The sequence below is a fragment of the Azospirillum terrae genome (assembly GCF_053470425.1).
Genome location: NZ_JBPXMR010000007.1, coordinates 53108 through 108504, shown reverse-complemented (window position 1 = coordinate 108504; position 55397 = coordinate 53108). Strand labels below are relative to the sequence as shown.

At 69.0% G+C, this 55397-nt stretch carries 53 protein-coding genes and 1 tRNA gene (2 of these 54 running past the window's edge); 26 read left to right on the top strand and 28 right to left on the bottom strand.

What is annotated here, in order from left to right; all coding sequences use genetic code 11:
- Positions 1–7, top strand: the 3' portion of a protein-coding gene (hpnJ, locus tag ACSVDD_RS19155; protein ID WP_448190986.1) for a hopanoid biosynthesis associated radical SAM protein HpnJ. The gene continues 1421 nt to the left of window position 1, outside the view; the window shows 7 of its 1428 coding nt (coding positions 1422–1428); its start codon lies off the left edge, out of view; its stop codon occupies positions 5–7.
- Positions 4–861 (top strand): hopanoid biosynthesis-associated protein HpnK, encoded by an 858-nt coding sequence (hpnK, locus tag ACSVDD_RS19150; RefSeq protein ID WP_448191109.1) that lies wholly within the window; start codon positions 4–6, stop codon positions 859–861. Before hpnJ ends, hpnK begins: the two co-directional genes overlap by 4 nt.
- Here hpnK and ACSVDD_RS19145 read toward each other — a convergent pair.
- Genes ACSVDD_RS19145 through ACSVDD_RS19130 form a run of 4 tightly spaced genes read right to left on the bottom strand, consistent with a single transcriptional unit; the run spans position 794 to position 6214 of the window.
- A complete protein-coding gene (locus tag ACSVDD_RS19145) occupies positions 794–3394 on the bottom strand; it encodes an MMPL family transporter (RefSeq protein WP_448190985.1) in 2601 nt (866 codons plus the stop codon). The two genes, hpnK and ACSVDD_RS19145, sit on opposite strands and share 68 nt — an antisense overlap.
- A gap of 6 nt (positions 3395–3400) precedes the next feature.
- A complete protein-coding gene (locus ACSVDD_RS19140; RefSeq protein ID WP_448190984.1) occupies positions 3401–5044 on the bottom strand; it encodes a CopD family protein in 1644 nt (547 codons plus the stop codon).
- A gap of 4 nt (positions 5045–5048) precedes the next feature.
- Positions 5049–5417, bottom strand: coding sequence for a copper resistance CopC family protein (locus ACSVDD_RS19135; RefSeq protein ID WP_448190983.1), 369 nt, complete (start codon positions 5415–5417; stop codon positions 5049–5051).
- 11 nt (positions 5418–5428) lie between these two features.
- The gene (locus ACSVDD_RS19130) at positions 5429–6214 is read right to left on the bottom strand and encodes an MlaA family lipoprotein (protein WP_448190982.1); all 786 of its coding nucleotides are present in this window, start codon (positions 6212–6214) and stop codon (positions 5429–5431) included.
- A 193-nt stretch (positions 6215–6407) separates the two neighbouring features.
- On the opposite strand from ACSVDD_RS19130, the gene hpnD reads away from it, so the two are divergent.
- The 8 genes from hpnD (at position 6408) to ACSVDD_RS19090 (ending at position 15206) form a co-directional block, all read left to right on the top strand.
- On the top strand, positions 6408–7298 hold the full coding sequence (gene hpnD, locus ACSVDD_RS19125) for a presqualene diphosphate synthase HpnD (RefSeq protein WP_448190981.1): 891 nt from the start codon (positions 6408–6410) through the stop codon (positions 7296–7298).
- The gene (gene hpnE, locus ACSVDD_RS19120; RefSeq protein WP_448190980.1) at positions 7280–8545 is read left to right on the top strand and encodes a hydroxysqualene dehydroxylase HpnE; all 1266 of its coding nucleotides are present in this window, start codon (positions 7280–7282) and stop codon (positions 8543–8545) included. Before hpnD ends, hpnE begins: the two co-directional genes overlap by 19 nt.
- A gap of 64 nt (positions 8546–8609) precedes the next feature.
- Positions 8610–10556: a squalene--hopene cyclase gene (shc, locus tag ACSVDD_RS19115; RefSeq protein ID WP_448190979.1), complete on the top strand. Its 1947-nt coding sequence runs from the start codon at positions 8610–8612 to the stop codon at positions 10554–10556.
- A gap of 3 nt (positions 10557–10559) precedes the next feature.
- A complete protein-coding gene (locus ACSVDD_RS19110; RefSeq protein WP_448190978.1) occupies positions 10560–11252 on the top strand; it encodes a phosphorylase family protein in 693 nt (230 codons plus the stop codon).
- 43 nt (positions 11253–11295) lie between these two features.
- Positions 11296–11919: an ABC transporter substrate-binding protein gene (locus ACSVDD_RS19105; protein ID WP_448190977.1), complete on the top strand. Its 624-nt coding sequence runs from the start codon at positions 11296–11298 to the stop codon at positions 11917–11919.
- A gap of 21 nt (positions 11920–11940) precedes the next feature.
- On the top strand, positions 11941–12927 hold the full coding sequence (hpnA, locus tag ACSVDD_RS19100; RefSeq protein ID WP_448190976.1) for a hopanoid-associated sugar epimerase: 987 nt from the start codon (positions 11941–11943) through the stop codon (positions 12925–12927).
- Positions 12928–13029: 102 nt separating this feature from the next.
- Positions 13030–14094 (top strand): lysylphosphatidylglycerol synthase domain-containing protein, encoded by a 1065-nt coding sequence (locus ACSVDD_RS19095; RefSeq protein WP_448190975.1) that lies wholly within the window; start codon positions 13030–13032, stop codon positions 14092–14094.
- A complete protein-coding gene (locus ACSVDD_RS19090) occupies positions 14091–15206 on the top strand; it encodes a radical SAM protein (protein ID WP_448190974.1) in 1116 nt (371 codons plus the stop codon). Before ACSVDD_RS19095 ends, ACSVDD_RS19090 begins: the two co-directional genes overlap by 4 nt.
- Positions 15207–15216: 10 nt before the next feature.
- Here ACSVDD_RS19090 and ACSVDD_RS19085 read toward each other — a convergent pair whose 3' ends face one another.
- On the bottom strand, positions 15217–15423 hold the full coding sequence (locus ACSVDD_RS19085; protein ID WP_448190973.1) for a hypothetical protein: 207 nt from the start codon (positions 15421–15423) through the stop codon (positions 15217–15219).
- Between the two features lie 66 nt (positions 15424–15489).
- Between ACSVDD_RS19085 and ACSVDD_RS19080 the strand changes: the two genes are divergently transcribed.
- The 4 genes from ACSVDD_RS19080 to ACSVDD_RS19065 all read left to right on the top strand — a co-directional run bounded on the left by ACSVDD_RS19080 (position 15490) and on the right by ACSVDD_RS19065 (position 18805).
- Positions 15490–16662, top strand: a complete 1173-nt coding sequence (locus tag ACSVDD_RS19080) for a ParA family protein (RefSeq protein ID WP_448190972.1) — start codon at positions 15490–15492, stop codon at positions 16660–16662.
- 130 nt (positions 16663–16792) lie between these two features.
- A complete protein-coding gene (locus tag ACSVDD_RS19075) occupies positions 16793–17893 on the top strand; it encodes a Do family serine endopeptidase (protein ID WP_448190971.1) in 1101 nt (366 codons plus the stop codon).
- A gap of 283 nt (positions 17894–18176) precedes the next feature.
- Positions 18177–18509, top strand: a complete 333-nt coding sequence (locus tag ACSVDD_RS19070) for a c-type cytochrome (protein ID WP_448190970.1) — start codon at positions 18177–18179, stop codon at positions 18507–18509.
- Entirely contained in the window at positions 18506–18805 is a 300-nt protein-coding gene (locus tag ACSVDD_RS19065) for a c-type cytochrome (RefSeq protein WP_448190969.1), read from the top strand. Before ACSVDD_RS19070 ends, ACSVDD_RS19065 begins: the two co-directional genes overlap by 4 nt.
- On the opposite strand, the gene fba is transcribed toward ACSVDD_RS19065, so the two are convergent.
- From fba to ACSVDD_RS19030, 7 genes are read right to left on the bottom strand one after another with little or no spacing between them, the layout of a single operon-like run.
- The gene (gene fba, locus ACSVDD_RS19060; protein WP_448190968.1) at positions 18781–19836 is read right to left on the bottom strand and encodes a class II fructose-bisphosphate aldolase; all 1056 of its coding nucleotides are present in this window, start codon (positions 19834–19836) and stop codon (positions 18781–18783) included. The genes ACSVDD_RS19065 and fba overlap by 25 nt on opposite strands.
- A gap of 16 nt (positions 19837–19852) precedes the next feature.
- Positions 19853–21889, bottom strand: a complete 2037-nt coding sequence (tkt, locus tag ACSVDD_RS19055) for a transketolase (RefSeq protein ID WP_448190967.1) — start codon at positions 21887–21889, stop codon at positions 19853–19855.
- 38 nt (positions 21890–21927) lie between these two features.
- Positions 21928–22803 (bottom strand): phosphoribulokinase, encoded by an 876-nt coding sequence (locus ACSVDD_RS19050; RefSeq protein ID WP_448190966.1) that lies wholly within the window; start codon positions 22801–22803, stop codon positions 21928–21930.
- 28 nt (positions 22804–22831) lie between these two features.
- Positions 22832–23938 carry a class 1 fructose-bisphosphatase gene (locus ACSVDD_RS19045; RefSeq protein ID WP_448190965.1) on the bottom strand — a complete coding sequence of 369 codons (1107 nt, stop codon included), beginning with the start codon at positions 23936–23938 and terminating at the stop codon, positions 22832–22834.
- Between the two features lie 17 nt (positions 23939–23955).
- Entirely contained in the window at positions 23956–24864 is a 909-nt protein-coding gene (gene cbbX / locus ACSVDD_RS19040; protein WP_448190964.1) for a CbbX protein, read from the bottom strand.
- Positions 24861–25292, bottom strand: coding sequence for a ribulose bisphosphate carboxylase small subunit (locus tag ACSVDD_RS19035; RefSeq protein WP_448190963.1), 432 nt, complete (start codon positions 25290–25292; stop codon positions 24861–24863). Before ACSVDD_RS19035 ends, cbbX begins: the two co-directional genes overlap by 4 nt.
- A gap of 12 nt (positions 25293–25304) precedes the next feature.
- Positions 25305–26771, bottom strand: a complete 1467-nt coding sequence (locus ACSVDD_RS19030) for a form I ribulose bisphosphate carboxylase large subunit (RefSeq protein ID WP_448190962.1) — start codon at positions 26769–26771, stop codon at positions 25305–25307.
- 124 nt (positions 26772–26895) lie between these two features.
- On the opposite strand from ACSVDD_RS19030, the gene ACSVDD_RS19025 reads away from it, so the two are divergent.
- From ACSVDD_RS19025 to ACSVDD_RS19015, 3 genes are all read left to right on the top strand, one after another.
- Positions 26896–27882, top strand: coding sequence for a LysR family transcriptional regulator (locus ACSVDD_RS19025; RefSeq protein WP_448190961.1), 987 nt, complete (start codon positions 26896–26898; stop codon positions 27880–27882).
- A 115-nt stretch (positions 27883–27997) separates the two neighbouring features.
- Positions 27998–28327 (top strand): hypothetical protein, encoded by a 330-nt coding sequence (locus tag ACSVDD_RS19020; protein WP_448190960.1) that lies wholly within the window; start codon positions 27998–28000, stop codon positions 28325–28327.
- A 100-nt stretch (positions 28328–28427) separates the two neighbouring features.
- A complete protein-coding gene (locus ACSVDD_RS19015) occupies positions 28428–28676 on the top strand; it encodes a hypothetical protein (protein WP_448190959.1) in 249 nt (82 codons plus the stop codon).
- A 70-nt stretch (positions 28677–28746) separates the two neighbouring features.
- Here the strand turns inward: ACSVDD_RS19015 and ACSVDD_RS19010 are convergent, their stop codons facing one another.
- Genes ACSVDD_RS19010 through ACSVDD_RS19000 form a run of 3 tightly spaced genes read right to left on the bottom strand, consistent with a single transcriptional unit; the run spans position 28747 to position 33446 of the window.
- Positions 28747–29070: a rhodanese-like domain-containing protein gene (locus tag ACSVDD_RS19010; RefSeq protein WP_448190958.1), complete on the bottom strand. Its 324-nt coding sequence runs from the start codon at positions 29068–29070 to the stop codon at positions 28747–28749.
- A 60-nt stretch (positions 29071–29130) separates the two neighbouring features.
- Positions 29131–32430, bottom strand: a complete 3300-nt coding sequence (locus ACSVDD_RS19005) for an efflux RND transporter permease subunit (protein ID WP_448190957.1) — start codon at positions 32428–32430, stop codon at positions 29131–29133.
- On the bottom strand, positions 32427–33446 hold the full coding sequence (locus tag ACSVDD_RS19000) for an efflux RND transporter periplasmic adaptor subunit (protein ID WP_448190956.1): 1020 nt from the start codon (positions 33444–33446) through the stop codon (positions 32427–32429). Before ACSVDD_RS19000 ends, ACSVDD_RS19005 begins: the two co-directional genes overlap by 4 nt.
- A gap of 136 nt (positions 33447–33582) precedes the next feature.
- Here ACSVDD_RS19000 and ACSVDD_RS18995 point away from each other — a divergent pair, with 136 nt between their 5' ends.
- On the top strand, positions 33583–34884 hold the full coding sequence (locus ACSVDD_RS18995; protein ID WP_448190955.1) for an NAD(P)/FAD-dependent oxidoreductase: 1302 nt from the start codon (positions 33583–33585) through the stop codon (positions 34882–34884).
- A gap of 44 nt (positions 34885–34928) precedes the next feature.
- On the opposite strand, the gene ACSVDD_RS18990 is transcribed toward ACSVDD_RS18995, so the two are convergent.
- The 6 genes from ACSVDD_RS18990 to ACSVDD_RS18965 all read right to left on the bottom strand — a co-directional run bounded on the left by ACSVDD_RS18990 (position 34929) and on the right by ACSVDD_RS18965 (position 37758).
- Positions 34929–35504 (bottom strand): Tll0287-like domain-containing protein, encoded by a 576-nt coding sequence (locus tag ACSVDD_RS18990; RefSeq protein ID WP_448190954.1) that lies wholly within the window; start codon positions 35502–35504, stop codon positions 34929–34931.
- A 41-nt stretch (positions 35505–35545) separates the two neighbouring features.
- Positions 35546–35902 carry a carboxymuconolactone decarboxylase family protein gene (locus tag ACSVDD_RS18985; RefSeq protein WP_448190953.1) on the bottom strand — a complete coding sequence of 119 codons (357 nt, stop codon included), beginning with the start codon at positions 35900–35902 and terminating at the stop codon, positions 35546–35548.
- 16 nt (positions 35903–35918) lie between these two features.
- Positions 35919–36122 carry a YgaP family membrane protein gene (locus ACSVDD_RS18980; protein WP_448190952.1) on the bottom strand — a complete coding sequence of 68 codons (204 nt, stop codon included), beginning with the start codon at positions 36120–36122 and terminating at the stop codon, positions 35919–35921.
- A complete protein-coding gene (locus tag ACSVDD_RS18975) occupies positions 36119–36460 on the bottom strand; it encodes an ArsR/SmtB family transcription factor (RefSeq protein WP_448190951.1) in 342 nt (113 codons plus the stop codon). The genes ACSVDD_RS18980 and ACSVDD_RS18975 overlap by 4 nt, the downstream gene beginning before the upstream one ends.
- A gap of 99 nt (positions 36461–36559) precedes the next feature.
- On the bottom strand, positions 36560–37504 hold the full coding sequence (locus ACSVDD_RS18970; protein WP_448190950.1) for a DUF2061 domain-containing protein: 945 nt from the start codon (positions 37502–37504) through the stop codon (positions 36560–36562).
- Positions 37505–37566: 62 nt separating this feature from the next.
- Complete coding sequence (locus ACSVDD_RS18965; RefSeq protein WP_448190949.1) at positions 37567–37758, bottom strand: hypothetical protein; 192 nt, start codon at positions 37756–37758, stop codon at positions 37567–37569.
- Between the two features lie 89 nt (positions 37759–37847).
- Between ACSVDD_RS18965 and ACSVDD_RS18960 the strand changes: the two genes are divergently transcribed.
- Positions 37848–38348 carry a hypothetical protein gene (locus tag ACSVDD_RS18960; RefSeq protein WP_448190948.1) on the top strand — a complete coding sequence of 167 codons (501 nt, stop codon included), beginning with the start codon at positions 37848–37850 and terminating at the stop codon, positions 38346–38348.
- Between the two features lie 24 nt (positions 38349–38372).
- Here ACSVDD_RS18960 and ACSVDD_RS18955 read toward each other — a convergent pair whose 3' ends face one another.
- The 6 genes from ACSVDD_RS18955 to ACSVDD_RS18930 all read right to left on the bottom strand — a co-directional run bounded on the left by ACSVDD_RS18955 (position 38373) and on the right by ACSVDD_RS18930 (position 45394).
- A complete protein-coding gene (locus ACSVDD_RS18955) occupies positions 38373–39194 on the bottom strand; it encodes a class I SAM-dependent methyltransferase (protein ID WP_448190947.1) in 822 nt (273 codons plus the stop codon).
- A gap of 95 nt (positions 39195–39289) precedes the next feature.
- Complete coding sequence (locus ACSVDD_RS18950) at positions 39290–40960, bottom strand: GMC oxidoreductase (RefSeq protein WP_448190946.1); 1671 nt, start codon at positions 40958–40960, stop codon at positions 39290–39292.
- A gap of 214 nt (positions 40961–41174) precedes the next feature.
- Positions 41175–42221: an AbrB family protein gene (locus ACSVDD_RS18945; protein WP_448190945.1), complete on the bottom strand. Its 1047-nt coding sequence runs from the start codon at positions 42219–42221 to the stop codon at positions 41175–41177.
- A gap of 23 nt (positions 42222–42244) precedes the next feature.
- Entirely contained in the window at positions 42245–43780 is a 1536-nt protein-coding gene (locus ACSVDD_RS18940) for a DHA2 family efflux MFS transporter permease subunit (RefSeq protein WP_448190944.1), read from the bottom strand.
- Entirely contained in the window at positions 43777–44931 is a 1155-nt protein-coding gene (locus ACSVDD_RS18935; protein ID WP_448190943.1) for an HlyD family secretion protein, read from the bottom strand. Before ACSVDD_RS18935 ends, ACSVDD_RS18940 begins: the two co-directional genes overlap by 4 nt.
- Positions 44924–45394: a MarR family winged helix-turn-helix transcriptional regulator gene (locus tag ACSVDD_RS18930; protein ID WP_448190942.1), complete on the bottom strand. Its 471-nt coding sequence runs from the start codon at positions 45392–45394 to the stop codon at positions 44924–44926. The genes ACSVDD_RS18935 and ACSVDD_RS18930 overlap by 8 nt, the downstream gene beginning before the upstream one ends.
- 465 nt (positions 45395–45859) lie before the next feature.
- On the opposite strand from ACSVDD_RS18930, the gene ACSVDD_RS18925 reads away from it, so the two are divergent.
- The 3 genes from ACSVDD_RS18925 to ACSVDD_RS18915 are packed head-to-tail and all read left to right on the top strand — an operon-like array spanning position 45860 to position 50677.
- The gene (locus tag ACSVDD_RS18925) at positions 45860–47599 is read left to right on the top strand and encodes a type I secretion system permease/ATPase (protein ID WP_448190941.1); all 1740 of its coding nucleotides are present in this window, start codon (positions 45860–45862) and stop codon (positions 47597–47599) included.
- Complete coding sequence (locus ACSVDD_RS18920) at positions 47596–49332, top strand: type I secretion system permease/ATPase (RefSeq protein ID WP_448190940.1); 1737 nt, start codon at positions 47596–47598, stop codon at positions 49330–49332. Before ACSVDD_RS18925 ends, ACSVDD_RS18920 begins: the two co-directional genes overlap by 4 nt.
- A gap of 13 nt (positions 49333–49345) precedes the next feature.
- Positions 49346–50677, top strand: coding sequence for an HlyD family type I secretion periplasmic adaptor subunit (locus ACSVDD_RS18915; RefSeq protein ID WP_448190939.1), 1332 nt, complete (start codon positions 49346–49348; stop codon positions 50675–50677).
- 293 nt (positions 50678–50970) lie between these two features.
- On the opposite strand, the gene ACSVDD_RS18910 is transcribed toward ACSVDD_RS18915, so the two are convergent.
- Positions 50971–51044: transfer RNA gene (locus tag ACSVDD_RS18910), tRNA-Gln, on the bottom strand.
- A gap of 218 nt (positions 51045–51262) precedes the next feature.
- On the opposite strand from ACSVDD_RS18910, the gene ACSVDD_RS18905 reads away from it, so the two are divergent.
- The 4 genes from ACSVDD_RS18905 to ACSVDD_RS18890 all read left to right on the top strand — a co-directional run.
- Positions 51263–52285, top strand: coding sequence for a Ppx/GppA phosphatase family protein (locus ACSVDD_RS18905; protein ID WP_448190938.1), 1023 nt, complete (start codon positions 51263–51265; stop codon positions 52283–52285).
- 21 nt (positions 52286–52306) lie between these two features.
- Positions 52307–53032 carry an RlmE family RNA methyltransferase gene (locus ACSVDD_RS18900; protein WP_448190937.1) on the top strand — a complete coding sequence of 242 codons (726 nt, stop codon included), beginning with the start codon at positions 52307–52309 and terminating at the stop codon, positions 53030–53032.
- Between the two features lie 384 nt (positions 53033–53416).
- Complete coding sequence (gene guaB, locus ACSVDD_RS18895) at positions 53417–54895, top strand: IMP dehydrogenase (RefSeq protein ID WP_448190936.1); 1479 nt, start codon at positions 53417–53419, stop codon at positions 54893–54895.
- A gap of 167 nt (positions 54896–55062) precedes the next feature.
- On the top strand, positions 55063–55397 hold the beginning of the coding sequence (locus ACSVDD_RS18890; RefSeq protein ID WP_448190935.1) for an endonuclease III domain-containing protein. The gene runs 382 nt beyond the window's last position; 335 of the gene's 717 nt are visible here — the first part of the coding sequence; it begins with the start codon at positions 55063–55065; the stop codon falls past the right edge of the window.

Genomic DNA, 55397 nt, shown 5'->3' with positions numbered 1-55397 from the left:
GACCTGAAGCGGCTGATCGTCACCGCCGACGATTTCGGCCTCGACCCGGCCGTCAACGAGGCGGTCGAGCGCGCCCACCGCGAGGGCATCCTGACCGCGGCCAGCCTGATGGTGGCCGCGCCCGCCGTCGCCGACGCGGTGGCGCGGGCGCGCCGGATGCCGACGCTGGGCGTCGGGCTGCATCTGACGCTGGTGGATGGAGAGGCGCTGTTGCCGCCAGAGGAGATCCCCGATCTGGTGGGGGCGGACCGGCGATTCTCGGACCGGCAGGCGTTGGCCGGCGTGTCGTATTTCTTCCGTCCGGCCGTGCGCCGGCAGTTGGAAGCGGAAATCCGCGCGCAGTTCCGCGCCTTCGCCGCGACCGGGCTGCCGCTGGGGCATGTGGACGCGCATAAGCACATGCACCTTCACCCGACGGTCGGCCGGCTGCTCGTGGAACTGGCGGCGGAGCACGGCTGCCGCGCTGTGCGCGTGCCGTACGAGCCGGGCGGCGGGATCGGTGGGGCGCTGCTGGCGCCGTGGCTCGGCCTGCTGCGGCGGCGGGTGCGGCGGGCCGGGATGGCGGCGGCGGACCGGGTGTACGGCATCCGCTGGTCGGGGGCGATGACCGGGGAGCGCGTGGCGGCGCTGCTGTGCGCCCTGCCGGACGGGGTCAGCGAGATCTACGCGCATCCGGCGGTGGAGACCACGCCCGCCCTGGCTGCCGCCATGCCCGGCTACCGCCACGCCGAGGAGTTCGCGGCGCTGGTGAGCCCGGCGGCGGTGGCCATCGTGCGGGAGCGGGGGATCGCGCTCACTTCCTTTCCTGGCCCCTCTCCCGAGGCGGTCCCAACAGCGCCGGCAGCACCAGCGTCGCCGTGAGCAGCGTGCAGCCCAATGCGATGGTCAGCAGAAGGCCGAGGCTCGCCGTGCCGGGGTGTTTCGACAGCGCCAGCGCGCCGAAGGCCGCGCCGGTGGCCAGCGCGCTGAACGCCACCGCACGCGCGGTGGGGGAGGCCAGCGGCTCGGCCTGACCGGCGCGCCAGTTGACGACGAAGTAGATGTTGAAAGCGACGCCGACACCCAGCAGCAGCGGCAGCGCGATGACGTTGGCGAAGTTCAGCGGCAGCCCGGTCAGCACGCAAACCGCCAGCGTCAGCAGCAGAGCCAGCATCAGCGGCGCCACCACCAGCGCCACGTCCCACGCGCGGCGCAGCGCTACGGCGAGCAGAACCGTGATCGAGACGAGCGCGAAGCCGGCGGCTTGCAGGAAGGCGCGGCTGACGGTGCGTGCCGATTCCTGGATCCACACCGCCGGCCCGGTGGCCTCCGGCGCCACGGCGCGCACCGCGTCGGCGAAGCGGACCAGCGTGGCGTTGTCGGCCGCGTCGCCGGCCGGGTAGGCCTCGACGCGCGCCGTGCCGTCCTCTGCCACCCAATCGCGCCGCAACTCGGCCGGCAGCGTGTCGAGGGTCACCAGCTGGGCCTCCAGCATGGCGGCGAGGCCGCGCAGTTGGGCCGGCAGCCCGCCGGTCAGCGCCGCGTCGGCTTGGCGGACGGTGGTGTCGTCGGCGCGGGCGAGGCATTCCAGAAGTCCGGCGAGTTCCGCCTGTCCCGCCTTGTCGACGGCGATGAGGGCGCGCAGGTGCCGCGCGGTATCGGCGGCGGCGGCGCGGATCGCCTCGGGCGCGGGCGGTGGGGCGGTAGCGGCCGGGGTCAGCGTCGGGCCGACCAGCAGCGCGGCGTCGGCCAGCAGCGCCAGCTTGGCGTCCTGCTCCTCCGGCACGAAGCTGGTGATGTTCAGCACTTGCGCGACCTCGGGCAGCCGGCCGAGCCGCTCGGCGACATCGGCCGCCGCCTGCGGTGACGGTGTCAGCACGACGGCGGTGAAGGGGCTGGTCAGCGGGTTTGCCATCAGGTCGCGCATGGCTGTCATGGACTCGGTGGCCGGGTCCTTGAGGTTCAGCGGGTTGAAGTCGAAGCCGAGGCGCGGCAGCAGCGCAAGACCGGCCACCGCGACCAGCGCCGCCACCGCCAGCACTGCGCTGCGATGGCGCAGCAGCGCGCGATCGAGCACGGCTGCGGCGGCGATGCCCACCGGCTCGGGTTCCGGCGCCGGGCGCAGCAATGCCAGCAGCGCCGGCAGCAGCGTCAGGTTCAGCAGCACCGCGATGAGCATGCCGGCCCCGGCGATCAAGCCGAGTTGCGACACGCCCACATAGGCCGTCGGCACGAAGGCAAGGAAGCCCGCTGCCGTGGTGGCTGCGGCCAGCAGCAGCGGCCGGGCGACCTCCCGGCCGGTCTGCCGCAGCGCCGGAGCGAGGGCGGCGACGCGGTGGCGGCGATCGCGATAGCGCACGCAGACCTGGATGCCGAAATCCACGGCGATGCCGACGAACATCACCGCGAAGGCCACCGAGATCGGGTTCAGCGTCCCCACCGTCAGCGCGGCGAACGCCCCGGTCGCCACCAGCCCGGCGGTGAGCGTCGCCATGATCGGCACGATGAGCCGCCAGGAGCGCACCGCCAGGAACAGGATGCCCAGCACCAGAGCCGCCGACAGCGCCAGCGACACTTCGGCGCCTTCGGAAACGGTGGCGAACTCCTCGTCGTTCAGTGCCACGCTGCCGGTCAGGCGGACGCGCACGCCGGCCTCCGGCGTCAGGCCGAGGTCCCGCGCCGCGGCGCGCACCATTTCGCTCGGCCCGGAACCGGATTTCAGGTCGCCGAAGTCGAGCACCGGCTGCGCCAGCACGAAGCGGCGCAGTTCCTCCGGGCGCGGGGGGCGGCCGGTCAGCAGGGTTTGCCAGGACAGCGGCTCGGCCCGGCCGTCGAGGGCGGCGCGGAGCGTGCCGGCGATGGCGTCCAGCGGGCCGGCGATCATCGCCATGTCGGCTTGGCCGCGCTCCACCCCCTCGAACACCAGTCCCAAGGCGCCGAACAAGCCGCGCGCGCTGGGGTCGGCGGCCAGCGAGCCGATCAGCGGTTGCGCCCCGATGATCTGTTCGGTGAGCGCGCGGACCTCCTCGACCGGCAGGAAGAGCACGCCGTTGCGCTCGAAAAACGGGCCGGCGTCGGGGCGGCGGACGCTGAGGAACAGGTCGGGCCGGGCGCGCAGCCGTTCGGCCAGCCGGGCGGCGGCGGCGTCCGCCAGTTCCGGCGTGCGGCCGTCCACCACCACGGCCAGCAGGTTCACGTACTGCGGGAACAGCCGGTCATAGGCGATCTCGCGCTGGCGCCAGGGCAGGTCGGCGGCGATCAGCTTGTCCACGTCCGTGTCCATGCCGAGCCGCGTCCCGGCGACCGCGCCCAGCAGCACGGTGGCGATCAGCGCCAGCGCCACCACCAGCCCCGCGCGCCGCACGCAGAAAGCCACGATGCGCTCGACCACTTGCTCGACCATCCCCTCGGCCATCGTCCGTCAGGCCTCGCGGTAGCCCAGCAACACCAGCCCGACCAGGACGAAGCACACCGGCCAGACGTGGGCGGGGATGCGGCGGTCGCCCTCGGGCAGGCGGATTTCCAGCCAGCGGGACCAGCCGGCCGCCACGCCCAGGACGGCCAGCGGCGTGTGGGTGATCTCGATCAGCAGTTCCTCGCGCACGTTCGCCAGCGAATGGGAGTGCGTCAACAGCACACCGCCGCCCACCGCGCAGATCAGCGGGAAGACCAGGGCCATCCACGGTGTGCGCAGCCGCCCGGTGCGCACGCCCCATTCGAACAGGGCGAAGGCGGAGATCAGCACGACGAAGAAGCGATGCTCCATCACCTCCGGCTCGCGGAACCCCTCCAGGAAGCCGATGTCGCCGAGCGGCCAGCTCTCAGGGTCGGCGCGCACCAGGAGGAAGGCTGCAAGGCCGAGGAACAGCAGCGGCCAGTTGCGCGCCCAGGATGCCCGCCCGGATTTCTCCAGCAGCGCCGCAAGCCCGACAGCGAGCAGGATCAGGCCGGCCCAGTGGTGATTGTACTCCGACCACGCGATGTCGGCGGCGTTGCGCGGCGGCGGCGCGCCGGAGCCCGGCACGAAGGCCGGAGGTGCTGCGCCGCCGTGGTGGTGCGCCTCCGCGTCCAGCGTGGCCTGGAGGCTGGGTATGCCGAGGCTGCCGTGCGCGGGGGTGGCGAGCGAGGGCCAGCGCGGCTCCAGGCGCTCGACGATCTCCGCCATGGTGACGCGGTCGTGCGCGAGATCCACGGCCGGCGGCAGCGAGGTCAGCGACGCCGCGGCGAACAGCACCGTCATGCCGATGCCGATCTCCGCCTCGGCGAAGCGGCGCATGCGGATGGCGGGCGCCGCCTCGCCGCGCACCGCGCGCTCGATCAGGCGGTAGTTGAGCAGCCCCAGGCCGAGCATCGCGGCGGCCAGCAGCACCTTGGTCGTCAGCATGACGCCGTAGGCGGTGCCGAAGAGGCCGGTCGGGTCGCCGACATAGGCGACGCCCATGCCGATCCCGCCGGCCAGAAGCGATGCGACGGCACCGATCGCCATCCACGAGAAGCGACGGCCGATGCGCGCCCACACCGGCTGAGTGCCGACCAGTGCCAGGGCGCCGACCAGGAACGGAATGCCGCCGACCCACACCGCCGCCCCGGCGTGGTGCAGCGTGGCGAGGACGAGCAGCAGGCCGCGTTCTTCGGGGCGCGCCGCGGCGTGGCTGGTCGCCACCGCGGCGCCGACCAGCAGCGCCGCCAGCGGCAGCAGCGGCCAGACGCCGCGCCGGCCCGCCAGGGCGGCGGCCGTCAAGGCGGCCAGGAAGGCAACGGTGCCGGCCCGGACGAAGTCGGCGCCGGCGACCTCCGCCAGCGACAGGTCGGTGGTGCCGACCAGGATGGCGGTTTCCACCGCGAGGTCGAGGGCGACGGTCACGGCGAGACCCGCCGCGGCGATGCGCAACAGGCGGCGGCTGCGCGCCTCGACCGGGCCGGCGAAAGCGCCGAGGGTGCCGCGCAGCGGGCGAACCAGCAGCGCCAGGAAGGCGATGCCGCCGACCGTCGTCACCGTTCCCACCAGCACCAGCCCGCGCAGCAGGACGGACAGCAGGCCGAAGACGTCGATCAGCAGCGCCATGGGGTTACGGAGCCCCGACGCTGAATCGGATTTCGCCGCGGGTGATGTGGCCGTCCACCGACAGCACTTGCCATTGCAGCCGGTAGGGGCCGGGCGCCAGGCCGTTCAGCCGCGCGGCGAGCGTGTCGGGCGGCACGTCCGCGGCCGGTGGTACGGCGACGGCGTTGGCTTTGCCGGAGGACAGCGTCAAGCGGCTGCGGGCGTGATCGATGCGGCTGTTGAAGCGCAGCCGCACGTCGGTGTCGGGGGGGACGACGGCGCCGTCGGCCGGGTGCGCCTCCTGCACGACGGCGTGCGCCGACGCAGGGCCGGCAGCCAGAGCGAAGGGCAGGGCGAGGAGCAGCGCCGCGGTCAGGAGCGTGCGTCGGATCATGCCGCGGGCCATCAGCGCGTTTTCGCCGGGGTGTCGTCGGGAAACTCCGGGAATTCGGGAACGCCAGGCTGAGCACCGGCGGCCCCACCGATGAACGTCCGCCGCTGCTGGAGGTAGAGGCTTCGCAGCGTTGCGTAGTAATCGATGGAGTTGCGGCGGACATCGTCGAGTTCGCGCAGGGCGTTCGCGCGCTTGTCGAGGCCGGATACCCCTTCCCGGACGAACAGCCAGCCGGTGAGGTCATGAGCCCGCGCCACATAGCCCACGGGGTCCGCCAGGCTGTCCACGCCGAGTCCCGCCGCATCGCGGAGCGTGGACGGGCCATAGAGCGGCAGGACGAGGTACGCGCCCTCGCCGACGCCCCAGCGGCCGAGGGTCTGGCCGAAATCACGCTCCCGGTAGGGGAGGCCGGCGGTTTCCGCCACGTCGGCCGCACCACCCAGGCCGATGATGGTGTTGATCATGAAGCGCCCGGTGTCGTCCTGCGCCGCGGCGAAATCGCCCTGCAACAGGTCGTTGGCGATGGTGAGCGGGCTCAACAGGTTGCGCAGGATGTTCCGCACCACGTCGCGGACCGGGTCGGGCACGACGCCGTGATAGACCTCGGCGGCCGGCCGGATCAGCAGCGTGTCCACCGCGTCGTTGGCGGCGAAGACGAACCGGTTTGGAATCTCCAGCGGGTCGTTGGCCACGTCGCCGGACGCCGGTTGCGGCGGAGACGACGCGCAGCCGGCCAGGGCCAGCAGCACGGCTGCGGTGGACAGGGTCCGCACGACGGCGAAAGCGGAGCGAAGCATCGTCGTCCATCTCCTCTGCGGTCGATTTCGCCGGACCGAGGCGAAGCCACGATCCACCCTAACGAGAAGCCACGCAATGGCCAATGGAATGCGCAAAGCCTATCCTGTATGGTTTCGCATCACAACGCCTGCTCTCACCACCGACGCTTGGATGGGCGCGCAGGAGGGCCGCAAGTGGGGAGGTGCGGGCTGAATGACCGGAATCACCCACGATGACGAGGGGCTGGACCCGCTTGCCCACATCACCGAGGTGGTGACGCGCTCCGGGTCGTCCTTCTATCTCGGCATGCGCATCCTGCCACCCGACCGCCGCACGGCGATGTATGCTGTCTACGCCTTCTGCCGCGAGGTGGATGACATTGCCGATGGGCCGGATTCCGACGCGGTGAAGCGGGCGGAGCTTCGGGAATGGCGGGCCGAGGTCGAACGCCTCTACGCCGGCTGCCCGACCCGCCCCACCGCGTGGGCGCTGGCCGAGGCGGTGCGGCGCTTCGACCTGCCGCGCGACGAGTTGCTGACCATCATCGACGGTATGGAGATGGACCTCGGCGACGGCCTGCAGGCGCCGGACATGGCGACGCTGACGCTGTACTGCCGGCGGGTGGCCGGGGCGGTGGGCATGCTGTCGCTGCACGCCTTCGGCGCCGACGAGCCGGAGGCGCGCGACTTCGCCGTGGCGCTCGGCGAGGCGCTGCAACTGACCAACATCCTGCGCGACGTGGGCGAGGACGCCGAGCGCGGCCGCCTCTACCTGCCCGGCGACCTGCTGCGCCGGCACGGCATCGACCCGGCCGCCGGCATCCCGGCGGTGCTCGCACACCCGGCCCTCGACTCCGCCTGCCGGGAGCTGGCCGCCATGGCGCGCGCCCGCTTCGCCGAGGCGGACCGCGCCCTGCTGCGCTGCCGGCGCGCCCGGCTGCGGCCGGCGCTGCTGATGATGGGGATCTACGAAGGCATCCTCGATGCGCTGGAGCGGCGCGGCTGGCACGGCGCCGAGGCGCCGCTGGCGCTGAGCAAGCCGCGGAAACTTTGGGCCGCCCTCACCAAGGGGCTGCTGAGGCCGGCATGGCGACCGTCCATGTGATCGGTGCCGGCGTGGCCGGATTGGCTTGCGCGGTGCGGCTGGCCCGCGCCGGGCGGCGCGTGGCGCTGCACGAGGCGGCGCCGGCCGCAGGGGGGCGGTGCCGGTCGTTCTACGAACCGACGCTCGGCCGCACCATCGACAACGGCAACCATCTGCTGCTCAGCGCCAACCGCGCGGCGTTGGCGTTCTTGGAGGAGAGCGGGGGTGGGGGCACGCTGACCGGGCCGGCGGAGGCCGGCTTTCCCTTCATCGATCTGGCGACGGACGAGCGCTGGACCGTGCGGCCCAACCGGGGCGTCCTGCCCTGGTGGATCTTCGTGCCGGATCGGCGCATTCCTGGGACGCGGCCGGCCGACTATGCCGGTGGTTTGCGGCTGGCGCTGGCCTCGGCCGGGGATACGGTGGCCGCGCGGGTGCCCGAGGGGCATCCGCTGTACCGGCGCTTCTGGGAACCGCTGACGCTGGCGGCGCTCAACGCCGCGCCCGACACCGGTGCGGCGCGGCTGCTGTGGTCGGTGCTGCGGGAGACCTTCGCGCTGGGGGCCGACGCCTGTCGGCCGCTGGTGGCGCGCGACGGGCTGACGGCGAGCTTCGTCGAACCGGCGCTGGCCACGCTGGCCGCGGCGGGGGCGGAAGTGCGTTTCGGCAGCCGTCTGGCGTCCATCGAGCGGACGGACGACCGCGCCGCCGCGCTGCGCTTTGCCGACCACAGCGAAGAGTTGGGGCCGGACGACCGCGTCGTGCTGGCAGTGCCGGCCGCCGCCGCCGCGGCGCTGCTGCCCGGTCTATCGGTGCCGGGTGGCGAAGGGCATGCCATCCTCAACGCGCACTACCGGCTTGCGGAGCCGGCCGGGCTGCCGGGGGGCTTGCCGTTCCTGGGCATCGTCGGCGGGACGGCGCATTGGGCCTTCGTGCGCGGCGACGTGGTCAGCGTCACCGTCAGCGCCGCCGGTGCCCTTGTCGACCGCCCGGCCGAGGAACTGGCGGAGAGGCTGTGGCGGGATGTCGCCGCGGTGCTCGGCCGCAGCGGCACGCCGACGCCGCCGGCCCGCATCATCAAGGAGCGCCGCGCCACCTTCGTGCAGTCGCCGGACAACCTCACCCGCCGCCCGAAGGCGCGGACGCGGTGGTGCAATCTGGTGTTGGCCGGAGACTGGACGGACACCGGGATTCCGGCAACCATCGAGGGTGCGGCGCGCTCCGGTCACGCCGCCGCCGACGTGGTGCTTGCGGGAACGCCTCGCTGACGCCATCCTCTTGCGGCGCAGCATGGATCATGCCTAGAGGCCACTCCGCAGGGAGAACGCCGAGATGGATGGACAGTCATTGATCCCGACCCTCCGGGGCGAAGCCCTGGACCGGCTGGTCGGGCAGGCGTCCGCGGCGCTGAAGGCGCTGCAGCGGGACGACGGCCATTGGGTGTTCGAGCTGGAAGCCGACACCACCATCCCGGCCGAATACGTCCTGATGTGCCATTACCTGGGCGAGCCGGTTGAGTCCGAACGGGAGGCCGGCATCGGCCGCTATCTGCGCGCCGCGCTGGGCGAGCACGGCGGCTGGCCGCTGTTTCATGACGGCGACTTCAACATCAGCGCCTCGGTCAAGGCGTACTTCGCGCTGAAGATGATCGGCGACGACCCGCAGGAACCGCACATGCGGCGCGCGCGCGATGCCATCCTGGCGGCCGGCGGGGCGGCGCGCGCGAACGTGTTCACCCGCTTCCTGCTGGCGCTGTTCGGCGAGGTGCCGTGGCGCGCGGTGCCGGTGATGCCGGTGGAGCTGATGCTGGCCCCGCGCTGGTTCCCCGTGCACCTGTCGAAGATCGCCTATTGGTCGCGCGTGGTGATCGTGCCGCTGCTGATTCTCGCGGCGTTGAAGCCGCGGGCGCGGAACCCGAAGGGCGTCCGCATCCGCGAGCTGTTCACCATCCCGCCCGAGGCGGAGCGGCGCTACAACACCAATCCCACCGGGTCGGCGTGGGGCATCGCGTTTCTCGGCCTCGACCATGTGTTGCGCGCCACCGAGCCCTGGTTTCCCAAGGGGCCGCGGCGGCGCGCCATCGACGCGGCGGCCGACTTCCTGATGCCGCGCCTGAACGGCGAGGACGGGCTGGGCGCCATCTTCCCCGCCATGGTCAACGCGGTGCTGGCGCTGCACGCGCTGGGCCATCCGCCGGACCACCCCGCCGTCGCGGCAGCGCGGCGGGCGCTCGACCGGCTGCTGGTGGAGCGCGGCGAGAGCGGCTACTGCCAGCCCTGCGTGTCGCCGGTGTGGGACACCGCGCTGGCGGCGCACGCGCTGATGGAGGCGGGAGAGGCGCCGGACGGCTTCGCGCTGGAGCGGGCGTTCGACTGGCTGCGCGACCGGCAGATCCTCGACCGCGTCGGCGACTGGGCGGACGGGTGCCGGGGCGTGGCGCCGCGGCCGGGCGGGTGGGCGTTCCAGTACGACAACGCCCTGTACCCGGACGTGGACGACACCGCCGTGGTCGCCATGGCGCTGCACCGTTCCGGCTCTCCGCGCTACCGCCTAGCGGTGGAGCGCGCCGCCGAGTGGATTCTCGGCCTCCAGAGCCGTTGCGGCGGCTGGGGGGCCTATGACGCCGACAACGTCCACCACTACCTGAACCATATTCCCTTCGCCGACCATGGCGCGCTGCTCGATCCGCCGACGGCGGACGTGACCGGGCGCTGCCTGGGCTTTCTGGCGCAGGCCGGTTACGGCCGCGATCTTCCGGCGGTGGCGAAGGCGATCGACTTCCTGCTGCGCGAGCAGGAGCCGGATGGGTCCTGGTACGGGCGCTGGGGCACCAACTACGTCTACGGCACGTGGTCGGTGCTGTGCGCGCTGAACGCGGTGGGCGAGGACCCCGACTCCCCCGCCATGCGCCGCGCCGTCGCCTTCCTGAAATCCCGCCAGCGTCCCGATGGCGGCTGGGGTGAGGACTGCGCCACCTACTGGGCCGAGCGCAAGGGCGAGGCGAAGGCCAGCACGCCCTCGCAGACCGCCTGGGCGGTGCTTGGGCTGATGGCGGCCGGCGCGGTGGGAAGCCGGGCCGTGCAGCGCGGCATCGCCTTTTTGGAACGGGCACCGCGGGATGGCGCCCTTTGGCGGGAGGACCTGTACACCGGCGTCGGATTCCCCAGGGTCTTCTATCTGCGTTACCACGGCTACGCCGCCTATTTCCCGCTGTGGGCGGTGGCGCGCTACCGCGGACTGCTGCGCCGGAACGAACGGCGCGTCCCCCATGGGCTGTAAGCGGTGAGCCGCCTGGGAATCCTCACCGGCGTGGCCGCCGAAGCCCGCGTGTTGCGGGCGCTGCCCGGTGCTCCGCCTCGGGTGGCGTGCAGCGGCGCCGACGCGGAGCGCGCGCGGGCGTTGGCGGAGGATCTGGTGGCGCAGGGTGCTGCCGCGCTGGTCAGCTTCGGGCTGGCCGGCGGTCTGGCGCAGGGGTGGGGGGCCGGTGCGCTGCTGCTCGCCACCGAGGTTCGCTTGCCGGACGGCGCGGTGCACGCGGTGGATGCCGCATGGCGGGCGGAGGTGCTGGCCCGCGCGCGGGCGGCCGGTGTGCGCCTGGAGAGCGGGACGCTGGCGTGTGCCGCGCGGGTGCTGGCGACCCCGGCGGACAAGCGGGCGCTGGCCTTGTGCAGCGGCGCGGTCGCCGTGGACATGGAGAGCCACGCCGTGGTGCTGGCGGCGCGGGCGGCGTGTCTGCCGTTTCTGGTGCTGCGCGCCGTCGCCGATCCCTGGGATGTCGCCATTCCGCCGCTGGCCCTGGCCGGGGTGGGGCCGGACGGCCGGCTTCGGCCGCTGGCGGTCGCCGCCGGGCTGGCCCGCGACCCGCGGCATCTGCCGGCCCTGCTGCGCCTCGCGGGCGACAGCCGCGCCGGACTTGCGGCGCTCCGTAAGGCGCTGGCCGGCCTCGGCTCGCTGGACCCCGGCTTGAACGCGTGAGGAATCGCGCTATGGTGTGGCTCAACCCTGAAGGTATGGCGCTGTGATACCGTCTCCCCTGAACCGCCGGGTGCTGCTGGTGCTGCTGGGCGCGCTCGCCGTGGCGCTGCCGGCCGATTCGGTCCGCGCCGACGAGGCGCCGCGCGCCGTGGTCGAGGGGTTCTACCGGACCTTGCTCGACGTCATGAAGCAGGGGGCGGCGCTGGGATTTCAGGGCCGCGCCGAGCGCATCCGCTCTGCGTTCGACACGGCCTTCAACGCGCCGCTGATGGCGCGTGTGGTCGTCGGGCCGGCTTGGCAAGCGGCCGCGGCCGAGCAGCAGGCGGCGGCGGTCGAGGCGTTCACGCGCTACAGCGTCGCCAACTACGCCGCCAACTTCAAGGAATTCGGCGGCGAGCGGCTGGAGGTGCTGGGCGAGCGGACCATCCCCGCCGGCACCGTCGTGGACACGAGGATCGTGCCGCCCGGCGAGCCGCCCGTTCCCATCAACTACCTGCTGCGCCCGGTGCCGGGCGGCTGGAAGATCGCCGACGTGTTCCTGAACGGGACCATCAGCGAACTCGCCACGCGACGGTCGGATTTCGCGCGCACCATGCAGGACCAAGGCATTCCCGGACTTGTCGCCCGGCTGGATGCCAAGAGGCAGGAGCTCGCGGCGGCCAACTAGGGGCCAAGTAGGGGGAGCGTTTTGACCATCCTGGTGACCGGTGCCACGGGGTTCGTCGGGTCCGCGGTGGCGCGCCGCCTGCTCGCGCAGGGACGGCGCGTGCGCGCGCTGGTGCGGCCCTCGTCCGACCGCTGCAACCTGGAGGGACTTCCTCTTGAGATCGTCGAAGGCGACCTGCTGGACTCCGCGTCGCTGGAGCGCGCCGTCGAGGGCTGCGGGGGGCTGTTCCACGTGGCCGCCGACTATCGGCTGTGGGTGCCCGACCCGCAAGCCATGCACCGCGCCAACGTGGAGGCGACTCGCACGCTGATGCTGGCGGCGCTGGCGGCCGGGGTGCCGCGGGTGGTCTATACGAGCAGCGTGGCGACGCTGGGCATCCTCCCTGGCGGTGCCGCCGACGAGGAAACGCCGTCCAGCCTCGCCGACATGATCGGCCCCTACAAGCGCTCCAAGTTCCTGGCCGAGCAGGAGGTGCGCCGGCTGGTGGCGGAGCGCGGCCTGCCGGCGGTCATCGTCAACCCGTCCACGCCGATCGGGCCGGGGGACGTCAAGCCGACGCCCACCGGGCGCATGGTCGTCGATGCCGCTGCCGGCCGGATGCCGGCCTATGTCGACACCGGCCTCAACATCGCGCACGTGGACGACGTGGCGGAGGGGCATTGGCTGGCCTTCCAGCGGGGAACGGCCGGCGAGCGCTACATCCTCGGCGGGGAGGACCTGAGCCTGCGCGAGATCCTGGTCCTCATTGCCGGCATGGTCGGCCGACGTCCGCCGCGCGTCCGCCTGCCGCACCGCGCCGTGCTGCCTGTCGCCTACGCCGCCGAGGCCGTCGCCCGGCTGACCGGCGGCGCCGAGCCGCTGGTCACCGTCGATGGCGTGCGCATGGCGAAGAAGTGCATGTTCTTCAGTTCCGCCAAGGCGCAGGCGCAGCTCGGCTACCGCGCCCGTCCGGCGCGGGACGCGCTGGCCGACGCCGTGGCTTGGTTCCGCACAAACGGCTACGTCTGAACGGGCATGGATTTCGCGCGCTGGCCGTAAGCACAGTGGCGCGACGGGGGGCTGCCCGCTAGGCTTGTGCGCGGCGCCTGCACCAGCATCGGCGGAGGACGGATGAGCGACAGTCCCCAAGGAAGCGACCGCTCCCGAGGAGGGGCCGCCGCGGCCCGCCAGTTGCGGCGCGGCCTGCACAACGGCGCGCTGCTCGGCGTGCTGGCACTTGGGGTGATCGTGTTCCTCAACCGGGACGATTTTTCCGGTGCGGGGGCCGTGCTGGCCGACGTGCCGGTCGCGCTCGCGGTGTCCGTGGCGGTCCATCTGCCGCAGATCATCCTGACCGGGCTCGCGTGGCATGCGTTGCTGCCCGCGGCGGGGCGCCCGCCGGCCGCCACCATGGGCCTGCTGCGCTGGTACCGCGAGTCCGCCAACGCTCTGCTTCCGGCGGGCGCCCTGGTCGGTCAGGCGGCGGCGGCGCGGCTGGTGGCGCGGTGCGGCGTGGCCGGGGATCTGGCCGGGGCGACGGCCACCGTCGATCTGACAATGGAAGCGGTTTCGCAGTTCTTCTTCACGCTGGCGGGGGTGGCGCTGCTGCTCGCCAGCCGCGGCGATGACGGTATGGCGGAGTTCGCCCTGGCCGGCATCGGCGTCGCCGCGGCCGGAGTCGTCGCCATGATCGCCGCGCAGCGCCGGTTGCCGCTGCGCTGGCTGGAGACCGTGGCGGAACGTCTGTCGCGCCGCTGGCCGGCGCTGCGGCCGGACTCGATCGCCGCCTTTCAGCGGGCGGTGCTGCGCCTGCACGGCGAGTGGCGGTCCCTGGCGCTGGCCTTCCTGTGCCACACCGTCGCCTGGGGATTGGGCGCGGTCGAGGTGGCCGGCGTGCTGGGGCTGCTGGGGCATCCGGTCAGTCTTGCCGACGCGCTGGTTATCGAAAGCCTCTCCCAGGCATTGCGCAACGTCGGATTCATGCTGCCGGGCGCCGCCGGCGTACAGGAGGGGGCGGTGGTCGCCGCCGCGGCCCTGGTCGGCGTGCCGCCCACCGCCGCGCTCGGCGCCGCCCTGGTGCGCCGGACGCGGGAAGTGCTGTTCGGGCTGCCGGGCCTCGTCGCCTGGAAGCGGTCCGAAGACAAGGGATCCGGCTTGGCCGGACAAGCTTATGCCGGGGCGGAGGCGGACGAATGAGCGGTGGACCGAGCCTGCCGGACCTGTTGCGGCTGGTGCCTTGCGGCGGCCCGGCGATCTGCAACATTTCCGTCACCAACAGCTGCAACGCCACGTGCAGCTTCTGCAACTTCGCCCACGACAAGGGCGTGGTGACGGATCGGCGCTGGCTGGACGCGGAGCGGTTCGCCGAAGCGCTGACCCGGCTGCGTGACCGGGCGGGCGTGCGTTTCGTCACCTTCATGGGGGGCGAACCCCTGCTGCACCCGAACATCGCGGAGATGGCCGCGACGGCATCGGGCCTGGGCGTGCAGCCGACGCTGGTGACCAACGGGTGGCTTCTGCCGGCGAAGCTCGACGCGCTGGTCGCGGCGGGAGTGACGACGCTGTTCATTTCCATCGACGCGGCGGACGCCGGGGTCCACGAGACGAATCGCGGCCTCAAGGGCGTGTGCGACCGCATCCGGGAGGCGACGGCGCGCATGGCGGCGTATGGCGTGACGCCCATCGCCTCGGTCGCGATGACGCGGCTGATCGGCGATTACGGCGCGCTGGCGGCGTTCCTCAAGACGCTGGGCTTCGCCGCGGTGACCTTCTCCTACCCGCGCAAGGCGGCGCTCGGCTCGTCGTCGCTGGTGTGGTCGGAGGACAGCGGCCTCGTCGATCTATCGCCGGACGAACTGATCGCCGCCTTCGACGCCGTGGACGCCGTGCGGCCGGTCATCCCGGTGTTCAACCCCAGCGCCTCCGTCGCCGACATGAGGCGGCGCCTGCGCGGGGAGGCCGAGCGTTTTCCCTGCCTCGCCGGATACAAGTATTTCTACCTGGACTGGAACTACGATCTCTGGCGCTGCGAGGACTGGCGGGAGCCGCTCTGCTCGGTATGGGATTTCGAGGCGTCGCGCATGGTCCGCGACGGCTGCCAAGCCTGCATGACGGACTGCTACCGCGACGCCAGCGTCATGCTGCACTTCGCCGTGGCGCTCGGGGACGCGTTCGCGCGGCTGTGCGAGGGACGCCTGGGAGCGGCGGCAGCCGCGCTCGCTGATCGGCGCAACGCCGTGTCGCTGGGGGCGGTGATCGACCACGGAAGCCGGCTCAGCCGGCTGGCCGGTTTCGGAACCTCGCGGTAGGGCTGCCGCCCTAAGGCCCGGTGATCGGCTCCAGGCCGACTTTGCGCAGGGCCTTCACCGCGCGCTTCAGGGCTGCATCCGTGTGCCGCGCCTCGTCGGTGCCCGCGTAGCCGTCCTCCGTCATGCGGACCAACTCCGGCATGGAGGTGCGGTAATAGCGCAGCCGGTCCTCGGCGGCACGCAGAGCCTCGGCAAGTTCCCTGGTGTCGGCGTCCATGCTGGCTCCCTTTGTTGCCGTATGATCCAAGGTAGGGAACGGCTTTGCCCGCGTGAAGGGTCCGGGGTGAAAACCGGTGTCCGCGCGCCGGGGCATGAAAGGAGGCTTGTGCAAACCAGTGGCAGGCTTCAGTTTGGCCCGCGCGAGGGACCGGTTATGCCAGAGCAAATTCATATGAGCAGCTACAACGACGTGTTCGAAGGCCAGGAGACGCGGCAGCCCGTCATCTTGTCCGTGTACAATCAAAAGGGCGGCGTTGGAAAAACGACGTCCGCGGTGAACCTCTGCATCGCCCTGACCGCGTTGGGAAAGAGCGTGGTGTTGATCGACTTCGATCCGCAAAGCAGCGCGTCGGGCAATTTCCCCATTAAGAGCGAGGCGAAGGTCAACATCCACGACCTTCTCAACCAGGATGTCTTCATCGAGGATGCCGTCTCGCCGACCGCCTTCGACGGCCTGTCCATGGTCTCGGGCGCGCGCAAGCTGTACTCGCTCGAACACGCGCTGGACCGCCAGGGCAACACGCAGCGCAAGCTGCGCCAAGCCCTGCGGTTTACGCGCAATCCGCCGGACTATATCGTCATCGACTGCCCGCCGGCGCTGGGGCATCTGGCGGCGGCGGCTCTGGCGGCGTCGGACCGACTGATCATTCCGATCTTTCCCGGCGGTTACGCCCTCGATGGGCTCAAGAGGACGCTGTCTGTAGTCGATCACATTCAGAAGGGCATGAATCCCGACCTGAAGGTCGCCGGCATCCTGATGCTCTCGGTCACCAACGATCAGGTTGGCCGCGACTCGCTGGCTAAGGTCAGCGCCGAATACCCGAATCTGATGTTCCGCACGGTCATCCCGTACGACGCCGACGTGGTGAAGGCGACGTACAAGCGCATGCCGGCCTCCGTCTTCAACCCCGAGGGACGGACGGCCGCGCGGTTCCTGGCGCTGGCGTGGGAAATCATCAACGGGCGTGGTTCGGCGGTGGCGGAGGCTGAGCAGGCGCAGGCGCTGCAACGCATTCAGCAGTGGTACGAAGCGACGCGGGCATCCTACACGGACGCGCCCAACACCACCGCCCAGCGGGTCGGCTCGTTCTCCGAAACGGAGCCGGCGCGGGCGCGGAAATCCGGGACCGGCGCGTTTCTCGTGGGTGTGATCCTGGGGCTGGCTGGCGGGCTGGCGGGCGGGGTCGCGATGAGCGGGCGCATCCTCGAAATGCTGCGAGCGCAGGGGCTGTTCTAGAACCGCGGAGTCCACACGATTCGGGTATAGACGGCCGTCTGTCGTGGCAGGTCGGCGGCCGGCCTCTTGACGGAGAATTTGGCCTCACCCACGTCGAATGGCGCTGGTCCCTTTGCGAAGGAGTGCAGCCATGCTTCGACGCTTGTCCTGCTCTGCCACGCTCTTCGTGTTGCTTGCGTTCGCATTTCCGGCTGCCGGGTTCGCCCAGGATGTCGCGGTCCCGACCCTGGCGCCGATGCTGCGCACCGTCACGCCGGGGGTGGTGAACATCGCTGTGCGCGGGCACACTGAGGCCGACAACCCGCTGCTGTCCGATCCCTTCTTCCGGCGCTTCTTCGATCTGCCGGATCACGCTCCCCAGCGCGAGACCAGGGCGGCCGGGTCCGGCGTCATCGTCGATGCGCGCAACGGCTATGTGCTCACCAACAACCACGTCGTCGAGAACGCCGACACCATCGACGTCACCACCAAGGACAAGCGGCAGTTCCGGGCCAAGCTCGTCGGCCGCGATCCGCAGACGGAAATCGCCGTGCTGAAGATCGAGCCGAACGCTCTGACGGCGGTGCCCCTGGGCGACAGCGACCGGCTGGAGGTCGGCGACTACGTGGTGGCGATCGGCAACCCGTTCGGCCTCGGCCAGACCGCGACCCAGGGCATCGTCAGCGCGCTGGGGCGCAGCGGCATCGGAGAGGGATACGAGGATTTCATCCAGACCGACGCCTCGATCAATCCGGGCAACTCGGGCGGGGCGCTGATCGACTTGCGCGGCCGGCTGGTGGGCATCAACACGGCCATCCTCGCACCCAGCGGCGGCAACATCGGCATCGGCTTCGCGGTGCCGATCAACATGGCCCGCCAGGTGATGGAGCAGATCCTCCAGTACGGCGAGATCCGGCGCGGCCGCATCGGCGTTGCCGTCCAGGACCTGACCCCGGAGGTCGCCGAGGCGATGGGTATTCCCATGACCCAAGGCGGTGCCGTGGTCGGTGAGGTCGAGCGCGGTTCGCCGGCCGACCATGCAGGAATCCGCCGTGGCGACGTTATCGTCGGCATCGATGGTGGGCCGGTGCAGAGCGCGACTCAGGTCCGCAACCACGTAGGGCTGAAACGCGTCGGTGACCGGGTCGAGCTTGTCCTGGATCGCGGCGGCAACCGTCGCACCGTCATCGCGACCATCGAGAAGGCGCCCGTCCGGGACAGCCGGGAGCAACTTGGCCTTGAACGGCGCTGACGCGTTAGAGGATGAGATAATTACGGTCCGCAAGTCCTGTGGCCGGATCACTGCTTGCTTTGGCCCGTGCCGGTGCCGGGTGGTTCCTGTCCGCCAACATCGCCGCGGGCTGACAAGGCTGGGTGCTTGCTCAAAAAGCGCATGAAGGGATCGCGCAAGGCGATAACTTGATTTTTTCTTCATGTGGCCTACCACGTTTGGAAAATAGACAGGATGGCCGTGTAATTCTATTTTGCGCGTGGAGAACGTCCCGCCACATCAGCCGGAAGGACTTCGAACGGAGATGAGGCGAATCCTGCTCGTGATGGGGCTTCTGGTGACCGGTGCCGGTGCGCTGGCCGCAACCGATGGTCCGGGGAGTCCGACCTCTGGCCGCCGGCTCGCTGTCGAGATGTGCGGCGGGTGTCACGTCGTCGCGCCGAACCAGGAGCGCGGCAACAGCGCCTCGCAGGCACCCAACCTCATGCAGCGGGTGCGCGACCCGGCGATTACCGAACTGGCGCTGCGGAGCTACTTGCAAACGTCCCATCCGGTCATGCCGAACATCATGCTGAGCCAGGACCAGACGGACGACATCATCGCCTACCTGCTCACCTTCAAGAAGGGCGCGCCATGATCCGACGTGCCTGCTGCATCATTGCCCTTGTTCTGGCCGCCGGGGGTGCGCAGGCGGCAGATCCCGCGGCAGGGCGTCGGATCGCCGACCAGTGGTGCTCGTCCTGTCACGTGGTCGCCAGCCGCGGCGGGACTGACGCTGTCCCCACCCTGGAGAGCATCGCCAAGGATCGGCACCGGAGCCCCGACTGGCTCCGCCAATGGCTGAGCGATCCGCATCCGCCGATGCCCAACCCCAGCCTCACGCGCGCGGAGATCGAGGACGTGGTCGCCTATCTGGAAAGCCTCGCGCGGTAGAACTGCATCGCCATTCGGTCCAGCGGCAGCGGTGCGATCTTCAAGGCTTGCCCGGCCGAGCCGAACGCCTCGAACCGGTCGCGGCAAAGGTCGCGGGCGGCCCTGGTCGCGTCGGCGAGGAATTTGCGAGGATCGAACTCCTCAGTTCGGGTCATCATCATGCGGCGCAGGCTGCCGCTCATGGCGAGGCGGATGTCGGTGTCGATGTTGACCTTGCGCACGCCGTTGCGGATGCCTTCCTGGATCTCGGCGATGGGCACGCCGTAGGTCTCGCGGATGCTGCCGCCGTGGGCGCGGATGATCTCCAGCCACTCCTGCGGGACGGAGGAGGAACCGTGCATCACCAGATGCGTGTCAGGGATACGCGCGTGGATGGCGCGGACGCGGTCGATGGCCAGAACGTCACCGGTCGGCCGCCGGGTGAACTTATAAGCACCGTGGCTGGTGCCGATGGCGATGGCGAGCGCGTCCACGCCGGTGCGTTCCACGAAGTCCGCGGCCTGCTCGGGATCGGTCAGCAACTGGTCGTGCGACAGCTTCCCCGCGGCGCCTGAGCCGTCCTCCTCCCCGGCGTGGCCGGTCTCCAGGGAGCCGAGGCAGCCGAGTTCGCCCTCCACCGACACGCCCACGGCGTGCGCGAAATCCACCACGCGGGCGGTGACGCGGACGTTGTAGTCGTAGGTCGCGGGCGTCTTCATGTCCTCCAGCAGCGAGCCGTCCATCATCACGCTGGTGAAGCCGGAGCGGATGGCCTGCTGGCAGACCGCCGGGCTGGCGCCGTGGTCCTGGTGCAGGCAGACGGGGATGTGCGGCCACATCTCCACCGCCGCCTGCACCATGTGGCGCAGGAAGGGCTCGCCGGCGTACTTGCGCGCTCCGGCAGAGGCCTGGAGGATCACCGGGCTCATGCAGTCGTCCGCTGCCTGCATGATGGCCTGGATCTGCTCCATGTTGTTGATGTTGAAGGCCGGCACGCCGTAGCCGTGCTCGGCCGCGTGGTCGAGAAGCTGTCGAAGCGAGATCAGGGCCATCGGAGACATCTCCTGTTCAGGTGCGGCACAGCGCCTGTGCCCGTTGCGCCACCGCGTCCGCGGTGATGCCGAAATGGCGGTAGAGGTCGCCGGCCGGCGCGGACTCGCCGTAGCGGTCGAGCCCGACCACGTCGCCGTCCAGGCCGACGTAGGCGCGCCATAGTCCGGTTGCTCCAGCCTCCACCGCCAACCGCGGAACGCCGTCCGGCAGCACCGCCCGGCGCCACGCCGGGTCCTGGCGTTCGAACGCTTCGCAGCAGGGCAGGGAGACGACGCGGGCAGCGATGCCGCGCTCGGCCAGCAGCGCCCGTGCTGCCATGGCGACCGCAACCTCCGAGCCGGTGGCGATCAGGACCACGCTGGGGTGGCCGTTCTCGGCGTCGGCCAGCACGTAGCCGCCGCGGGCGGCGCTCGCCGGGTGTCCTGGCTGCGCCGGTAGGGATTGACGCGACAGCAGCAGCGCCGTTGGCCCGTCCGCCCGCTCCACCGCGGCACGCCACGCCACCGCGGTTTCCAGCGCGTCGCAGGGGCGCCAGACGTCCATGTTCGCCATTAGGCGCAGGCTGGCGGCGTGCTCGATGGGCTGGTGGGTGGGGCCGTCCTCGCCCAGGCCGATGCTGTCGTGGGTGAACACGTAGACCACGCGCAGGCTCATCAGCGCCGCCAGACGCAGGCCGTTGCGGGCATAGTCGGAGAACACCAGGAAGGTGCCGCCGAAGGGCAGGTATCCGCCGTGCAGCGCTACTCCGTTCATGATGGCGGCCATGGCGAACTCGCGCACCCCATAGTGGACATGGCGTCTGTCGCAACCCTTCCAGTTCGTGAGGTTGGAGCCGGTGAGGTCGGCCGAGCCGCCCAGCATTTCAGGCAGCAGCGCCGTCAGGAACTGGATCGCCTGCTGCGAAGCCTTGCGGGTGGCGACGGTTTCGGCGTGCTCGGCGACGGCGGAGATCCAGATGTCGGCTGCGGCGGCAAAGTCCTCCGGCAGATCGCCCCGCATGCGCCGCAGGAACTCCGCCGCGAGGTGCGGATGGGCCTGGGCGTAGCGGTCGAAGCGGGCCTGCCATTCGGCTTGTGCCGCTGTGCCGCGTTCTCGGGCATCCCAGGCGGCGCGCACATCGTCGGGCACCTCGAACGGTGGTGCGGTCCAACCCAGCGCCCCCTTGGCCGCTGCCGCTTCGGCGGCGCCCAAGGGGGCGCCGTGCACGTCGTGGGTGCCGGCCTTTGCTGGCGAGCCGTGGCCGATCACCGTCTTGCAGCAGACCAGCGTCGGCTTGCCGCAGGGCTGCAAGGCTTCAGCGATGGCACCGTCCAGTGCCTGCGTGTCGTGTCCGTCCACGTCGCGGATCACCCGCCAGCCGTAGGCCTCGAAACGCCGCGGCGTGTCGTCGGTGAACCAGCCCGCGACGGGACCGTCGATGGAGATGCCGTTGTCGTCGTAGAAGACCACCAGCTTTTCCAAACCCAGCGTGCCGGCCAGCGAGCAGGCCTCGTGGCTGATCCCCTCCATCAGGCAGCCGTCGCCGACGAAGCAGAAGGTGCGGTGGCCGACGATGCCGTGGCCCGGCCGGTTGAACTCCGCCGCCAGCAGCCGTTCGGCCAGCGCCATGCCCACGGCGTTGGCGAGGCCTTGCCCGAGTGGACCGGTGGTCGTCTCGACGCCCGGCGTGACGCCGTGTTCCGGGTGGCCGGGCGTGCGCGAGCCCAACTGGCGGAAGCGCCGCAGCTCCTCCGCCGACAAATCGTAGCCGGTCAGGTGGAGCAGGCCGTACAGCAGCATGGAGCCGTGGCCATTCGACAGCACGAAGCGGTCGCGGTCGGTCCAGCGCGGGTCGGCCGGGTTGTGGCGGAGGTGGCGGCGCCACAGCGCCTCGGCGATGTCGGCCATGCCCATGGGCATGCCGGGATGGCCGGAGTTTGCGGCCTCCACCGCGTCGATGGCGAGCACGCGCAGCGCGTTCGCCAGCCGGTGGCGGTCGGCGGTGTGGTCGGTGGTGCCGGGCGGCAGCAGGGCAAAATGGTCCGGTTCGCGGACCTCGACGGTCGCGGTCATGGGCGGTTTCCTTCCGCTGAATGGTTCTCAAGGCGCTCTCAGAACGCCTTCTTCTTGCGGTCCATGAGCTGCCAGATCATCGGCGTGAAGATCAGCTGCATGGCCAGCGCCATCTTGTCGCCGGGGCAGACGATGGTGTTCGGCCGCGTCATGAAGCTGTCCTGCAGCATGGACAGCAGATAGGGGAAGTCGATCCCCTTGGGGTTGGCGAAGCGGATCACCAGCATGCTCTCGTCGGTCGTCGGGATGTCGCGGGCGATGAAGGGGTTCGAGGTGTCCACCGTCGGAACGCGCTGGAAGTTGACGTGGGTGTTGCTGAACTGCGGGCAGATGTACGTCACGTAATCCGGCATGCGGCGCAGGATGGTGTCGACGATGGCCTCCGCGGAATAGCCGCGCGTGCTGCGGTCGCGGTGGATCTTCTGAATCCACTCCAGGTTCACGATGGGCACGACGCCGATCTTCAGGTCGCCGTGCCGGGCGATGTCCACCGTCTCGGTGCGCACGCAGCCGTGCAGGCCCTCGTAGAACAGAAGGTCGGTGCCGGGCTCGATCTCCTCCCACTGGGTGAAGGTGCCGGGCTCCTGGCCGTGGGGTTCGGCTTCCTGGGCGTCATGCAGGTACTTGCGGGTGCGGCCGGCGCCGGTTTCGCCGTAGGCGCGGAAGAGGTCTTCCAAGTCCTCGAACAGGTTGGCCTCCGGCCCGAAGTGGCTGAAGGTCGGGCGATGGCCCTCCTGCGCCTCTTGGACGCGGGCGCGCATTTCCTTGCGGTCGTAGCGGTGAAAGCTGTCGCCCTCGACGATGGCGGCGGTGAGGGTCTCGCGCCGGAAGATCTGCTGGAAGGTGCGGGTGACGGTGGTCGTTCCGGCGCCCGAGGACCCGGTGACGACAATGATCGGATGCTTGACCGACATGGACGTGGTCCTCTTTGGTCCTCTGGGCTCAGTCCTGAGGCGCGGTTTCGGGGGCGAGGAACAGCGAGCGGGTGCCGAACAGCGGGGCGTGGAACGTCAGATCCTCGCCGCGGTCATGCGCCGTGTGGTAGGCGACGACCCGCTCCACCTCCGCTTTCGAGCCGAGGATCACCGGCACCTTCTGGTGCAGCCCCTGCGGCTGAACGTCGAGGATGCGCTCGCGTCCGGTGCTGGCGGCCCCGCCGGCCTGTTCGACCAGCATCGCCATGGGGTTCGCCTCGTAGAGCAGGCGCAGCCGGCCGGGCTTGTGCGTCGGGCGGGTGTCGCGCGGGTATAGGAAGACGCCGCCGCGGATCAGGATGCGGTAGACCTCCGCCACCAGACAGGCGATCCAGCGCATGTTGAAGTCCTCGCCGCGCGCACCGGTCTTACCGGCGATGCACTCCGCCACATAGCGGCGCACCGGCGGTTCCCAGAACCGCTCGTTGGAGCTGTTGATGGCGAACTCGCAGGCCCGCTCGGGGATGCGCATGTTCGGGTGGGTCAGCATGTAGGCGCCGATCTCCCGGTCCATGGTGAAGCCGTGCACGCCCGCCCCGAAGGTGGCGATGATCATGTCCGCCGGCCCGTACAGCGCGAAGCCGGCCGCCACCTGCTGCGTGCCGGGCTGTAGGAAATGTTCCTCCTCCGGCTCGTCCACGCCCTTGGGCGCCTTGAGGATGGAGAAGATGGTGCCAACCGTCAGGTTGAGGTCCAGGTTGGACGAGCCGTCGAGCGGGTCGAAGACCAGCAGATAGCGGCCCCGCGGGTATTCGCGCGGGATGGCGTAGGGGGCGGGCATCTCCTCCGACGCCATGCCGCAGAGCTGGCCGCCATACTCGCAGGTGCGCAGCATGAGGTCGTTGGCGATGATGTCCAGGGGCTTCTGCACCTCGCCGTGGGTGTTGACGGCGGCCGGTTCGGGTGGTGGCCCAGAGGAAGGCTGGATGAGCGCGCCGCGCGCGACCGCGGTGGCGATGAACTTGCACGCGGTCTGGACGTCGTTGAGGAGCGCCGTCAGGTCGGTGTCGGCCCCGCCGCGGCGGCGCTGGTCCTGGATGATGAACTTGCTGAACGTCGCGCGGCGGTGGGGCATGGCGTTTCCTCATGTTCTTATTGTGTGAAGACTCGGCTGTTGCGGATGTCCTCTTCGGCGATGGTGGACAGCGTGTCCGCGTCCACCGCCCGCTCGCGCGCCGCGAACAGCCGGTTGGCTTGGCGCAGGCGGGCGCGGTCGAGCGCGTTGCGGATCGAGCGCGCGTTGGCGAAGCGCGGCTGCGCCATCCGGCGGGTGATGTACTCGCTGAGCGCGCGCTCGGCGTCCGGGGCGAGGCGATAGCTCATGCCGTCCACCATCAGCCGGGCGATCTCCAGCAGCTCGCCGGCCTCGTAGTCGGGGAAATCCACATGGTGGGCGATGCGCGAGGCCATGCCGGGGTTGGACTTGAAGAAAGTGTCCATGCGGTCCTTGTAGCCGGCGAGGATCACCACAAGGTCGTCGCGGTTGTCCTCCATCACCTGCAAAAGGATCTCGATGGCCTCCTGGCCGTAGTCGCGCTCGTTCTCCGGCCGGTAGAGGTAGTAGGCCTCGTCGATGAACAGCACACCGCCCATGGCCCGCTTCAGCACCTCCTTGGTCTTCGGGGCGGTGTGGCCGATGTACTGGCCGACCAGATCGTCGCGGGTGACGCCGACCACATGGTTGCGCCGGATGTAGCCCAGGCCGTGAAGGATGCCGGCCATGCGCCGGGCGACCGTGGTCTTGCCGGTGCCGGGGTTGCCGGTGAAGCACATGTGCAAGGACGGCGGCTCCGCCTTCAGGCCCAGTGACCGCCGCGCCCGCTCGACCAGCAGCAGTGCCGCGATCTCACGGATGCGGGTTTTCACCGGGGTCAGCCCGACCAGCTCGCCGTCCATCTCCGCCAGCATCGTGCCGATGCCGGCGTCGCAGTACAGCGCGTCAAGGTTCACGGTCTGCGGGGCCGTCTGCGGCCGTTCCAAGGTTTCCGCCGCGCCGGTCATGCGGCCCCCGTGTCGTAGCGCCGCCCCTGCGGACGGCCGGTGGCGTAGCTGCGCAGCATGTAGCCGATGCGCCGGCCCGGCCCCTCCGAGCGCACCAGCTCGAAGCCGGGTTCCTCGGCTGGGCGGTTAACGAGGAAGGACATGCGCACCGTCTCGAACCCCTCCGAGCTGTCGAAGGCCAGCATCTTGACGTACTGGTCGGGATGGTCCCGGCGGCAGGCGTCGATCTCCATCATCACGCCCTTGGCGTCCCGGAGGTCGAACATCGGGATGCCCCACATGCTCCAATAGCTGTTGCGCGGGTGCGGGTCGTCGGTGAACTCCACCGCCACCGCCCAGCCCTGGTCGAGGGCGTATTGCACCTGCTTGGTGATCTCCTCGTCCGTCAGGTCGGGCAGGAAGGAGAATTGGCCTTGGGTCAAACGCATGAGGTCTTCTCCTCACATGACCATGGTGGGGGTGGGGACGTAGTCGACGCTGTCGGTGGACGCGTAGTCGAAGGTGACGTCCTTCCAGGTGTCCAGCGCCGCCCGCAACGGGGCACACCAGCGCGCAGCGTCGCGCAGGATCTCCGGCCCCTCGGTCCAGATGTCGCGGCCCTCGTTGCGGGCCTTGACCATCACTTCCAGCGCCACGCGGTTGGCGGTGGCGCCCGCTTGGATGCCGTCGGGGTGGCCGATGGTGCCGCCGCCGAACTGCAACACCACGTCCTCGCCGAGATAGGTGAGCAACTGGTGCATCTGCCCGGCGTGGATGCCACCGGAGGCCACCGGCATCATGCGGTTGAGGCTCGCCCAGGGCTGGTCGAAGAACACCCCGTGCTGGAGGTTCTGCGGCACGTGCGTCTCGCGGCAGGTGTCGTAGATGCCGCGGATGACGTTGGGGTCGCCCTCCAGCTTGCCGACCACGGTGCCCGCGTGGATGTGGTCCACACCCGCCATGCGCATCCACTTGGCGATCACCCGGAACGACACACCGTGGTTCTTCTGCCGCGTGTAGGTCGAATGTCCGGCGCGGTGCAGGTGCAGGATCATGTCGTTGCGGCGCGCCCACTTGGCCATGGACTGGATGGCCGTGTAGCCGATCACCAGATCGATCATGACAATGACGCTGCCCAATTCCTTGGCGAACTCGGCGCGCTCGTACATGTCCTCCATGGTGGCGGCGGTGACGTTCAGGTAGGTGCCCTTGACCTCTCCGGTCTCCGCCATGGCGCGGTTCACGCCTTCCATGCAGTAGAGGAAGCGGTCGCGCCAGTGCATGAAGGGCTGCGAGTTGATGTTCTCGTCGTCCTTGGTGAAGTCGAGCCCGCCGCGCAGCGCCTCGTACACCACGCGCCCGTAGTTGCGGCCGGACAGACCCAGCTTCGGCTTCATGGTGGCGCCGAGCAGGGGGCGGCCGAAATTGTTCAGGCGCTCGCGCTCGACCACGATGCCGGTCGCCGGTCCCTGGAACGTCTTCAGGTAGGCGACGGGAATCCGCATGTCCTCCAGCCGCAGCGCCCGGAGAGGCTTGAAGCCGAAGACGTTGCCGATGATGGATGCGGTGAGGTTGGCGATCGAGCCCTCCTCGAACAGGTCGAGTTCATAGGCGATGTAGGCGAAGTACTGGTCCGGCGCGCCCGGCACCGGATCGACGCGGTAGGCCTTCGCCCGGTACTTCTCGCAGTTGGTCAGGCGGTCGGTCCACACCACGGTCCAAGTGGCGGTCGAGCTTTCGCCGGCCACGGCGGCCGCGGCTTCCTCGGGATCGACGCCATCCTGCGGCGTGATGCGGAAGACGGCGAGCACGTCGGTGTCCTTCGGCTCGTAGTCGGGCTCCCAATAGCCCATCTGCCGGTACTTCAGGACGCCGGGCTTGTACCGGGCCTTCAGGTCGGTCGGTTGCTTGCCTGCGACGTAATTCATGGTCGTCACCTCACCGGAGCCGATTGTTCGTTGTCCGGATGGAACGCTAGCAGTGTGTACTATTGAGGAAAATTCAAATACACTTGGCATTATGAATAGGAATCCCTAGCGTATTGCCCAACCGATGACGATCCAGCACGCGACGCTCCGCCAGTTGCAGATCTTCGCCGCCGCCGCGCGCACGCTCTCCTTTGCCCGCGTGGCGGAGCGGTTCGGCCTGACGCCCGGCGCGGTTTCCTTTCAAATCAAGCAAGTAGAGGGACACTGCGGCTTCCCATTGTTCGAGCGGGTGGGGCGCCGCGTCGTGCTGACCGAGGCCGGCCGCGACCTGCTGGAGCACGCGACCACCATCCTTCAGGCGCTCGACGACGCCGACCGGCGCATGGAAGCGCTGAAGGGGGTAACCGGTGGCAACGTCGCCATCGGCTTGGTGAGTACCGCCAAATACATCGCTCCCCACATGGTGTCCCGCTTCCAAGCCGAGCGGCCGGGCGTGTCGATCCACCTCCAGGACGGCAACCGGCGTGAGGTGAACGCGATGGTGGCCAACGGGGAGGTGGACCTCGCCATCATGGGCCGCCCGCTCGACGAGGCGGAAATTGTGGCCGAACCCTTCGCCCGGCATCCCAGCATCATCGTCTGCGCGCCCACGCACCCGCTGGCCGATGCCGGCGCGCTGCGCCTTGCGGATCTTGCCGGCAGCGACTTCATTGCCCGCGAGGAAGGGGCGGGGACGCGGGCGCTGATGGCCGGGTTCTTCCAGGAGAGCGGCTTTGCACCCCGCGTGGTCATGACCTCCAGCAGCAACGAGACGATCAAGCAGGCGGTCATGGCGGGTATCGGCGTGGCACTGATCTCCCGCCACACCGTTGGATTGGAACTGGGGCTGGGCCTGCTGCGGGAACTGACCGTGGAGGGGCTGCCGCTGATGCGGTCCTGGTACGTCGCCCACCGCCGCAGCCTGCCGCTGCTGCCCGTGCACGCGCAGTTGCGGAGTTATCTGCTGGAGCACGGCCAGGGCATCATCGACGCTATCGACGCCGGCTACCGCGCCTTCCGCACCCCGGAAGCGGGCCGGCGGTCCCGCCGGATCGAGGGGCGCCCGGATTGAGGGGCAGGTGCCCTTTTTTTGTTGTCGTGCTAGAGTGCCCAAGGGTGCTATTTCCGCCGCCCCGAGCGCGGACGGCCCCTCGATCCGCGCGGACAACCAGAGTTGCTTTCAGCCCATGACCATCGACCCGTGCATCCAGGCGAGCCGCCTCCTGTCCGACGCCATCACCACGTACCTGACCGCCAGCAAAGCCCTGACCAAGGCGTCGGAACACGCCGCGCAGACCAGCACGGGGATGGACGGTGCCGCGCGCCGTGAGGCCTATCAGGCGCTGACCGAACTTGGCGACAAGGTCCGTCTGGCGCAGCGCAACGTCGGCCGCGTTGTCCAGAGCGTCCGCAAGGTTCTGCCGCCGGCCGACATCGAGGCGATCGCCAGGAAGCTCGATGGCCGGGACAGCTTGGACAGCGTCGCCCTGCTGGTGAAGACCGCGCTGGCCGGCTAGCCGGCTTATCTCTCTTGGGCAGGGCTTTACGTCGGCTGCGCACTGGAGCCCGCGCGGGTCCGCTACGACCTCCCTTCAGCCAGGAGCGGTGGAGGAAGGCATGAGCGCGGACATCGAAGCCCAACGCGGTTTGCTGGTGAAGCTCCGCAGCATGGTGGAGCAATACGAGCGTTGCAGCCTCAAGGGCGCAGCGCTGATGCGCGGCACCCGCTATCAGATGGCGGTGGATGCGACCGACGTGAACGGCGACCAGTGCCTGTTCCCCGCCTGCGGGTGCCCCAAGGCCGACTGCTCCCAGCCGCCTCCCAGCCGCCCGCAGATCCTTTGGAAGGGGACGCTGCGGCCATAGGCATGCCCCATTCGATTCGCCTGCGGGGCGTCATCCCGGCCATCGCGGCGGCATCGGCATGGCGCTCTCGTCAGCGCTCCACTGGGCCAGAGGCCGCCATCCAAGCGCCCATGCCGCCGCTCAGCCGGTTGATCTCACCGGTGAAGCCGCTCTCCACCATCTTCGCGGCCGCCGGACCGCAGCGGCGGCCGCTCTGGCAGTGGAAGATCAGATGCTTGCCCGGCTCGACCGGCACGCGCCGCGGGTCGAAGGCGGAGAGCGGGTTCAGCAGGGCGCCGGGAATGTGCGCGGCGCGGTGCTCGTTCGGCTCGCGGACGTCCACGATGGTCGCCGAGCCCTCCTTCAGCCACGCCATGACGGTGGCAGCATCGACGGTCCTGATCTGCTCGCTCATGGCGTTTTCCTTTCGGCTGAGTCCCAGGAAATTCAGAAGGCTCTTCATGGTCGGTTCCCTTCATGGTTCGGCCGGCTGCGGGTCCGGGACGCGCATGCGACGCACCGGCGGTGGCTCTGCGTGGAGCGGCGCGGCAGGCGGATCGCTGCGCAGCACGACGTAGATCGCCGGGATCACCAGCACCGTCAGCAGCGTCGAGCTGAGCAGCCCGAACAGCATGGAGATGGCGAGTCCCTGGAAAATCGGGTCGGTCAGAATGAAGGCGGCGCCGATCATCGCCGCCACCGCGGTCAGCAGGATCGGCTTGAAGCGGATGGATCCTGCCTCCAGCACCGCGTCGCGCAGCGGCATCCCGCGCCCGTGCAGGTGGCGGATGAAGTCCACCAGCAGGATGGAGTTGCGCACAATAATGCCCGCCAGGGCGATGAAGCCGATCATCGAGGTGGCGGTGAAGGCTGCGCCGAACATCCAGTGTCCGAGCAGGATGCCGATCAGCGTCAGCGGCACCGGCACCAGCACCACCAGCGGCAGCTTGAAGCTGCCGAACTGCGCCACCACCAGCAGGTAGATGCCGAGGATCGCCACCGCGAACGCCGCGCCCATGTCGCGGAAGGTGACCCAGGTGATCTCCCACTCGCCGTCCCACAGCAGGCTGGGCCGGCTCTCGTCGTCGGGCTGGCCGTGCAGAAGCACGGTGGGCGGCGCACCGAGGCCCGCGGCCTTCCAGTCGATGGCGGACAGGCGCTCGTTCACCGCCAGCATGCCGTAGACCGGCGCCTCGTAGCGGCCGGCCAGTTCGGCCATGACCATCTCGGCGAAGCGGCCGTTGTGGCGGAAGACGGGGAACGACGCCGGCTCGCGCGTCAGGGTGACGAGGTCGCCCAACTCGACCGTGCCGCGTTTACCGGGCACGGGCGTCGCCAGGATGCGCTCGGACAGGTGCAGGGCGGAGGCCGGCAGGCGCACGGCGATCTCGATGGGGGCGCGGCCGGCGCCCCGGTGCGAATAGCCGACCGGAACGCCGTTCATCAGCGCCTGCAGCGTGTCGTAGACCGCCTGTTCCTCGACGCCGTGGAACTCCAGGCTCTCGCGGTCGAGCGCGACGCGCAGCCGTTCGGCCGGGCGGCGGAAGCTGTCGTCCACGTCCACCACGAAATCGACTTGGCCGAACGCCTGCTCGACCAGTCCGGCGGCTTTGCGGCGCGTTTCTGCGTTCGGGCCGTAGACCTCCGCCAGCAGGGTGGACAGCACCGGCGGACCGGGCGGCACCTCGACCACCTTGACCGACGTGCCGGGGGGAACCGGCACCGCCTTCAGCCGCTCGCGGATGTCCAGGGCGATGGCGTGGCTGGCGCGGCTGCGGGCGGATTTGGGCGCGAGGTTGACCTGGAGGTCGCCCTGCTCCGGCCGGGCGCGGAGATAATAGTGGCGCACCAGCCCGTTGAAGTTGAAGGGGGCGGATGTCCCGGCGTAGGCCTGCACGCTCGCCAGCTCCGGCAGGCTGCGCAGCGCTTCGGCGGCCATCAGCAGCGTGCGGCCGGTGTCCTCGACCGACGCGCCCTGCGGCAGGTCCACCACCACCTGAAGCTCCGACTTGTTGTCGAAGGGCAGCAGCTTGACGGTCACGTCCTTGCTGTAGAACAGCACCGTGGAGAGCAGCGTGGCGATGCCGACGGCCAGCAGGAAGCTCCAGGCGCGCCGGCGGTTCGACACGATGGGTGCCGCGACGCGGCGGTAAAGGGCGCCCAGCAATCCGCCGCCATGATGCCCGCCGCCCTGTCCTTCATCGTGCGCCGGTGCGGCGCCGGGGCGCAGCTTCACCATCAGCCAGGGCGTCAGCACCATGGCGACGAAGAAGCTGAAGATCATGGCGGCGGAGGCGTTGGCCGGGATCGGGCTCATGTACGGGCCCATCAGGCCGGAGACGAACATCATCGGCAGCAGCGCGGCGATCACCGTCAGCGTGGCGACGATGGTCGGGTTGCCGACCTCCGCCACCGCCTCTATGGCCGCCTGGATCTTCGAACGGCCGTCCTTCATGGCCCAGTGGCGGTCGATGTTCTCGACCACGACGATGGCGTCGTCCACCAGGATGCCGATGGAGAAGATCAGCGCGAACAGGCTGACGCGGTTGATGGTGTAGCCCATCAGCCAGGACGCGAACATCGTCAGCAGGATCGTCGTCGGGATGACGACCAGCGTCACCGCGCCCTCGCGCCAACCGATGGCGAGCACGATCAGAACCACGATGGACAGCGTGGCGAGGCCGAGATGGAACAGCAGCTCGTTCGCTTTGTCCTCCGCCGTCTCGCCGTAGTTGCGGGTGACGGTGAGCGTCAGGTCCTTGGGCAGCGACGTCTCTTGGATGGCGTGCACGCGCTCCAGCACGCGCTCGGATATGGTCACAGCGTTGGCGCCGGCCCGCTTGGCGACCGCGATGGTGACCGCGGGGAGCCGGGTCAACCCGCCGCCCGTCTTTTCTGGGCCGTCCGGGACGATCTGCCAGGCGCGGCTCTCGTCCGGCCGCGCGCCAGCGACGATGCTCGCCACGTCCTTGACGTAGACGGGCCGGCCGTCCTGGGTGGTGATCAGCAGCAGGCCGATGTCAGCCACGCCCTGGAAGGTCTGCCCGGCGACCACGGGCAGACTGCCGCCCTGTGCCCGCAGCGCGCCGACCTCGAAGGAGCGGTTGGCGTTCTTCACCTTGTCCACGAGCTGGTTGAGCGTCACGCCGTAGAGGGCCAGGCGCTCCGGGTCTGGCTCGACGCGGATCTGGTCGGGGCGGCCGCCGGAGAGATAGGTGAGGCCGACGTCCTCCACCTTGACCAGTTCGGACAGCAGGTCGTCGGCGACGCTGCGCAGCGCGGTGTCGTCCCAGCGCGCCGCGGCGTCCGGCTTCGGCGCCAGGGTCAGCGTCAGGATCGCCACGTCGTTGATGCCGCGGCCGACGATCAGCGGCTCGGGAATGCCCAGCGGGATGCGGTTGAGGTTGGCGCGCACCTTCTCGTGAACGCGCAGGATCGCCTCGTCCGACGGGGTGCCGACGCGGAAGCGGGCGGTGACCACGGCGCCGTCGTCCTGGGTCTGGCTATAGGTGTGCTCGACGCCGTCGATGCCCTTGACGATCGCCTCCAGCGGCTTGGTGACCAGCTCCACCGCGTCGTCGGCCTTCAGCCCGTCGGCACGCACGTGGATGTCCACCATGGGCACGCTGATCTGCGGTTCCTCCTCGCGCGGCAGGCTGATCAGGGCCACCATGCCGAGGACGAGCGAGGCGAGCAGCAGCAGCGGCGTCAGGGGAGAGCGGATGAAGGTCCGCGTCAGGTGCCCGGACAGGCCGAGAGGGGCGTCGGGGGTCATCGTGCCGGCTCCGGCCTGACGATGGCCTCGCCGGGCCGGAGGCCGGACAGGATCTCCAGCCCGCCGCCACGCCCGGCGAGCGCCGGCACCACGCCGCCGACCTGCACCGGCGCCTCGGTGCCGTCGGCCAAGCGCACGAAGTCGGCGCCCAGGCGGCGGGCGACATAGTCGGGCGGAATGATGATGGCGTCGCGCGTGCCGGTCGCCACGTAGACGCGTACCCGCTCGCCGACGAAGAAGTCGCCCAGGCCCGCGACCTCGGCATCGGCGACCACTTGGCCGCCGGCCATCTCCGGATAGACCTGCGTGACGTGGCCGCGGCGCAGCTCCGCGGGTTCCGGCGCCGTGGCGAGGCCGCGGCCGCCGACCATCACCGGGTCGCTGACGCGGATGAAGCGGGCGTGCCGCTCCGGCAGGCGCAGGCGCAGCACGTAGGTGTCCATCGCCAGCGTGGCAACCGGTTCGCCCGGCATCACCACCGCGCCGCCGATGACCTCCACACGCAGCACGCGCCCGCCGGTGGGGGACAGCACCTCGCCCTCCTGCAACTGCTGCTCGATGACGGCGCGCTCCGCCTTCATGGCGGCGGCCTGGGCACGCACCACGTCCAGTGCGGTTTGCGCGTCGTCCAGGCGCTGCTGCGTGCCGGTGCCGCTGGCGCGCAGGGCGCGGGCGCGGGTCAGCTCGGCCTCGGCCTGGCGTTGCTGGGCGTCCAGCGACTGGATGCGGGCGTCGAGCGCGGCGCGCTGCAACGGCAGCTTGGGATCGCGGACCGTGGCGATCACCTGTCCGGCGGCCACCCGGTCGCCCTCGGTGATGCGCAGGTCGGCCACGGTGCCGGCGATCCGGGCGCGCGCGCGGGTTTCATGCACGCTCTCCACCGTGGCGAAGACAGCCTTCAGGTCCTCCGTGGGATGCGCCGTGATGGTGAGGCGGTCGCCGGCGGTCTGGGCGAGAGGTGCCGTGGGCGCCAGAAGCGTGGCGGCCAGCAGCAGAAAATGGGGTGTCAGGCGCATTGGAGGCAGGCTCGCTGGTGAGCGAAGGATGATCGTTGACTCTCAGGTTAGCAAAATCTAATTTAGTGTCAACGAATATAACGGGCAAGGTGCTCCGGCGAAGCGGGGCGGCCCGAACAAGCGAGGGGAAACGCCCATGGCTCACATCGTGGTTCTCGGCGCCGGCATCGGGGGCATCCCCATGGCTTACGAGATGAAGGACCGGCTTGGTCCGGACGACCGGCTGACGGTCGTCTCGAACACCGACAGCTTTCATTTCGTGCCGTCCAATCCCTGGGTGGCGGTCGGCTGGCGCGCGCGCAAGGACATCACCGTTCCGCTGGCCGAGCCGTTCCGCAAGCGCGGCATCGCGTTCCGCACCGAGGGCTGCACGCGCGTCATGCCGCAGGAGAACGCGCTGGAGCTGGGCGACGGCAGCCGCCTTACTTACGACCAGCTCATCATCGCCACCGGCCCCGAACTGGCCTTCGATGAGATCGAGGGGTTCGGCCCGGACGCCAACACCGTCTCGATCTGCCACGTGGACCACGCGGTGCGGGCGGCCGAGCGGTGGGAGGAGTTCTGCCGCGATCCCGGCCCCATCGTGGTGGGGGCGGTCCAGGGGGCGTCCTGCTACGGCCCGGCTTACGAGTTCGCCATGATCGCCGACGCCGACCTGCGCCGCCGCAAGATCCGCCACAAGGTGCCGATCACCTTCGTCACGTCGGAACCTTACATCGGCCACCATGGCCTGGGCGGGGTGGGCGACACCAAGGGGCTGCTCGAATCGGCGATGCGCGAACGGCACATCAAGTGGATCACCAACGCCCGCGTCGAGCGCTTCGACCCGGACGCGGTGCAGGTCACCGAGGTTGACGAAGACGGGCAGGAGAAGGCGAAGCACGCCGTCCCCTCGCGCCTGACGATGATGCTGCCGGCCTTCCGCGGCATCAAGGCACTGCAAGGGGTGGACGGGTTGGTCAACCCGCGCGGCTTCGTACTGACCGACAAGCGCCAGCGCAACCCGACCCACCGCAACGTCTTCGGCGTCGGCGTGTGCATCGCCATCCCGCCGGTGGAGAAGACGCCCGTGCCGGTGGGGGTGCCGAAGACCGGCTACATGATCGAGTCCATGGTGACCGCCACCGCGCACAACGTCGCCGCCCTGCTCGCCGGACGCGAGCCGGTGGAGGAGGCGACCTGGAATGCGCTGTGTCTGGCGGATTTCGGCGACACCGGCGTCATCTTCATCGCCATGCCGCAGATCCCGCCGCGCAACCTTAACTGGTCGGCGCAGGGCAAATGGGTGCACATGGCCAAGATAGGCTTCGAGCGCTACTTCCTGCGCAAGGTCCGCCGCGGCGTCAGCGAGCCGGGCTACGAACGCTACGTGCTCAAGTTGCTGGGGGTCAGCCGCCTGCAGGATCAGCACGCGGAACCGCCAATGATGGCGGGGTGAGGTGAAGAGCGCCCCTCTCCAGGGCGGGAGAGGGGCGCGCCGGACTACAGCCGCTTGGAGAAGGAAAAGGCGCCGCGCATGTCGCCGGCCTTGAAGCCGGTCGCGGTGTCGCCGGGGTAGAGTTCGTCGAGCTTCGCCTTGACCTCGGGCTTCAGCGTGGTGCCGTGGCAGGTCAGGCACAGTTCGCCGGTTGGGATCGCCTTTATCAGGTGGAAAACCTTTCCGCCGTTCTCCTCCACCGTCTCCGCGCGGGTCAGCGTGGCGATGTCGCTGCCGCCGGCAAGCCGCGACTGGAACTCCTCCAGCGCCGTCCGTTCGTAGGAGGACGGCTGGGCGGTGGGATTGCGCGCCTTCAGGCTGGTGCGGCGGATGGTCCAGCCGCTCCGGGAGCCGATCTCCGCGGCGATGCGCGGCGCCGCCTCGTGGCAAACGCCGATGGCGCCGGCCGGACCGTCGCGGTCGATGGCGCCCTTGAGCGCGGCGCCAAGGGTGTCGGCGTACTCCTTGATCAGTGCGGCGCCCTCGGCCTGGAGGGCGGCCGGGTCCTGCGCGGCGGCGGGGACCTGGGCAGCGAGCAGCAACGCCAGCCCGGCGAGGGCGGCGGGGATGGGGGCGTTCATGCGGCGGGTGTTCCTTCCGTGCGGGCTCAGGCTATGCGGGATCAGGCAGGCTGGCGCTGGGTCTCGAACTGGTCGAAGGCTTCGAGCGCCTGCGCGGCGTACATCACCGATGGGCCGGCGCCCATGTAGACCGCCATGCCCATGGTCTCCAGCACCTCCTCGCGCGTGGCGCCCTGCTTCACGGCGGCCTCGGCGTGGAAGGCGATGCAGCCGTCGCAGCGCGTCGCCACGCCGATGGCCAGCGCGATCAGCTCCTTGGTCTTGGTGTCCAGCGCGTTCGCCTTCAGCGCCGCCTGGGCGATGGCGGAGAAGCCCTTCATCACCTCGGGCGCGCCGCCGCGCAGCTCGCGCACGGCTCCGGTCAGCTCGCTCGCCATCTGCGGCCAGTTCTTGTGCATGGTGGATCTCCGAAGGTCAGGCGAAGGCTTGGCCTGGCCGGACGCCGAGTCGCTTGAGGGCGATCGCCAGGGGGCAGAAGCCGGTGAAGGCAGCTTGGAACAGGTTGGCGCCGACGAAGGCGGCCAGCCACAGCCAGCGCGGATCGTGGAACTGGGAGAGGGCGAGGCTCGCCAGCACCATGGTGCCGGCGAAGGCCATCACCACGCGGTCGATGGTCATGGGGAAACCTCCTCAGGGACGGGGATGGGGCGTGGCGGAGCGGGTTCCACGCAGTAGATGCCGTGCAGCGTCTCCATGACCTGCGCCGCTTCCGCGCTGGCCAGCGAATAGAAGATCTGCTGCGACGCCCGGCGCGTCTTCACCAGCCCCTCGGCCCGCAGCCGGGCGAGGTGCTGGGAGAGCGCCGACTGGCTCAAGCCGACATCGGCGATCAACTCGCCGACCGAACGCTCACCGGTCGCCAGCCGGCAGAGGATGGCGAGGCGATGCTCGTTCGCCATGGACTTCAGCAGGGCCGCGGCTGAGCGGCAGTTGGAGGCGAGATCAGATGCATTCATGAACACTAAATTAGAATGTACTAACTTAAGTGTCAAGCGCCGCCCCTCCGCCCTCGGCGGCACAGCGGCGCTTGCCTCGGGGCCCCGTGAGGCCGCGGATCATGAACGCGGCGGAGCCGCTGATTGGCCGGCGGAAGCGCCGGTCGCCCGCGGGCCGGCAAACTCCAGCAGGGGCGGGCGCTCGCCGGACTGGTCCCACATCAGTTCATGCCCGAAATACAGGATGCTGTTGACCACCGCGCCGGTTGCCGCGAGTCCGCCGGACAGAACCGGGTCGCCGGTGAACAGATAGGCTACGGCAAGGTCGCCGACGGTACCGACCGCGCGCCAGCTGATCGTCTTCATAAGGCTGACGCCCCAATCAGCCCCACCGGCGGCGGGCGGCGGCGACGCCTGCGCCGCAGCCCTGGCCGGTGCAGCAGACGCGGGATCGGGCATGGCAAGGACGTGGCCGGTACCCAGCCGGCCATGCAGCCCGCGTTCGGCGGCCGATAGGGCCTGAGTGGTCCAGGTGGCGGCGGCGTCCGGTCTGCCGTCGGCGAAGTGGTAGCGGATGTCGATCACGTCCCGCCGGTCGGTCAGGCGCACCCCCGCCATCAGCCACTGTGCTGGCAGCGTCCAGCCCTGCCGCTGCGCCAAATCCGTCGCAGCAATCCAGGCCGGCGCCGCGCCGGGGCCGGCGTTGGTGGCGACGCGGTCCACGAACCGGCAAGCTCCGTCCACCGCTGAGGCATAATCAAGTGCCGTGAAAGCGGCGTCCGGTCGCGCGCAGTCCCGCGTCAGGCCCCAACCGGCGGTTCCCGGCTGCGTGTTCGTCGTGGCGATGACGAAGGCTTGGACCTCGCGTCCGGCAAGCTTCATCAGGACCACGCTCTCGAACGGGGTGATTCCGCCGCGGCCGGCGAGAATCCACTCTCCCGCCGGCAGGGGAACCTGTTTGCCGGCCAGCAGGGTATGGCCGGTGACCGGTTCGGCGGCGCTCCCACCAGCTGGCGCCAGGGCAAGGACAATCGCTGCCATCAAGGCGAAGAACGGGCGCGGCATGCTGTCTCCGTGAGTGGCGATGTCCGGTGCTGGGCGAGCCTACCACTCACGGGAAGCACCGGCTACACCACTGCCGCCATGCGCTCGACCTTGGCCGGGATGCCCTGGCGCACCGAGGTGCCGGCCACCGGGGCCACCGGCACCTCGGGCTCCGGCACGTCGCCGGACATGCGGTCGCGCGGGCGGTCGCCGGCCCAGGCGCCTCTGGCGAGCTTCAGCCCGGTCTGCGAGACGCGCCTCCGCGCCGTTCTCATGGCTCACTTGTGGCAAACACGCTTCTCACCGGCTCCCCTGGGGTGGAGCATGCAGTCACGCGCCTGAAACGCAAAGACGGGGGTGAGTCATGTGGACATGGCTGATTGCCGGTTGGGCGCTCACGCTCATGATCGTCTCTCCCGGCTTCGCTGACGCGGATACCTTTGACCTGCACTGGTTTTGGGAACAACGATGTGAAGACTGCCACGGCCACGCCGGGGCTTTTGCCCGCCGCGCTCTGAGCGTCGAAGACGGAAAGCTTCTGGGGCGCCATCACCGCGATGACCTGATGCTCTTCCTTCAGAACCATGGCGTCCCAGCAGCGAGGGTAAAACCGCTCTACGACATGCTGCTCGCGCAGGCGACCGCGGATCCGCGGTTCAAGGACAAATGCGGAGGCTGCCACGAGACCGCGGCGGGGCTGGTCCGTGAGTCGATGGTGCTGCGGGACGGTGTGCTCGTCGGCCGCGAAAGCGGTCGTCCGGTGGCGGAATACCTGAAACGGCACGGCAAGCTCAGGCAGGACGAGGTCCCGTTCTTCGTCGAGCTGCTGACCCGCATCGAGCGGGAAGTGCGCAGCCCTTACTGAGCTCGTCGCGGCAGGGTTCCGTTGCTATAAACGCTCCAGCACGTAGTACACAGCTCTCGGGGCTAGTTTCTTTCGCAACGAGTTCCTGTGGTAAGAGATATTCCATCCAGTCAGCGCACAGGCGATGCGGTCTGCCTGGACCATGATTGGGCTGTTGTACGGGCTTTTCATCCTTAAAATGCGCGAGAGACTTTCCGTCAGCGGGAATGAGCAATAGGTTTTGTGCCGGATACGGAAGCCGAGCTTATCAAACCGTTGTTCCAGCCAAGGGATCGGGAAGCCGCGCTCGTTTGCTGTCAGTCCTGGACGCGGCCGGCGCCAATCTCCCATCGTGCTGATCGGTTCGCGGAGGATAAACACACCTCCGGGGGCCGTCACCCGGGCGAACTCGGTGAGAAGAGCCGTGGCATTGGGGATATGATGCAGTGTGTGGAGGCAGACGGTAAGATCACTCGCCCCGTCTGCGCAGTCGATGTGTCCTCCCAACGTCGGCATTCGATAGGTGGCCGAAGTTCCCCCGATATCGGTCCTCCAATAACGCTGAATTGGCTCGATCGCCAAAAAATGCTCGACTTGCTTCGCGAGTGGCGCCACGTCGTCGCCGCCTGCGCAACCAAAGGCCAAGCATTGCCGAAATCGCATGCCCCTCAAGTATCTGTAAGCGCATTGGGCGTTCAGGGCATTGTATTCGTATTCATCGTCGGCGCGCTCTGGTGCTGACCGCGTGAAAAAATCATGCGAACCGCGCTTTTCTATTCCATACCAATCCGCAATGCGATCCGCATCGAAGTCATCACCATAAACGGAGCATCCTGAAAAAAACGTTTCTTCGAACGTGGCGGCCATGCGTGTGTTTCCCCATGGGTTTGGGGTGGTCGGGTGCGGCGGCTGTCGTCAGGTGTTGCCGCCAGGTGTCGGACAAGGACCTTGGAGAAAAGGGATCAGGCCGCTTGCTGCTTTTCGGTATCGATGGAAACGCTGTCTTGCGCCATTCGGGCGGCGAGTTCGTCGGACAGGCGTAGCGCGAGCGCCACAAGGTTGATGGTTGGGTGATCGCTGCCCATTGTCGGAAACGTCGAACTTCCGCCGATGTAGAGGTTGTGGATGCCATGGACCCGGCAGCGCGCATCGACGACACCCTGCTTCGGATCCTCATGCATACGGGTCGTGCCCATGTGGTGCCAGCACCAGGCGATGCGCTCGGGCCAAGCGTCCGCCGCATCCACCGGGGATGCTGCTGGAACGATCAGGCCGCGTCGCGCCAGCGCGGAGTGAATGAGATCATGGGTCCGCAGATAGTTCTCGCGGTCCTGCGCGGTCAAGCGCCAATCGACATGCGATTGGTTGAGGCCGAGTTCGTCCCGTTCGGTGCCCAGCGTGACCCGGCTGTCCGGGTTCGGCAGCGGTTCCATGATGGTTTCCAAGACGAATGTCCGCGCCACCCACTCGGGGTTGGCAAGGTTGTCGAACAGGGCATAGGCCAGATTGGGCAGGTGTGTGGCTATGCGCGGCAGCGCCTCGCGCAGCACCGCCGCGGTGTTGCCGTCGGTGGTGCCGAACTTCCGCCGGTTCGACAGGAGCATCCGCACATCATGCAACGCCCGGAAGCCGTCGGACGCCTCGCCGTGGTACTGGGCAACCAGATAGGTTCGCGAATTTACCAGCCCCAGTTTGCGCTGCGCCGCGCTGGTCGGCGACATGGCCGCGGTTATGGGCAGGTGGGCAATGTTCATTCGGCGTCGCGACAGCGCCAGCGTCATGTCGTACAGGCGCCGATGGTGTTTCTGGTCGCTCAGCCGTATGGCCGTGGACTTGATCCGGGGATGGTCGGTGAAGTAGCGGCCCACGAGGTCGTGCTCATTGCCGAGGCCGGCCGATTGGACTTTGTTCGACAGCAGCAACAGGCGGGCGTTCTCGATCCCGCCGCAGCACAGCACGAAAAGCCGGGCGTCCACCGAGAACCGCGTGCCGCTCAATGTCGCGCATTGCACACGTTGCACCACGGCCGCCACATCGTTCGTCTGAAACTCCAGAACGTTCGCGTTGAGGTAGCAGGTGACGTTGGCGGCATCCTTGATGAGGCGGTCCGAGGAGATGCTCATGCGGGGTTGCCGGCAGATTTGCGCGATCCGGTTTTCCACGTCGTCGTCGTCCACGGGAAGAAGGCCGATGCCCTCGGGCCGCAGGTGCTGTTCCCAATACGGGTGGGTATAGGCGGTGTGCCCAAGCCCGAGGACGGCGTGCGCACGATCATAATACGGCGTCAGTTCCTCGATCCCGAATGGCCAGCCGCTGTGCGGCACCCAGGGACGCGCTTCCAAGTCGATGGGGTCGAAAGGGCGGCAGAACCCACCCCAGCAATTGGTGCTCCCGCCGAAGTAGCGGCTTCGCGCCGTCGACAGGCGTTCGTAGGGCAGGCCGACATTCGCTCCCGCGTACAACATCTGTGTCCGGCCGTCGACGTCAAAGCCACCGCTTTCCAGGAGCGCCACCTTCCAGGGCGTGCCAATCATGGAACGGGCAATCGTGAGGCCGGCGGCCCCGGCACCGACAATGCAGATGTCCGCGTCGAGCGCGGCCCCATTTGGCAGGCTGCGAGCATCGACGATCATGGGCTTTAAACTCCGGCTCAAGCTTTATCAATAGCCCCTGATGTAATGAGTGCCCGCACTCCCGTTATCCCTTTTGAGTCGGTACCCCTTTTGCGCCTGCCGCTCAGAGCCTGTTTGGAAGAATATTTTGCGGCTTCGATCTGCTGCTCGCCCGAGAGCGGGACGGGTTTGCGCCGTGCTGCAACCGATGGAACATCCTCGCCGTCGGCCGGGATCACGCGAAACGTGTGATCAGCTTGGCGACCGGCGGACCGGTGAGAATAACCACAAAGAGCCGTAAAGTCTGGAGCGCCAGAACGAAGGACACGTTGGCCCCGCTGCCATTCGCGATGATCGCAACGGCGTCAAGCCCTCCGGGGCTGGTCGCCAGATAGGCGGTCAGCGGATCGGTGCCCAGAAGCACCATGAGCCCCCACGCGCACAGCCCGCACAGTCCGATGATCGCCAGCGTGGCCCCCAGCATCTGGGGAATGGCACGGACCGCATGCCGGATTACCTCCGGCGTGAAGCGCAGACCAATGTACCAGCCGAGCGTCCCGTATGCCATGTCCAACAGCCATGCGGGCAGCGCGAGGTCGGCCGCGCCCAAGGCGTGCAATGCGGCACCGAGGATCATCGGCGCCAGCAGGGCGCCGGAAGGAATGCGCAGCCGGACGCCGCACCACGCACCGCCCGCCGCGACCATCAACGTTGCGGCCACGCTCCACGTCAATCCGCTCACAGGCGGCGCCGGCGGCGGTTCCGGGCCGAGCAGATGCCCGCCGAGCAGCAGCCGCGACATCACCGACGCCGTGAACACCACCAGCACCACGCGGAAGTACTGCATGCAGGCGACCAGCCGGGGATCGGCGCCGAACTCCTCGGACATCGCCACCATGGCTGCGGCTGCTCCTGGCGACGATCCCCATGCCGCCGTCGATCCCGGCATGCTGCCGAAGCGCACCATCAGCCAACCGACGAGTGCGCTGGCCAGGACGGTGGTCAGCACGACCGCCAGCATCGACGCCCAGTTCTCGGCCACGGACAGGAGAATCGAGGCCGTGACCGAATGGGCGACCAGGCAGCCGACGATCGCCTGCGAGCCCAGGAACGCCGGTCGCGGCACCCGCACGGTGGCCCCGCCGATGCCGAAGATGATGCCGGCGACCATCGTGCCGAGCAGGAAGGCCGCCGGCAGGCGTGCCCACTCCAGCCCGGCGACCAGGACGCCGGACACGGCGAGCATCCCCGCCCATTGCGCTCCACGCCCCGTCGCGCTCATCGTCTTTCCCTGATGTCCGGCTTTCATTCGACCGCCACGCTGTGGTCGGCCGCGGCGGGCCGCGCAGGCTTGCGCAACAGCAGCACCATCGGCATCACCGCGAGCGACAGGATCATCAGCAGCTTGAAGTCGTCGATGTAGCTGATGATCGTGGCCTGCTGGGTGATGAGCCCGTCCAGTGCGGCACGGCCGGCGGCGGTCAGCGGGTTGAGCATGCGCTCGACCGCCGGGGCCTCGAACAGACGGTTGAACGGGGTCACGTGGGCGGCGATGTCGGCGTGGTTGGCCTGGATGTTCCGCGTCAGCAGGGCGGTGACGATGGAGATGCCGACGGCCGAGCCGATGTTGCGCGACAGATTGTACAGCCCGGTCCCGTCGCCCCGCTTCTCCGGAGCCAGGGTGGAGAAGGTCACCGTGGTCAGCGGGACGAAGAGGAAGCCCAGCCCGGCTCCCTGAACGAAGCCGACCCGGATGATGGTCCATTGCGAGACGTCGGGCGTCCAGCCGGTCATGTCGTACATGGCCCAGCCGGTGATCGCCAGCCCCGCCGACAGCAGCCAGCGGATGTCCACCCGGCCGATCAGCTTGCCGACCAGGAACATGCAGAGCATGGTGCCCAGGCCGCGCGGCCCCATGACCAGCCCCGCCGTCACCACCGGATAGCCCATCAGCGTCTGCAGGTAGGGCGTCATCAGCGCTAGCGAGGCGAGATAGGTGATGCCGACGACGAAGATGAAGAGCATGCCCACCGCGAAGTTGCGGTCGAGGAACAAGCCCGGCTTCACGAAGGGATCCCTGGCGGTAAAGGTGTGCACCAGGAACAGGTAGAAGGCCGAGGCCGCCACCAGCGCCTCGACCTGGATCTCGCCCGAGGAGAACCAGTCGAGCTGCTCGCCGCGGTCGAGGAAGAGCTGCAGGGCGCCGATGCCCACGCTGAGCAGGCCGAAGCCCAGCCAGTCGAGCTTCGCCGTCGCCTCCCGCCGGCTTTCCGACACGAAGGCGGTGACACCGGCAAACGCCAGCGCGCCGATCGGCACGTTGATGTAGAACACCCAGCGCCAGCTCGCGTGATCGGTGAGCCAGCCGCCGATCACCGGGCCGAGCACCGGGCCCACCATCACCGACACGCCGAACAACGCCATGGCCGAGCCGCGCTCCTCCGGCGTGTAGATGTCCAGCAGGATGGCCTGCGACAGCGGCACCAGCGCGGCGCCGAAGAAGCCCTGCAACAGTCGGAACAGCACGATCTGCACCAGCGACTGCGCCAACCCGCACAGCACCGACGCGATGACGAACCCGGCGATGGAGACGTTCAGCACCCGCTTGCGGCCGAAGCGGGTCGCCAGATAGCCGGTGGGCGGCGTCATGATCGCCGCCGCCACGATGTAGGAAGTCAGCACCCAGTTGATCTGGTCGGCGCTGGCCGAGACACTGCCCTGGATGTAGGGCAGCGCCACATTGGCGATGGTGGTGTCCAGCGCCTGCATGATGACCGCGAGGATCACGCAGGCGGTGATGGCGCCTCGGTTGGCAACGGGAACGGTCTCGGCGCCGCTCATGGCTTATAATCGTGGCTTTGGGCGTGCGCGGTGCCGAACAGGGCGGCGGCGAACTCGGGCAGGCCGCGGGCGTGCCCGGTGTCCACGTCCACGGTGACGCTCATGCCGACGCGCAGCGGCGGCTTGCCGTCGGGCGTGTCGATGCGGACGCGCATGGGGATTCGCTGCACCACCTTCACCCAGTTGCCCGAGGTGTTCTGCGCCGGCAGCAGCGAGAAACTGGCGCCCGAGGCCGGGCTGATGCTGTCCACGGTCCCGCTCCATTCGACGCCGGGATAGGTGTCCACGGTGACCGTCACCGGCTGGCCGGGCCGCACATAGGTGAGTTCGGTCTCCTTCGGCAAGGCCTCGATCCAGGCGTGTTTGGTGGCGACCAGACTGAACGCCGCCGTCGCCTCCGGTAGGTACTGGCCGACCTGGAGCGACGGCACCTTGGTCACCACGCCGGCCATCGGCGCCCGCACGACGGTGTGCGAGAGCTGGCGGGCAACCTCGTCGCGAGCCGCAACGGCGTCGCGGTAACGCGGGTGTCGTTCCACCGGATCGTCCGGCTGGCTATTGAGGTTGGCGGCGATCCCGGCGAGTTGCTGGCTCAGCGACGCCAGCTTCTGCTGCGCCACCTCGACGTTGTGCCGCGACTGGTCGTAAGTGGCGCGCGAGGCGAAGTTGCTGGTGGCGAGCTGCTTCTGCCGCTCCAGATCGGCGGTGTAGAAGGCAAGGTCGGCCTGCGCCTGGGTGATCTGCGCCTGCATGTCGCGATAGCTCGCCTGAAGCGCGGCCAGTTCGTTGCGCACGATGCCGATCTGCGCCTCGGCGCGTTCCAGGGACAGCCGGAACGGCAGATCGTCGAGCCGGAAGAGGACATCGCCGGCCCGCACGGCTTGGTTCTCATGGACCGCGATTTCGGTGACGATGCCGGACACGTCGGTGGCGACGCCGACCATGTCGGCCTGCACATAGGCGTTCTCGGTGGACATGATCTGCCCGCCGTTCACGTATTCGTAGCCGCCAGCCACCAAGGCGAGCGGCAGAAACGCAAACAGCACGGGGCGCAGCCAGCGGCGCTTCGCAAGGCCGGCCTTTGTCGGCGCGGCGGCCGCACCGCCGTCGGGCGGAGCGACGCGTTCCGTTACCATGCTTCCGTCAGCCATGGGAGGAACTCTGCTCTTCGATCGGGCGCTCGCACGCCTCGATCAGGTTGGACTTCATGGCGGTGAGCGCTCGGAAAAGCGCCTCGCGGTCGGCCGGCGACACGCCGTCGAGCGCTTCGGCGCGTGTGATCTCGCCAAGCGTCCGCATGGACCCCAGCAGCGGGTGTGCCGCCTCGGTGAGGTGGAGGAGCCGGATGCGGCGGTCGGTCGGGTGCGGGCGCCGCTCGATCAGTCCGATGGCCTCCAGCTTGTCGAGGAGGCGGACCAGTGTGATCGGCTCGATATCCAGCAGCTCGGCGAGGCCGCCCTGATGGATTCCCTGGCAGGTCGCGAGATAGGCCAGCACCTGCCATTGAGAGCGGGTAAGGCCGAGATGGCGGGCTCGCTGCTCAAAACGCTTGCGCAGCAGGCGCGCGGCGTCGTGCAGCAGGAAGCCGAGAGTAGGTTGGAATGGCTGGGGCATCGGCGGTCAATCGGTCAATAAGCATGCTTACAATATGTATGCTTCTGAAGCTCTGACAAGCGCGAGGCCGTAGCCCTGGATTGCAGATAAGGCATGGCCGGCCTGCAACAGCGGCTTTGCCAAGGAGCCAGCCGAACAGGGGCTTGAGATTGCAGGTCGGGCCAATACCGGTGGATCGGGTCGACGATCGCCAAGCGACATCATCGCCATGTTGCCTGTTGCATCGAAATTCGAAACAATACGCAAGCAACAGGCGCCATGACCCCGCATCCGTTGCGGAAACACCGGAATTATCACAGACAATCATGCGCAACTGATGCCTCAAATATTAATTCAAGCCCATTAACGCTATTGATGCTTGACAATGCATTTGGCAAAGCACTTTCTTTTGTATCGACGAAGATCCAGAAGTCGCCCCCGCAACTGGCCTCCTGTGCCTGAATTTTCTCGAATGGACGCGGAGACATGACCACACCGTGCACGCTCTTGCTCCGAGACACCGTGCGTCAACTGCGCAAGCCACTGCTGCTGCTGTTCGCTGTCGCTGCGCTGTGCAACGGTGGCGTCATCCTGGTGTCGCTCTACAACATGGAGCTGTACAACCGCGTCGTGAACACGCGGAATCTCGACACCCTGACGGCGCTCACCGTTGGTTTCGTGATGGTGCTCGCGGTTTATGGCGTGCTTGAGTACCTGCGAAGCGCGCTCTACATGGCGCTCGGCGCGCGCATCGTCCGTCGCTTGGCACTGCCCACCGTTCTCGGTGCCGCCGCACAGGCCGGTGACGGAGGAACGGCATCCGCCGGCCAGGCGATCCGCGACCTGCAGGAACTGCGGATGTTCCTGTCCGGCCCGGCCATCGGTACGCTGTTCGATCTGGTCTGGACACCGCTCTTCTTGGGGGCGCTGTTCATGATGCATTGGATCTATGGTGTTTACGCCGTCACCTGCGCCGCGGCGATCATGCTCATCAACGGCCTGTCCGCAGCGCTCACCAAGCGCCCGCTGGCCGAGGCCGACGCGGCGATGGTCCAGGCCTTTGCCGAGATCGCTTCGGCGGTGCGCCACGCCGAGGCCGTCGAGGCGTTGGGCATGTTCCCGGCCGTTGCCCGGCGCTGGCAGCGCAAGCAGGCCGAGATGCTCGACCTCACCCATGCCGGGCTGCGGACCGCCAACGCGCTGAGCGCTGCGGCGAAGGCCTTCCGCATGCTGGTCACCGCGGGCATGGTGGCGCTCGGTCTGATTCTCACCTTCAAGGGGATGGTCAGCGGCGGCAGCATGTTGTCCGGCATCGTGCTGCTGGCCCGCTTGTTGATGCCCTTCGCGGGCATTCTCGAGACGCGCCGCAAGCTGGTGTCCGTGACCGGCGCCTTCCATCGGGTCAAACAGGCCCTCGACCAGCCGGCGCCGCGGCGCAACACGATGGCCTTGCCCCGTCCCAGCGGCCGGCTGACGGCCGACCGTCTCGTCTACATCCCGCCGGGATCCGACAGGCCCATCATTCGGGGCATCAGCTTCACGGTAGAGCCGGGGGAGACCATCGGCATCGTCGGGCCGTCGGGAGCCGGCAAGTCCACCCTGATCCGCCTGATCCTGGGTGTTCTCGAACCGACCTCTGGCGGTGTCTATCTCGACGGCAACAGCACGTTCCTTTGGGAACGCGAGGATTTCGGACGGCATATCGGCTTCCTGCCGCAGAGCGTGTCGCTCATCGACGGCACCATCGCCGAGAACATCACCCGCCTGCGCGACGGCGACCCGCGCGACCTGATCACGGCGGCACGCCGGGCGGGCGTGCACCCGATGATCGCCGGGCTTCCGTTCGGCTACGAAACCACGGTGACCGAGAGCGGCCACACGCTGTCCGGCGGCCAGCGCCAACTCGTCGGATTGGCGCGGGCACTCTACGGCGGCCCTCGGCTGCTCGTGCTCGACGAGCCGAACTCCAACCTGGACCAAGCCGGCGAGCGCGCGCTGGTCGAGGCGATCTCCGCCGCCAAGCGGGATGGCACGTCGATCCTGATCGTCGCCCACCGCCCCTCCATCATGGCGACGGCGGACAAGCTCCTGGTTCTGAAGGACGGCGTCATCGACGTCTTCGGTGAGGCCGGCCCGATCACCGCCCGCCTGACGGGGCAATCCGGAGCGGTTCCGGCCGAGGCCTCGCTGCGCAAGCTCTCCCGACCGAAGCTGGTGTCCCCATGACCGTCATCTCGCGGTTCTTCGCCGCGCTCCCGCCGCGCGGCTCCGTGCTGCGCAAGGTTCTGTTCGAACTGGCCGCCGGCTTTGGCTTCGCCGCGGTGGTGACCGTGTTCCTGAACATCGCGCTGCTGACCGTGCCGCTGTACGATTCGGTGCTCTACGACCGCGTCCTGCTCAGCCGCAACATGGACACGCTGAGCGCGCTGTCGGTGCTCTGCGTGCTGGGCATGGTGCTCTACGGCGCTCTGTACTTCCTGCGCTCCGGCCTCTTTCTGGCGCTGGGGCACCGCATGGCCCATCGGATGAACGTCCCGGTGCTTCAGGCGGCGATGCTCCGCTCGCTCGACGGGGAACCATCGGCGGCGGCGCAGGCGCTGCGCGACATCAACGACCTGCGCCTGTTTGTCACCGGGTCGACCGTGACGGTTCCCCTCGACCTGCTGTGGTCCCCAGCCCTGGTCACGGTGCTGTTCCTGCTGCATCCCGTCTTCGGCTTCTATGCGGTGGGCTGCGCCACCATGCTCTTCATCATGGGCTGGGCGACCGAGGCGACGACCCGCGGCCGCTTCGGCAAGGCGAGCGCCGAGGTCGGCAAATCGTTCAACGATCTCACCGCCACCCTGCGCAAGGGCGAGCTGATCGACGGCCTGGGCATGCTGCCCGGCTTGGCGCGGCGCTGGCAGCGTTCCCAGAACGCCGGTCAGGCGGTGCTCGACGCGGCCAGCCGGAACGTGGTGATGATCACCGCGGCGTCGCGCGCGTTCCGGCTGCTGATGCAGGGCAGCACCATCGCGCTGGGGGTGTTGCTCGTCATCCGCCATGAGGCGTCGCCGGGCAGCCTGTTGGGGGCCAACCTGCTGGTGGGCAAATTGCTGCTGCCCTTCGAGCAGCTGGTCGTCAGTTGGCGCAAGTGGGCCCTGCACGGCGCCGCGCTGGGGCGCGTGATCGACCTGCTCGGCCGGGAGGACTGCCGACGCGGCACCGAATCCCGCCTCTGCCAAGCCGGGCGGCTGGTGGTCGAGGATGTCGGCTATGCACCGGCGGGGCGGGAGCGTGCGGTGCTCGAAGGGGTATCCTTCACCGTCGAGCCGGGCGAGGCGGTCGCCGTCGTCGGCCCCTCGGCGTCGGGCAAGTCGTCGCTGGCGCGGCTGCTCGTCGGGGTGATCCCACCGAACCGCGGCCGCATCGAACTCGATGGGCACTGTACGTGGGACTGGGAGCGGCAGGACTTCGGCCGCCACGTCGGCTATGTGCCGCAGGCGGTGTCGCTGCTCGACGGCACGGTGTTCGAGAACATCGCCCGTATGGGCGATGCCGAGCCGGCCGCAGTGGTGGAAGCGGCCCAGCGCGCCGGGGTCCACGAGATGATCGGGCGGCTGCCCAAGGGCTACGACACCTGGATCGGCGCCGATGGCTACACGCTGTCCGGTGGCCAGCGCCAGCGGGTCGCCCTGGCGCGCGCCCTGTTCGGCCGGCCGAAGCTGCTGGTTCTCGACGAGCCCAACTCGAATCTCGACCACGCGGGCGAGGCCCGGCTTGCCGAGACCATCCGCACCCTGAAGGAGGAGGGGGTGGCGGTCGTCGTCGTCACCCATCGCCCGGCCCTTCTTGAGGTCGCCGACAAGGTGCTCGTCCTCAAGGACGGCCGGGTGGAGCGGTTCGGTTCCCGCGAGATTGCTCCGCTCCGAACGGCCGACACTCCGGCGCCTCTGCGCCTCGCCTCGATCACACCCTGACAGGACGCCCCCCATGACGACCTCGCTTCCCGCTTGGCAGACGGCCCTCGCGTCCGAGATGCCGGAACCGTCGCTGCGCCGGCTCGTCGTCGCAAGCCTGCTGACTATTGGCGTCGGCTTCGGCAGCTTCTTCGGCTGGGCGTTCACCGCCCCGCTCGACAGCGCGGTGCCGGCCAACGGCTCCATCGTCGTGCAGAGCAAGCGCAAGACGGTCAGTCTGCTCGACTCGGGCATCCTCAAGGAAATCCTGGTCCACGAGGGCGACCGGGTGGAGGCCGGGCAAGTGCTGCTCCGCCTCGACGAGACGCAGGCGCTCGCGCAACTCGGCCAGCTCAAGGCGCAGTATTGGGCGGCGGTGTCCAGGGCGACGCGGCTGCGCGCCGAACAGGCCGACCGCCGGACCCTGGACCTGCCGCCCGACCTCGCCGCCGCCACTGCAGACCGCACCGTGGCCGCCATTGTCGAGAACGAGCGCCGGCTGTTCGAGATGCGCTGGCAGACCTACGACAACACGCTGGCGGTGCAGCGCAAGCGCGTCTCCCAGCTCAACGAGCAGATCGCCGCGCTGCGCGCGCAGACGACCTCGGCGACGACGCGGTTGAGCTACGTGCGCGAACAGCTCAAGGGCGTGCGCGAACTGCTGGTCAAGGGCTATGCGCCGAGGAACCGCGCGCTCGAACTTCAGGGCATGGAGGCGGAACTGACCGGCAGCCTCGGCGAGTACACCTCGCACGAGGCCGAGGCGCGGGAGAACATCATACAGGCCGAGTACGAGGTGACCCGCATCGAAAGCTCCTGGAAATCGGACGTCGTCAAGGACCTGCAGGACACCCAGGCGCTGCTCAACGACTTGGCGGAACGGCTGCGCGGCGCGACCGACACGCTGCAGCACAAGGACGTGACCGCGCCTGAGGCCGGCACGGTGACCGACATCAAGTTCTTCACGCCGGGCAGCAGCATCGGTGCCGGCCAGCCCGTCCTCGACATCGTCCCGAACGACGACCGCCTGCTGGTCGAGGTTCCGGTGACCCCGAACGACATCGAGCACGTCCACCTCGGCCAGTCGGTCAATGTCCGGCTGACCTCCTACAAGCAGCACAAGGTACCGGTGCTGACCGGCAAGCTCACCTACGTGTCGGCGGACCGGCAGACCGACGCCCGCGGCGAGCCCTTCTTCCTGGCGCGGGCCGAACTCGACCCGGACGCGCTCTCAGGCCTCAAGGGTGTGGCCCTCTACCCCGGTATGCCCGCCGAAGTGCTGATCATCGGCGGCGAGCGGCTGGCCATCGACTACTTCATCAGCCCGATCACCGACAGCCTGCATCGCGCGTTGCACGAGGACTGATCGGGAGGGCAGGGGCTGTCCGGAGATTGGGGGGGCAGGCAGCCATTGAGCTGGTCCCCCATTTCCCGGACAGTTTGGCGGCTGAGATAAGCTTGGTTCGGCGTCCTGCCGCCGAGCTCCGAATGCGGCCCCTGGGAGTTGTCGTAGGTGCCCCACCGCCCGAGCCCGGCTCGCGCCTCGCTGTCGGGATCGAAGATCTGGCGGGGCGGCGATGGGCTGCAGCTACGCGCCTCCCGCGGGAAACACCGCTGAGCGCGAGCCAAGTCTTCAATCTGAAAGCGGGATTTGAGAGGTGGTTGGGGGACTAGGATTCGAACCTAGGCTGGCGGAGTCAGAGTCCGCTGTCCTACCGCTAGACGATCCCCCAGACCGTCGCCGGGGTCGGCGTTGCGCCGCTCCCGTCGTGGGCGGCCTTTTAGCATCGTGTTTCAGGGATGGGAAGCCCCGATTTTCGAAATTCGCTGAAAACCGCCCAATCCCCCTTCGAAGCCCTCCCGAAAGCAAGGCTTCGCCCGGCGGACGGAAGAGGTTAGTATAGCCACCATTCCGTGGCGGCCATTAGAACCGCCGGATCTGGGAGGCGAAGTGGACGCTTACGTGCACAGCGAGCGGCAGTGCGATTCGGAACGGATACGGTCGCCCGCCGTCGTGCGCCCGGTGTATGCCGCCCTCGATCTCGGCACCAACAACTGCCGCCTGCTGATCGCCCGCCCGACGCTGAGCGGATTCCGCGTCATCGACGCCTTCTCGCGCATCGTCCGCCTGGGCGAGGGCGTGTTCAGCAGCGAAAACCTGTCCGAGTCCGCCATGGACCGCACGCTCGCCGCGCTCAAGGTCTGCGGTGCCAAGATCCAGCGGCGCGGCGTCACTGCGCTCCGCGCCGTCGCCACCGAGGCGTGCCGGCGCGCCCGAAACTGCGATCCCTTTCTCGAAGCCGTCGAGGGCGAGACCGGAATCGCCATCGAGATCATCTCCAGCCAGGAGGAAGGCCGGCTGGCCATCGCCGGCTGCGCCGCCCTGCTTGATTCCAACGTGCCGCACGCGCTGGTCTTCGACATCGGCGGCGGCTCGACCGAGTTGATGTGGCTGGCGCTGCGGCCCGGCGAACGGCCCCGGCTCGTCGACCAGATCTCGGTTCGCTGCGGCGTCATCGGCCTGTCCGAGCGCTACGGCGGCGACCGCTTTCTGCCGGGCGCCTACCGCGCCATGGTCGATGAGGTCGCCTCCCACATCGAACCCTTCGCCGAGCGCAACGGCATCGCCGACCGGCTGGCCGAGGGCGGCGTGCAGATGCTCGGCACCTCGGGCACGGTGACGACGCTGGCCGGCGTGCATCTCGGGCTGGCGCGCTACGACCGGCGGGCGGTGGATGGCAGCTTCCTGCGCGTCGATCACGCCCGCGACATCATCCGCCGCCTCGTGGCGCTGGACTTCGACGGCCGGTCCAGGCATGCCTGCATCGGCATCGAGCGCGCCGACCTGGTGGTCGCGGGCTGCGCGGTGCTGGAAGCCATCTGCGACTGTTGCCCGGTGGAGCGCCTGCGCATCGCCGACCGCGGCTTGCGCGAGGGCATCCTCGTCGATCTGATCGGGTCGGCGTCGGGCTGATTTGGGGCACACAGGGTACTTATGGTTCAGAAGAAGTCTTCAACGTCGCGGCCGGGCGGCCGGCAGACGACCGTCCGCGTCAAGACCGCCACCAAGCGGTCCAACTCCTCGGCGCGCTGGCTGGAACGGCAGCTCAACGACCCCTACGTCGCCGACGCCAAGCGGCGCGGCTTCCGCTCGCGCGCGGCGTTCAAGCTGCTGCAACTGGACGAGAAGTTCCACATCCTGGCGTCGGGCAAGCGGATCGTCGATCTCGGCGCAGCGCCCGGCGGCTGGACCCAGGTGGCGGTCGAGCGCGTGCAGCCCGAGAAGACCGGCGGGCAGGTCGTCGGCCTCGACATCCTGGAGATGGAGCCGCTGGCCGGCGCCATCACCATGCAGGCCGATTTCCTCGATCCGGCGGCGCCCGAGCGGCTGAAGGAGGCGCTGGGCGGCCCGGCCGACGTGGTGCTCAGCGACATGGCGGCGCCGACCACCGGGCACCAGCAGACCGACCATCTGCGCATCATGGCGCTGGCCGAGGCCGCCTACGACTTCGCCGAAGAGGTTCTGGCGCCCGGTGGGACGTTCGTCTGCAAGCTGTTCCAGGGCGGCGCCGAACGCGACCTGCTGACCCGGCTGAAGCAGGACTTCGCCGTGGTCCGCCACGCCAAGCCGCCGGCCAGCCGGCAGGATTCGTCGGAGACCTATGTGGTGGCGACGGGGTTCCGCGGCGGGGCGAAGCGGGAGACGAACGAGACGGAATGAAACGCTATGAAACGCTATGAAACGCATTTTGGTGTGGCGTCTCATTCGGTGAGCATTCTCTAATCGTCATCCCCGCGAAAGCGGGGATCCATGCTCGTGTCCGCGAGCCTCAAGACTCAGGTCGCCGCTGACGCGGCTCTGCCCTGGATCCCCGCCTGCGCGGGGATGACGAAAGAGAGAAGGACGGTGGACGCACCTCGCCCCCATGCAGCCCGCATCGTCACTCGAAATAGGAATATTGTCAATCGCCACATCCACCCCTTCGTCTTGGGCATGGCAGCGCTGCATACGCGGGTCCTACCCATGCCGAGGGATAGTGGGTGCCGGCCCTTCACAAGCGCATCTTCTTGTGTATAGTGCCGCAAATTTTGCGGGAGACGGCCGATGTCGCGTGTATCCAACATCCGCGAAGCTCTGACCTTCGACGACGTTCTGCTGGTGCCCGGCGCCTCCGAGGTGATGCCCGGCGACGTGGACACGCGCACGCGGCTGACCAAGACGATCAAGCTGGGCATTCCGCTGCTGTCCTCGGCCATGGACACGGTGACCGAAAGCTCGCTCGCCATCGCGATGGCGCAGGCCGGCGGCCTCGGCGTCATCCACCGCAACCTCGACATCGAACGGCAGGCCGAAGAGGTCCGCAAGGTCAAGCGCTACGAGAGCGGCATGGTGGTCAACCCGATCACCATCGCCCCCAACGCCACGCTGGCCGACGCGCTGGGCATTATGGCCGCCTACAACATCTCCGGCATTCCGGTGGTCGAGGGGGTGGACGCCCGCGGCTCGGGCAAGCTGGTCGGCATCATCACCAACCGCGACGTCCGCTTCGCCACCGACCCGAAGCAGCCGATTTCCGAGCTGATGACCAAGAACGTCGTCACCGTCCGCGAGGGCGTCGGCCAGGACGAGGCCAAGCGCCTGCTGCATCAACACCGCATCGAAAAGCTGCTGGTGGTGGACGAGGATTACCGCTGCATCGGCCTCGTCACCGTGAAGGACATCGAGAAGGCGCAGGCCTTCCCGACCGCCTGCAAGGACGACAAGGGCCGCCTGCGCGTCGCCGCCGCCACCGGCACCGGGCCGGACGGGCTGCGCCGGGCCGAGGCGCTGTTCGACGCGGGCGTGGACGTGCTGGTGGTGGACACCGCGCACGGGCACTCGTCGAAGGTGCTGGATCAGGTGCGGGCCGTCCGCAACATGCCCAACTACACCCAGGTGATCGCCGGCAACGTCGCCACCGCCGAGGCCGCCCTGGCGCTGATCGACGCGGGCGCGGACGCGGTGAAGGTCGGCATCGGGCCGGGCTCGATCTGCACGACGCGCATCATCGCCGGCGTCGGCGTGCCGCAGCTCACCGCCATCATGGACGTGGTGGACGCCTGCCAGAAGCAGGGCATTCCGGTCATCGCCGACGGCGGCATCAAGTTCTCCGGCGATCTGGCCAAGGCGATCGCCGCGGGGGCGGACTGCGCCATGCTCGGCAGCCTGTTCGCCGGCACCGACGAAAGCCCCGGCGAGGTCATCCTCTACCAGGGCCGGTCGTACAAGAGCTATCGCGGCATGGGCTCGGTTGGAGCGATGGCGCGCGGCTCGGCCGACCGCTACTTCCAGCAGGAAGTCTCCACCATGAAGCTGGTGCCGGAAGGTGTGGAAGGCCGCGTGCCGTACAAGGGGCCGGTGTCGACGGTGATCCACCAGCTCATCGGCGGCCTGCGGGCGGCGATGGGGTACACCGGCAACAGCACCATCCCGGACATGCAGACGAAGTGCAACTTCGTGCGCATCACGAACGCCGGGCTGCGCGAGAGCCACGTGCACGACATCACGATCACGAACGAGTCGCCGAACTACCGGCAGGGGTGAGGGCGTTGAGAAGCCCTCTCCCCTCCGGGGAGAGGGAGGGACCCACGCACAACGTGGGAGGGTGAGGGTAAATCCAAGGATCCTTGCCTTTACCCTCACCCGGCGCCTACGGCGCCACCCTCTCCCGGGGCGGGAGAGGGATTTGGGCGTGCCCTGTTGGGGAGGGCATGCTCTTCCCCGACGCCATGAGCGCCAAGGCGCTTGAGATCCACCGGCGGCTGTGCCTCGTCTACGGCTGCCCGGTGGCTTACTTCCACAGCCACGATCCGTTGAGCGAGCTGGTCTCGTCGCTGTTGTCGCACCGGACGCGCAACGCGTCGTCGTCCAAGGCGTTCAAGGCGTTGCGGGCGCGGTGGCCGGAGGACTGGCAGGGGGTGCGCGACGCTCCGTTGGCCGAGGTCGAGACGGCCATTGCCGGCGTTACATGGCCCGAGCAGAAGGCGCCGCGCATTCAGGAAATCCTGCGGCGTATCACGGCGTTGCGCGGCGCGCTGTCCCTTGA

What these genes read in the sequence shown, in the direction of transcription:
- fba (WP_448190968.1), bottom strand. Translation starts at nt 19,836, where the DNA reads ATGGCCCTGATCTCGCTTCGACAGCTTCTCGACCACGCGGCCGAGCAC.
- ACSVDD_RS18970 (WP_448190950.1), bottom strand. Translation starts at nt 37,504, where the DNA reads ATGCCGCGCCCGTTCTTCGCCTTGATGGCAGCGATTGTCCTTGCCCTG.
- cbbX (WP_448190964.1), bottom strand. Translation starts at nt 24,864, where the DNA reads ATGACCGGCGCGGCGGAAACCTTGGAACGGCCGCAGACGGCCCCGCAG.
- hpnD (WP_448190981.1), top strand. Translation starts at nt 6,408, where the DNA reads ATGACCGGAATCACCCACGATGACGAGGGGCTGGACCCGCTTGCCCAC.
- ACSVDD_RS18930 (WP_448190942.1), bottom strand. Translation starts at nt 45,394, where the DNA reads ATGCCCCAGCCATTCCAACCTACTCTCGGCTTCCTGCTGCACGACGCC.
- ACSVDD_RS18980 (WP_448190952.1), bottom strand. Translation starts at nt 36,122, where the DNA reads ATGACCATCGACCGCGTGGTGATGGCCTTCGCCGGCACCATGGTGCTG.
- ACSVDD_RS19085 (WP_448190973.1), bottom strand. Translation starts at nt 15,423, where the DNA reads ATGGACGCCGACACCAGGGAACTTGCCGAGGCTCTGCGTGCCGCCGAG.
- ACSVDD_RS19000 (WP_448190956.1), bottom strand. Translation starts at nt 33,446, where the DNA reads ATGCGCCTGACACCCCATTTTCTGCTGCTGGCCGCCACGCTTCTGGCG.
- ACSVDD_RS19140 (WP_448190984.1), bottom strand. Translation starts at nt 5,044, where the DNA reads ATGGCGCTGCTGATCGACGTCTTCGGCCTGCTGTCCGTCCTGCTGCGC.
- ACSVDD_RS19015 (WP_448190959.1), top strand. Translation starts at nt 28,428, where the DNA reads ATGAGCGCGGACATCGAAGCCCAACGCGGTTTGCTGGTGAAGCTCCGC.
- ACSVDD_RS19090 (WP_448190974.1), top strand. Translation starts at nt 14,091, where the DNA reads ATGAGCGGTGGACCGAGCCTGCCGGACCTGTTGCGGCTGGTGCCTTGC.
- ACSVDD_RS18960 (WP_448190948.1), top strand. Translation starts at nt 37,848, where the DNA reads ATGTGGACATGGCTGATTGCCGGTTGGGCGCTCACGCTCATGATCGTC.
- ACSVDD_RS19010 (WP_448190958.1), bottom strand. Translation starts at nt 29,070, where the DNA reads ATGAGCGAGCAGATCAGGACCGTCGATGCTGCCACCGTCATGGCGTGG.
- ACSVDD_RS18900 (WP_448190937.1), top strand. Translation starts at nt 52,307, where the DNA reads ATGGTTCAGAAGAAGTCTTCAACGTCGCGGCCGGGCGGCCGGCAGACG.
- ACSVDD_RS18975 (WP_448190951.1), bottom strand. Translation starts at nt 36,460, where the DNA reads ATGAATGCATCTGATCTCGCCTCCAACTGCCGCTCAGCCGCGGCCCTG.
- ACSVDD_RS19095 (WP_448190975.1), top strand. Translation starts at nt 13,030, where the DNA reads ATGAGCGACAGTCCCCAAGGAAGCGACCGCTCCCGAGGAGGGGCCGCC.
- ACSVDD_RS18915 (WP_448190939.1), top strand. Translation starts at nt 49,346, where the DNA reads ATGACGACCTCGCTTCCCGCTTGGCAGACGGCCCTCGCGTCCGAGATG.
- ACSVDD_RS19145 (WP_448190985.1), bottom strand. Translation starts at nt 3,394, where the DNA reads ATGGCCGAGGGGATGGTCGAGCAAGTGGTCGAGCGCATCGTGGCTTTC.
- ACSVDD_RS18940 (WP_448190944.1), bottom strand. Translation starts at nt 43,780, where the DNA reads ATGAGCGGCGCCGAGACCGTTCCCGTTGCCAACCGAGGCGCCATCACC.
- ACSVDD_RS19025 (WP_448190961.1), top strand. Translation starts at nt 26,896, where the DNA reads ATGACGATCCAGCACGCGACGCTCCGCCAGTTGCAGATCTTCGCCGCC.
- ACSVDD_RS19020 (WP_448190960.1), top strand. Translation starts at nt 27,998, where the DNA reads ATGACCATCGACCCGTGCATCCAGGCGAGCCGCCTCCTGTCCGACGCC.
- tkt (WP_448190967.1), bottom strand. Translation starts at nt 21,889, where the DNA reads ATGACCGCGACCGTCGAGGTCCGCGAACCGGACCATTTTGCCCTGCTG.
- ACSVDD_RS18955 (WP_448190947.1), bottom strand. Translation starts at nt 39,194, where the DNA reads ATGGCCGCCACGTTCGAAGAAACGTTTTTTTCAGGATGCTCCGTTTAT.
- ACSVDD_RS19135 (WP_448190983.1), bottom strand. Translation starts at nt 5,417, where the DNA reads ATGATCCGACGCACGCTCCTGACCGCGGCGCTGCTCCTCGCCCTGCCC.
- hpnE (WP_448190980.1), top strand. Translation starts at nt 7,280, where the DNA reads ATGGCGACCGTCCATGTGATCGGTGCCGGCGTGGCCGGATTGGCTTGC.
- ACSVDD_RS18950 (WP_448190946.1), bottom strand. Translation starts at nt 40,960, where the DNA reads ATGATCGTCGATGCTCGCAGCCTGCCAAATGGGGCCGCGCTCGACGCG.
- ACSVDD_RS19035 (WP_448190963.1), bottom strand. Translation starts at nt 25,292, where the DNA reads ATGCGTTTGACCCAAGGCCAATTCTCCTTCCTGCCCGACCTGACGGAC.
- ACSVDD_RS19050 (WP_448190966.1), bottom strand. Translation starts at nt 22,803, where the DNA reads ATGTCGGTCAAGCATCCGATCATTGTCGTCACCGGGTCCTCGGGCGCC.
- shc (WP_448190979.1), top strand. Translation starts at nt 8,610, where the DNA reads ATGGATGGACAGTCATTGATCCCGACCCTCCGGGGCGAAGCCCTGGAC.
- ACSVDD_RS19005 (WP_448190957.1), bottom strand. Translation starts at nt 32,430, where the DNA reads ATGACCCCCGACGCCCCTCTCGGCCTGTCCGGGCACCTGACGCGGACC.
- ACSVDD_RS19045 (WP_448190965.1), bottom strand. Translation starts at nt 23,938, where the DNA reads ATGCCCCACCGCCGCGCGACGTTCAGCAAGTTCATCATCCAGGACCAG.
- ACSVDD_RS18920 (WP_448190940.1), top strand. Translation starts at nt 47,596, where the DNA reads ATGACCGTCATCTCGCGGTTCTTCGCCGCGCTCCCGCCGCGCGGCTCC.
- ACSVDD_RS18935 (WP_448190943.1), bottom strand. Translation starts at nt 44,931, where the DNA reads ATGGCTGACGGAAGCATGGTAACGGAACGCGTCGCTCCGCCCGACGGC.
- ACSVDD_RS18965 (WP_448190949.1), bottom strand. Translation starts at nt 37,758, where the DNA reads ATGAGAACGGCGCGGAGGCGCGTCTCGCAGACCGGGCTGAAGCTCGCC.
- ACSVDD_RS18985 (WP_448190953.1), bottom strand. Translation starts at nt 35,902, where the DNA reads ATGCACAAGAACTGGCCGCAGATGGCGAGCGAGCTGACCGGAGCCGTG.
- ACSVDD_RS18945 (WP_448190945.1), bottom strand. Translation starts at nt 42,221, where the DNA reads ATGAGCGCGACGGGGCGTGGAGCGCAATGGGCGGGGATGCTCGCCGTG.
- ACSVDD_RS18995 (WP_448190955.1), top strand. Translation starts at nt 33,583, where the DNA reads ATGGCTCACATCGTGGTTCTCGGCGCCGGCATCGGGGGCATCCCCATG.
- ACSVDD_RS19075 (WP_448190971.1), top strand. Translation starts at nt 16,793, where the DNA reads ATGCTTCGACGCTTGTCCTGCTCTGCCACGCTCTTCGTGTTGCTTGCG.
- ACSVDD_RS19070 (WP_448190970.1), top strand. Translation starts at nt 18,177, where the DNA reads ATGAGGCGAATCCTGCTCGTGATGGGGCTTCTGGTGACCGGTGCCGGT.
- ACSVDD_RS18925 (WP_448190941.1), top strand. Translation starts at nt 45,860, where the DNA reads ATGACCACACCGTGCACGCTCTTGCTCCGAGACACCGTGCGTCAACTG.
- ACSVDD_RS19130 (WP_448190982.1), bottom strand. Translation starts at nt 6,214, where the DNA reads ATGCTTCGCTCCGCTTTCGCCGTCGTGCGGACCCTGTCCACCGCAGCC.
- ACSVDD_RS19030 (WP_448190962.1), bottom strand. Translation starts at nt 26,771, where the DNA reads ATGAATTACGTCGCAGGCAAGCAACCGACCGACCTGAAGGCCCGGTAC.
- guaB (WP_448190936.1), top strand. Translation starts at nt 53,417, where the DNA reads ATGTCGCGTGTATCCAACATCCGCGAAGCTCTGACCTTCGACGACGTT.
- ACSVDD_RS18990 (WP_448190954.1), bottom strand. Translation starts at nt 35,504, where the DNA reads ATGAACGCCCCCATCCCCGCCGCCCTCGCCGGGCTGGCGTTGCTGCTC.
- ACSVDD_RS19065 (WP_448190969.1), top strand. Translation starts at nt 18,506, where the DNA reads ATGATCCGACGTGCCTGCTGCATCATTGCCCTTGTTCTGGCCGCCGGG.